Genomic DNA, 52,796 nt, shown 5'->3' on the forward strand with positions numbered 1-52,796 from the left:
GGTCGCCACAACGCCCGCAATCTGCTCCTGGCCCTCGCCGTGGCCGCTGAACTGGGCGTGCCCCTCGGCGAGCTCACGCGGATGGAGGTGGATGTGCCAGGGGGGCGAAATCGTCGGTTGCAGCTCGGTGGCTTGACCCTCCTGGATGAGACCTACAACGCCTCTCCAGAAGCGGTCTTGGCGGCCTTGGACCTTCTGGCGGCCCAGCCCGGCCGCCGTTTTGCGGTCCTTGGCACCATGCTGGAACTGGGAGATCAGAGTGTGGCCCTGCACCGCCAAGTGGCAGAGCGCGCAGCGGCCTTGGGCCTCGACGGTTTGGTGATCGTGGCGAGCGGTGAGGAAGCGGAGGCCATGGCCATGGCCGCCGCGCCCTTGCCTCGAGTGGAGGTTGTGGCTCAGCCCGAGCTCGCAGCGGCGCCGCTTGCGCAATGGCTCTCGAGCGGAGATGTGCTGCTCCTGAAGGCGAGCCGCGGTGTTGCATTGGAGCGCCTCATTCCCCACCTTCCTGAGCTGTGAGCGAGGCTGAGCTCAGCGCTGGGGCCAGCATGCAATTCAATCTGAAGAGCCGCCTTCAATCCCTGAAGCTGGTTTCAGGGCTCGCGAAGTTTCTGAAGAACCCCGAATCCCTCGAGGGGGTGTTTGCGGTCAGCCGCAGTCTCCAGAACAGCACCCTGTCGGCGCAGATGTTTCGCCATCTGCTGGCGAACCCCGAGTTGGCGGCCCTGGTGCAGGAGAACTGGCGTCCAGGAGCGAGTGATCTTGATGCCCTGCTGGCCCTTCCGGAGGGGAGCTTGGGGCACGTCTACGCCCACCAGCTTCGCTCCCCAAGGGCTGACGCCCGACAGCCTGATCGATCCCACACCGGTACATTCGCCCGAGGACTACATCACGCACCGGCTTCGGGAGACCCACGACATCGTCCATGTCCTGACGGGCTTTGGCACCGATGGTCCCGGAGGGTTGGGCCTTCAGGCCTTCAACCTTGCCCAGAACCGTTCGCCCCTGGCGGTGATGCTCATCCTTGGCGGGATGTTGAGCTGTCTGCAGAACGACGAACCCCTCGAGGACCTGCTGGAAGCCCTCTCCCGAGGTTTCGAGATGGGGCTCAAGGCCCGCTGTTTGATCGCTCAGAAACTCGAGGACGGATGGGACCGCCCCCTGGCGGAGTGGCGCCAGGCGTTGGATCTGCCCGCCTAGGACCAGTTCTCCTTCACGAGCTGTTTGGCGCGACCCAAGGCCAAGGCCCCTGCGGGCACGTCCTTGGTCAGGGTGGAGCCAGCCCCCACCGTCACGTTGGCCCCCAGGGTGATCGGCGCCACCAGCACGGAGTTCGCGCCGGTTTTGCTGCCGGCGCCAATGAAGGTCTTGTGCTTGTTGACCCCGTCGTAGTTCGCGGTGATGGTCCCTGCGCCGACGTTGACATGTTCACCGAGCTGGGCGTCGCCGATGTAGCTGAGGTGATTCACCTTGCTGCCTGCGGCGATCTGGCTCTTCTTGATCTCGACGAAGTTGCCGATCCGGCAGTCCTTGGCCAGTTCGCTGCCGGGCCGTAGCTGGGCATAGGGGCCAATGGAGCAGCGATCGGCGACGACGGCATCGCGCAGCACTGAATAGAGCACCTCCACCTCTTCGCCCAGGCTCGCGTTCTCCAGGAAGCTCCCGGGGCCAATCCGGCAGCCCCGGCCGACCGTGGTGCTGCCGCGGAAATGGCACTGGGGTTCGACGACGACATCGCGGCCAAAACGGGTGCCGTCACTGAGGGTGCAGCTGTCTGGGTCGACAAAGGTCACGCCTTCGGCCATCCAATAGCGGCGAAGCCGCTGCTGGATCACCGCTTCACATTGGGCCAGCTGGTAGCGGTCGTTGATGCCATTGATCTCATCGGCATCGGCGACCTCCAGGTGCATGGCCGGGTTGAGCATGGCCACGGTATCCGTGAGATACAGCTCCCCCTGGTCGTTATCGGTGCTGAGTTGGGGCAGAACCGCGGCCAGCTTTCTCCAGTTGAAGCAATAGATTCCGGCGTTGGTGAGGGTGTTGGCCCTCTGTTCCTCGCTGCAGTCGCGGTGCTCGACGATCGCGGAGACCTGGCCGCTGGCATCCGCGAAGACCCGGCCGTAGCCGGTTGGATCCGCAAGCCGTGCCGTCAGGAGGGTCACCGCCGCTTGGGAGCTGCGGTGTTGCTCGAGGAGTGCCGTGATCGTCTCCTGCCGCAGCAGGGGGACATCGCCATTGAGGACGAGCAGATCCCCCTCAAAGTCCGCCAGGGGAGCCAGCAGTTGCTGGACGGCATGGCCGGTGCCGTTCTGAGGTTGCTGCAGCACAAATTCCAGCCCGGCGTGCTGGCTTAGGGATTGCTCGACCCGCTCGGCTTGGTGCCCGACGATCAGGATTTGGCGCTGGGGCTCAAGGGCGCGGCAGCTGCCGAGCACACGCTCCACCAGGTTGGCTCCTGCCAGGGGTTGCAGCACCTTGGGCAGGTCGCTCTTCATCCGGGTGCCCTTCCCGGCGGCCAACACGGCAACGGCGAGCATCGGCAAGGGCGGGTAGCTGAGCGGGAATCTACTGGTGGTTGCCCGTAAGTCCCCAGCGCCGCCGCCAGGCGCTAGTGCCCTCGACGTTGCCCTCTTGCATCGCTTTGGCTTGGGCCTGTTGCCGCCGTTGCAGGATTGTTTTGCGGTCCAGGCTGAAGCCGGGGTCGCGGTAAGGCTCGGCCGCGTTCGTGAGGAGATGCTCCTCCTCCATCGGGGTGAGTGGACGCAGGCGAGGGCTAGGGGGCAAGGGGGATGGGCTTGCTGCCGTACCTCCACTCCAGTCCTGTTGGTGCTGTTGCAGTCCGCAGGGGGCTTCGATCGTGGCCAGCTCCAGGCCCGCAAGTCGCAAGGCTTGGCGCACGGCTGCGGCACTGCAGTAGGTCAGCAACAGCCCCTTGGGCTGCAGCAGGCTGCCCAGGGCCCCCAGAAATTCAACGCTCCACAATTGGGGACAGCGGCTGGGTGAGAAGGCATCCATCAGCAGCAGATCGAACTGCCCCTGCCGCTGCTCCACCAGCGGTTGGACCGTCTGCCGGGCATCTCCCCAGAGCATGCCTGGACTGCTGCAGAGCTCCTGCAGCCGCGCGAGCGTGCCCGGTTGCCACTGGCCGCAGAAGGCTGGGCTCGCCAGGGCCTGCGCGAACGGTTCCCGATCGAGTTCCAGTCCCCACCACTCCAGGGTCAGGTCATGGCTGCCGCAGCCCTCGATCAGGGCCGCAGTGTTGCAGCCGGTTCCCACACAGACATCAAGAACCCGCAGGCTGCTGCCCTTCGCAAAACGCTCGAGCCCGGCCGGCTCGACAAACTTTTCGCGCGCTTCCGTTAGGGCGCCGCGGCTGCTGTGGAAGGCTTCGCCGAACTCCGGGCTGAACAGGCTGAAGCTGCCGTCAGCGGTGCTGCGGGGCTCAAGCTTGAAGCCGTTCGAGGTCATCCCAGAAGCCGGGGTAAGAGACCGCTGCCGCCTCCGGACGGTGGATGGTGGTGGCACTGCTGGCGATCTGCGCCGCGACGGCCAGGCTCATGGCGACGCGGTGATCGGTTTCGCTGTCGACCTCCGCGCCGTGCAGCTGCACGCCACCTTGAATCGTCATCCCGTCTGGGAACTCGTCGATCAGGGCCCCCATGGCTCCCAGTTGACGGGCCATGACCGCCAGGCGATCGGTTTCTTTGACGCGGAGCTCCTCGGCTCCCGTCACCCGGCTGAGTCCCTCGGCGCAGCAGGCGGCGACCGCTAGCACGGGGATTTCATCCACCAGCCGCGGAATCAGGTCAGCGCCGATGGTGAAGGCCTTCAGCGGACCGTGCAGGACCCGTAGATCCCCAACGGGTTCGCCGGCCACATCCCGGGCGTTGAGCACCTCAATGCGGGCCCCCATCTGCTCGAGGACGTCCAGGATTCCCGTGCGGCTGGGGTTGAGACCGACGTTCTCGATCGTCAGATCAGCGCCTGGGGTGATCGCACCGGCCACCAACCAGAAGGCGGCCGAGCTGATGTCTCCGGGGACGACTACGTCCTGTCCTTTCAGGGTGGAGCCAGGCACGACGGTGACCTCGGTCTGTCCCGGGCCCCCCACTGTCAGCTCGGCACCGAAGGCGCGCAACATCCGCTCGCTGTGGTCCCGGCTCTGGACCGGCTCGATGACCGTCGTTGGACCATCGGCCGTCAGCGCCGCCAGAAGGATGGCGCTCTTGACCTGGGCGGAGGCGACCGGGGTGCGGATGGTGGTCCCCTTCAGTTGACGGCCCTCGATGGCCAGGGGAGCCAGGTTTCCGCCCGAGCGTCCGTGGATGGTGGCCCCCATTTCAGACAGGGGCCCACCCACCCGTCTCATCGGCCTGCGCCGCAGGGAGTCATCGCCAGTGACGACGAAATGCCGACCGCTGCGGCCCGCCAGCAGCCCCAGCATCAGGCGCATGGTGGTGCCGGAATTGCCGCAATCCAGCACGCTCTCCGGTTCCTGAAAACCATCGAGGCCCACGCCTTGAACAACGACGGTCTGACCGGCTTCGATCGCAGACACCTCGACCCCCATCGCCCGCAGGCAGGCGGCGGTGCTGAGGGGGTCCTCAGCGGGGAGCAGTCCTTCGATGCGGGTCGTTCCCTCCGCGATGGCCCCAAAAAGCAGGGCGCGGTGGGAGATCGACTTGTCCCCGGGGACCCGCACCTGTCCCTTGAGGCTGCGACCGGTGGTGGTGCCCAGGGCGAGGGACATGGAGAACGGTTTGGTTTCAGCGAGCGTAGGAACTGATCAAAACCGGACACCCTCGCCAGACTGGGGCCACCCCACAGAACGGGTCCATGGCTGAGCAACTCACCCCTCTCTTTGGCTTTCTCGCTCTGATCCAGGACAACCCAGAGCTTCGGGCCCGTCTCAATGAGGTCTGCACCGCGGATGAGGTGGCCGCGATTGCTGGGGAGCACGGTCACGCGTTTGAGGCATCCACCCTCGTGGGCCTCTTTGAGCGCTGCAATGAGGCCCCTGTGGCCCGTTCAGGTTTGATGGACGAAAAGCTGATCCGCGTCTATCTGCAACGGGACGCGCTGCGTTAACCCAGCATAAGGCCGCCTTCATTACTGAGGCACTCCTGCCAGCTCTGCAGGTCAAACAGCAGTTCCTGCAGTGTCAGTTGTTTGAGCTCGCGGTCGAGGGCGGTTTGCAGGCGTCGTCCCATGCTGCTGAGCACTTGCTGTTCTGCGCGGCTGCTCTCCCCCGGGCCGTTCAGCGTGAGGGGCGCTCCCACGGCGCTGAGCACCTCACCCACCGGAATTGATTCAACGGCTCGGCTCAGCCGGTACCCCCCCTGCCGGCCGCGTTTGGCCTCCACGAGCTCGGCGCGGCGTAATTGCAGGAGCAGTTGCTCGAGCATCGGAGCTGGAAGGCCCTGGGCTTCAGCGATGTCGCTGACCGAGCACCACTGGGGACTGGCCATGGCCAGGTGCAGCAACGCCTGCAGTGCTTGGAGGCCAGAGCGCCGCAACATGGCTTAGGCCGGCCGTTGCAGGCGTTCAAGAACCTGCTCGATCACGTAGCCAAACAGGGCCGGGTCGGGCTCCTGTTGACCGACATCGGCGAGCCCCAGTTCCTCCCAGCGCGCATCGAGGCGCGCCTCCAGCTCTGCGGGCCGCCGCAAGGGCTCTCCCCAGGGGTGGTTGCGCTCGGGCCCCACCTTGGTGGTGGCATCAATGGCGAGGCGCCCCCCCAGACCCAGCTGCTCGCTCGCGAAATCCAGGGTGTCGAAGGGGGTGTTCTCCAGGACAAAGAGATCCCGTTGGGGATCCACGAGGGAACTGATCGCCCAGATCACCTGCCTTGGATCGCGAATGTTGATCGACTTGTCGACGACAACGACGAACTTGGTGTAGGTGAATTGCGGCAGAGCACTCCAAAAGGCCATGGCCGCCCGCTTCGCCTGGCCTGGATAGGCCTTGTCGATCGCGATCACGGCGAGCTTGTAACTGAGCCCCTCCATCGGGAGGAAGAAATCAACGATTTCGGGAATTTGTTGACGCAGGATTGGCGTGTAGATCCGATTCAGGGCGATGGCGAGCATGGCGTCCTCCTTCGGGGGACGGCCGCTGAAGGTCGTGAAGTAGGTCGGATTCCGCCGCTGGGTGACGCACTGGATTCGCACCAAGGGTGAGGGTTCGACCCCTCCGTAGAAGCCCATGTGATCGCCAAAGGGGCCGTCGGCCAGCTCCTCGCCAGGGGTGATCGTTCCTTCGAGGACGATTTCGCTGTGGCTTGGCACCTCCAGGTCCAGGGTTTTGCACTTCGCCAGTCGCACCCCCTCTCCGGCGTAGAGACCAGCAAACAGCCACTCGCTCAGTTGTACGGGAATCGGCGTGGCAGCAGCCATCACCAAGAGGGGGTGAACCCCGATCGCGATGGCGATCTCCAGCGGTTTACCCAGGGCGGCGGCCTTACGCAGGTGGCGCGCGCCCCCGCGCACGCTCAACCAGTGCACCGTCATGGTGTTGATCGACTGCTGTTGCAGCCGGTAGACCCCGACGTTGGGGGTCCCGGTCTCGGGATCCTTCGTGATCACCAGGCCGAGGGTGATGATGCGGCCCGCATCACCGGGCCAGGGCCTTAGCAGCGGCAGGCGGTCCAGGTTGACGGCCTCGCCTTGGAAAACCTCCTGCCGGCAGGGCGGCAGCAGATCCAGGTCGGGCTTGGCCTTGAGCACATCCAGCAGGACTGAGCCAAAGCGGATGGCTTCCCGCGGTCCCTTTGGAGGCTTGGGCTGCTGCAGCAGCGCTAGGCGCTCCCCGAGGGCTTCGAGCTCCTCGGGCCGCTCCATGCCCATCGACCAGAGGACCCGCTCGAGGGTCCCCAGCAGATTGACGGCCACCGGAATGCTCGAGCCTTTGACGTTTTCAAAGAGCAGGGCCGGACCGCCACAGCCAAGAACCCGGTCGGCAATCGCCGCGAGTTCGAGATCGGGGTCCACCGGTGCGCTGATCCGGCGCAATTGCCCACGCGCTTCGAGCAGTTCAAGGAAGCCCCGGAGATCGCGTTGGGATCCAATCGCGTTGGCCGCAGATCCCATGGCGCTCTCAACTTTTCAGCAGGTTCTGCCTACTGTGGCGCACCCCCTTGTGCCACTGCGGTCGTGCAGATCTCCTATTTCCACACCTCGGAGAACGTTCCCAGCCTGCGCCCCGTGGCTGAGGGTGGACCGGATGCGGCCGTCGTCATCGACGTGCTGCGGGCCACCACCACCATTGCCTGCGCGCTGCAGAGTGGCGCTGAGGCCATCCAAGCGTTCGCCGACCTCGAGGCCCTCAATCAGGCCGCCAATGCCTGGGTGCCTGAGCGCTGCCTGCGGGCGGGTGAACGCGGCGGTCAGACGGTTGCTGGCTATGACCTCGGCAACTCCCCCCTGGCGGTGACCCCGGAGGTTGTGGGAGGCAAGCGCATCTTTATGAGCACCACCAACGGCACGCGCTCGCTGGAGGCGGTCAAGCCTGTCCCGCTTCTGGTGACCGCCTGCCTGCCGAACCGCAGCGCCGTTGCCAAGCGCTTGATTGACCACGGGGTTGAGCGGGTCTGGGTGGTCGGCAGTGGCTGGGAGGGGGACTATTCCCTCGAGGACAGCCTGGCGGCCGGTGCCGTCATCTCCGCTGCCATGGAGTTGGCCGTGTCGCCCCATGTGGGCGTTCGCTGTGCCAATGACGAAGCCCTGGCCGCCCTCGCCCTGTGGCAGCAATGGCGCCACGACACCGAGACCTGTCTGCGGGCCGCCAGCCATGGCCAGCGGTTGATGGGCCTCGGCAACCATGACGCCGACTTCGCCTGCTGCTCAGCCGTCGACACGATGACGATGGTCCCCACCCAAACCAGTCCCGGAGTGCTGCAGGCCGCTTGATCCCATTGCGGCCACCCTTACAGTGACCGCGGCGGCAAAACACCAGCGTTGACAAGCTTTCTGGCTTCGGCAATCCAGCTCAATAGCAGCGCTGATCTCTCCGCCAACTTCGCCGCTGCCGAAGAGCAGATCGAGTTGGCTGTTCGCCGCGGTGCCGAGCTGGTGGGCTTGCCCGAGAACTTTGCCTTCATGGGCGAAGACAGCCAACGGCTGGAGCAAGCCGCACAGATTGCGGAGCAGGCTCAGCGCTTCTTGATCACCATGGCCCGCCGCTATCAGGTGGCCCTGATGGGCGGTGGTTACCCCGTGCCCGCCGGTGCGGGACTGACCAGCAACCGTGCCGAGCTGGTGGGTAAAGACGGTCAAATCCTGGCGACCTACGACAAGATTCACCTCTTCGACGTCGATCTACCCGACGGCAACACCTACCAGGAGTCGGCAACCGTCCAGCCTGGCAACAGCCTCCCTCCAGTGGTGGATGTCCCAGGGCTCTGCCGCGTCGGCCTGTCCATTTGCTACGACGTCCGCTTCCCGGAGCTCTATCGGCATTTGGCCGCTGAGGGGGCGGATCTGCTCTTTATTCCCGCCGCCTTCACCGCGTTTACGGGCAAGGATCACTGGAACGTTCTGCTGCAGGCGCGGGCGATTGAGAACACGGCCTATGTGGTCGCCCCAGCCCAGACCGGTCAGCACGGCCCCCGCCGCCAGACCCACGGCCACGCCCTGGTGATTGATCCCTGGGGCACCGTCCTCTCCGACGCCGGCACGTCTGTCGGCCAAGCGGTCGCTCCGATCGATGTGGGGCACCGTCAGCGGATCCAGGCCCAGATGCCCAGCCTTCAACACCGCAAACCCGCCCTGTTCTAAGGCGAGATCTGTGTCGCCGCTGACGCTGCACCACCCCGTCAGACGCCTGTCGCGTCTGGGGCTTGCCCTGCTTCTTCCCTGTGTGACGCTCCTCTCGGCGCTGCCGGCGCGAGCGTGGAGTGCCCTCTCCGCTTGGGCCATCAGTCGCGATGGCGTCCTGGAATTACGGACGCCGCCGGCCACGCGGCTGCAGGCCTTTTTTGAGGAGGGCAGTGCCGGAATGGGGCCTCGCATCTGGGTGGATCTCCCCGGGGCACCCCAGCGCTCGAGAACCCTGGTCGGCAACGGTGCGATCCGTGAGGTCCGCATTGGTCGTCCCACCGACAACGCCACCCGCTTGGTGATCGAGTTTGAGCCCGGTACCCGGCTCGACCCGCGTCAGATCAAGTTGGTGGGCACCGACGTCGACCGCTGGTCCATGGACTTTGGGCCCAGTGTGCGCGATCTCCGTGCCATCGGTGAGGGCAGCCTTGAGCGGCCCCAAGGTCCCAGTTGGCGCGCCCTTCCGCCTCCGGCTCTCCAGCTGCCGCGCGGTCCCATTCCAAAACTGGGCGATCTTCCGTCGGTTCCCCAGGGGCGCTACACGGTGGTGCTTGATCCCGGACACGGTGGCCCGGATCCAGGGGCGATCGGCATCAACAACCTGCGCGAGACCGACGTGGTTCTTGACGTGAGCCTGCAGGTGGCTCAGATCCTTCAAGCGAAGGGGGTGCTGGTCCTGCTCACCCGCTCGTCCGAGGTCGATGTGGACTTGCCTCCTCGGGTGGCGTTGGCCAACAACAACCGTGCGGATCTGTTTGTGAGCATCCACGCCAATGCCCTGAGCATGAATCGCCCGGATGTGAACGGTGTGGAGACCTTCTATTTCCAGGGTGGCCGTTCCCTAAGCCTGGCTCAATCCCTCCAGAACCAGCTCTTGGCGGCGTCCCCTGGAACTCCGGACCGGGGTGCACGCTCCGGCCGCTTCTTTGTGATTCGCCGCACGGTGATGCCGGCCGCCCTGGTGGAGATGGGCTTTGTCACCGGGCAACTCGATGCCCCCCGCTTGGCCGATCCCGGTTTCCGCCGGCGGCTGGCCGTTGCTATCGCTATGGGCATCCTCAATTACCTGGTGGCTTACCCATGAGTGGGGCCCCCATCGGTCTCTTTGATTCCGGCGTTGGCGGTTTGAGCATCTGGCGCCAGGTGGTGCATGCCCTGTCGTCAGAGCAGCTGCTCTACGTGGCCGATCAAGCCCATGTGCCCTACGGCCATCGTTCGGCGGCCGAGATTCAGGCCCATAGCCAGGCGATTGCGGACTATCTGGTTGCCGAAGGCTGCAAGGCGATCGTGGTGGCTTGCAACACCGCATCCGCCGTCGCGCTGGAACCGCTCCGCCAGCGCTTCCCGCAGCTGCCCATTCTCGGTTTGGAGCCGGCGGTGAAGCCGGCGGTGCAGCTCACCCGCAGCGGGGTGGTGGGGGTGATGGCCACACCGGCCACCTTTCAAGGCCAGCTGTATCGAGCCACGGTCGGTCGCTACGCCACGGCTGTTCAGGTCGTGGAGCAGGTCTGTGTTGGCCTGGCGGAACTGGTGGAGCAGGGCGAGCTGGAGGGCCCGGACTGCGACGCCAGGTTGATGGGGTATCTGGAGCCCATGCTGGCGGCTGGAGCCGACACGATTGTCTTGGGCTGCACTCACTATCCCTTCGTGATCGAGTCCATTCGCCGCTTGGTGGGGCCGTCGATGGCTGTGGTGGATCCAGCGCCGGCTGTTGCCCGTCACCTTGCCGATGTCCTGGCCAGGGAGGGGCTGTTGGCCCCTGCCGAGAGGGGGCCGCTGGAGCCGGCCTCCCGCTACCGGTTTGCCACAACGTCCAGTCCTTCGGCTTTCAACCGTGCCCTCTCGCGGCTGGTGGGCGTGAGCAGCTCCAGTCAGGCCCTGATCTGGCAGCAACGTCCCGACCAATCCCCCGTTCTCCACCCCGCTTAGGCAGCGGTCGGAGGCTGGCGCCTTCTAGGATCAGCCCACCGCTGGGGGTCATGGCCACCGTTGCAGAGCTGCTACAGCCCGTCGAGTCCGATCTCGAGGCTCTGCTGAGTGATCTCCGCAGTCTGATTGGTGCTGGACACCCGATTCTTCAGGCCGCTGCAGAGCATCTCTTCAGCGCCGGTGGGAAGCGGCTGCGCCCCGGCATTGTTCTTTTGATTTCACGGGCCCTCGCGCCCGATGGTGAGCTCACCAGCCGCCACCGGCGCCTGGCTGAAATCACCGAGATGATTCATACCGCCTCGCTCGTCCACGACGACGTGGTGGATGAGGCCTCGACCCGCCGCGGCGTCGATACGGTCCACAGCCGCTTCAACCACCGCGTTGCGGTCTTGGCCGGTGATTTCTTGTTTGCCCAGGCCAGTTGGCACCTCGCCAACCTGGACAACCTCGAGGTGGTCAAACTGCTCTCCCGCGTGATCATGGATCTCGCCGATGGAGAGGTGAAGCAAGGCCTCTACCGCTACGACACAGGCCAGAGCTTCGAAACCTACCTCGAGAAGAGCTACTGCAAGACCGCCTCGCTGATTGCCAACAGTGCCCGTGCGGCTGGCGTCCTGAGTGGTCTGCCTGAATCACAGCTCGATGACCTCTACCGCTTTGGTCGTCAGTTGGGCTTGGCCTTCCAGGTGGTCGATGACATCCTCGATTTCACCGGCAGTGATCAACAGCTGGGCAAGCCCGCCGCCAGCGACCTGGCCAGCGGTTACCTCACGGCACCCGCGCTTTATGCCCTTGAGGAGCGTCCGGCTCTCGCTGGTCTGATCGAGCGTGAGTTCAACCAAGAGGGCGATCTGGAGCAAGCCCTGGAGTTGGTTCGCAGCAGCAATGCGATCCAGCGCTCCCGCACCCTGGCGGAGACCTTTGCCAATGAGGCCTACGAGGCCCTGAGCTTCCTGCCCCCATCGGATTGCCGGACGGCTCTGTTGGAGCTGCCCGAGTTTGTTCTGAGCCGCCTCTACTGAGGCGTGCCCTCGAGCAACGGCAACACGTCGACGAGGGATGTCAGCATCTCCGTGCCCTTTCCCGGGTAGAGCTTGCGATCGGCCCCAGGGGCCGGCACGACAAAGACACGGCAACCTGCAGCTAAGGCGGCCTCGGCTCCCGCGGGGGAGTCTTCAAAGGCCCAGCTGTCAGCACAGTTCACTCCCAAGCGCTGAGCGGCGAGCTGAAAGACATCCGGATGGGGCTTGCCGCGTTTGAGTTCGGGATCGTCGCCATGGACCCTCTCTTGAATGGCCTCCAGCCAGGGATGCGGTTGGGCTTTGAGCAGCACCGCCTCCCGGGAGCTGCTGGTGGCCAGAGCCATCGGTAGAGCCAAGTCGAGGCAGCGTTGAACGAGGGCTTGGGCTCCGGCCATGGGTTGGGCCTGGATCAGCAGTGCTTCGGCGATGGGTTGGCGGATCGCCAGCAAGTCCTCCGGGCTGGGGACCTCGAGGCCGCCTGCACCAATCCAGAGACGCACCTGATCGGCGCAGTCCAGCCGCCGGCGCCCTCGCAATTGCATGAGCTCGCCATCCGTCAGCTCTCGACCGAAGTGCTGGGCCGCCCGCTGCCAGGCCTCGGCATGCAGGGGTTCGGTGTCGAGCAGTAGCCCATCGAGGTCGAACAGGCAGGCGGCGGGATGAGCCATGTCCCCATCCTGAACCCTGCAACAGCGTTACAGCCCTTCAGCGCGGCGTTTTTCCTCGCTTGAATGGCTCCATTGCGTTGTCGCTGGCCCATGTCCGAGACCGGGATCGAATCGGTGCTGAATGAGGCGCGGGTGTTTGATCCACCGGCAGCGCTCTCCGCAGCGGCTCGGATCAGCTCCCTGCAGGCCTATCGCGATCTGGCGGCCCGTGCGGAGGCCGATCCCGATGCCTTCTGGGGTGAGGCGGCACGCCAGGAGCTGCATTGGTTCAAGCCGTTTGAGACGGTTCTCGATTGGAGCAATCCCCCCTTTGCTCGCTGGTTTGAGGGGGGACAAACCAACCTCTCGTACAACTGTTTGGACCGCCATCTGAGCGGCCCCCGGGCGGAGAAAACAGCCCTGATCTGGGAGGGCGAACCGGGCGATGTGCGCCGCTTCAGCTACCGCGAATTGCATGCGGAAGTCTGCAAAGCCGCCAATGCCCTCAAGGCCCTCGGCATCGGTAAGGGCGACCTCGTCGCGCTCTACATGCCGATGGTGCCCGAGGCCGCCATTGCGATGTTGGCCTGTGCCCGCATCGGCGCACCCCATTCCGTGGTCTTCGGTGGTTTCTCCGCTGATGCCCTGCGCGATCGGCTGATCGACGGCGAAGCCAAAGCGGTCATCACCGCAGATGGTGGTTTCCGCAAGGACAAACCCGTTCCCCTGAAGCCCGCCGTTGATGAGGCCCTAGCGGCCAAAGGCGGTGCCCCCAGCGTCGAGCATGTTCTGGTCGTCCAGCGCATCGACTCCGGTTGTGCGATGGAGTCCGGCCGTGACCACTGGTGGCATGAGCTCGTGGCTGGCCAGAGCAGCGACTGCGCGGCCGAGCCGATGGAGAGCGAGGACCGCCTCTTTGTCCTCTACACCTCTGGCTCCACGGGGAAACCGAAGGGTGTCGTGCACACCACCGCCGGTTACAACCTCTGGGCCCACCTGACCTTCCAGTGGATCTTCGACATCCGCGAAGACGACGTGCACTGGTGCACGGCGGACGTGGGCTGGATCACGGGACACAGCTACATCGTCTATGGCCCCCTCTCCAACGGGGCGACGACGGTGATGTACGAGGGCGCACCCCGCCCGAGCAACCCGGGTGCCTTCTGGGAACTGATCCAGAAACACCGCTGCACGATCTTCTACACCGCACCGACGGCGATTCGCGCCTTCATGAAGAGCGGCCGTGAGGTGCCCGATCAGTACGACATGAGTTCCCTGCGGATCCTGGGCACCGTGGGTGAGCCGATCAATCCGGAGGCCTGGATCTGGTATCGCGATGTCATCGGCGGCGGTCGTTGCCCGATCGTCGACACCTGGTGGCAGACAGAAACCGGTGGGGTGATGATCAGCCCACTTCCGGGAGCGACCCCGACGAAGCCGGGTTCCGCGACCCTGCCCCTTCCTGGGATTCAGGCAGACATCGTCGACCATGACGGCAACTCCCAAGGAGCCGATCAAGGGGGGTACCTCGCTGTCCGCCGTCCTTGGCCGGGAATGATGCGCACCGTCCACGGTGATCCCGACCGCTTCCGCAAGAGCTACTGGGAGGAGATTCGCCCGGCTGATGGCTCCCACATCTATTTCGCCGGGGACGGCGCCAGGCGCGATGCCGATGGCTACTTCTGGGTGATGGGCCGGGTCGACGACGTGATCAACGTCAGTGGCCACCGTCTCGGAACGATGGAAATTGAGAGCGCTCTGGTGAGCCACCCCGCCGTGGCGGAGTCCGCGGTGGTGGGTCGCCCGGACGATCTCAAGGGTGAGGGCATCGTCGCCTTCGTCACCCTTGAGGCCGGCCGCAGCGGTGACGACGCGTTGATCGCAGAGCTGCGCAGCCACGTGGGCAAGGAGATCGGTCCGATTGCCCGCCCGGATGTGATCAAGTTCAGCGACGCCCTTCCGAAGACCCGCAGCGGCAAGATCATGCGCCGAATCCTGCGTTCCCTGGCCGCCGGTCAGGAGGTCAGCGGCGATACCTCAACCCTCGAGGATCGCTCAGTCCTCGATCAGTTGCGGGTCTGAGTCAGGCCCTTCCACCACTGCAGCAGTTGCTCGGCCAATTGATCCAGTTCCCTCTGCCGGGCTGGATCATCGGCCCACCCACCCAGCAGGTTTTGGCGTAGTCCTGCGCTGGCCGGGGTGAGGTGATCGCCAGCTCGCTCGATCAACTGCGAGTGGTCTCGGCTGCGCTGTTGGAGCACCTGCAGAAGCCGCGGGCTCTGGTCCAGTTGGTCGCTCTTAAAGCGCACCAGCAGCGTGTTGGCCTGTTTGTAATTCCGCTCAATCAGCCGCAGGGTCTCCTCGGGGGATGGACTGAATTCACTGGTCACCCCGAGGGCCGGTCCGAGCTCGGCGAGGAGTGGAACGCTGCGTTCGGCCGAGAAGTTGTTGAAGCTCATGGCCGCCAGGGCGCTGCAGCCTCGTCCGTTGTCGGGTGCCAGCAGGTGCAGCTTGCAGCCCAGGCTGTGGCCGAGCCTCAACGGTGGGGGCTGATCAGGATCGCGCCGCTGGCGGAAGGTCCTCCAGGCTTCATTGGCCTGGGCCTGATGGTCAAAGCCGGGGACATAGCTCCAAGCGTGGATGGCCATGCCCCGGCGCGCCAAAGCCTCGAGTAGACGCCGGTAACTGATCTGCGGTGTCGCCGCGAGGTAGCTGCCGCCGATGAACTCGATCAGCCCCTGGGGGTAGGGAGGGCTCCAGCACCAGAGACTTCCCCGCTGACGCCAGTTCACGCGGCCTGCAGGCGCTTCAGGCACTCCAGGGCTTCGCGGCGATGGGCCGGCCCGTCCAGGAGGTTGTTGAAGACGTGGCGCACCACCCCCTCGCCGTCGATCACATAGGTGACCCGGCCGGGCAGCAGACCGAGAACGCCAGGGACGCCAAAGGCCTTGCGCAGCTGGTTGTTTTGGTCCACCAGCAAGGGGTAGGGGAGGTTGTGGCGGCTGGCGAAGCGTTGATGACTGCCGGCGTTGTCGCCGCTGACCCCCCAAACCTCGGCCCCCAAGGCCTGCAAATCGGCGTAGCTGTCGCGGAAGGCGCAGGCTTCCATCGTGCAGCCGGGGGTGTCGTCCTTGGGATAGAAGAAGAGCACCAGGGACTTGCCGGCCAACTGGTCGCTGCGGCGCTCAACCCCGTTCTGATCCTGCAGGGCGATCAGGGGAGCGCGATCTCCGCTTTGTAGGGCTTGAGCCAAGGCCAATCCAACATATGGGCAAACCCTAGGGAGGGGCTGGCCAGGGCTGGGATCATGGGGGCACTGCAGAGGTGGTGATGGCCAGGGGCGACGCCGAGATGGACGACCAACAGTCGTTCTCCGCCTGGGAGCAGGTCGACCTGCTCAGCCTGGTGGGTGGCCCTGCTCAGACCAAGCCAGAGCCTGCTGACGAACCGGTGTCGGCCATCGAGTCCGTTCCTGAGCCCCCTGCCCGGTCTGAGCAGGCTCCTGAACCGGCTCCCGAGCCTGTGGCAGCTGTAGGAGCACCGCAGCGTCTGCTGATCCTCGACACCGAGACCACGGGACTCTCCCCAGAGCAACACCAGTGCATCGAAGTTGGGGCCGTCCTGTTCTCGGTTCCGGACCGCTCCGTGCTGAGTCAGGTCTCCTTTCTGATGCCCTGCCAGAGCAACGCCGCTGAAGCGGTGAATGGGATCGCACCCGCCCTCACCCAGCGGACGCAACCCTGGCAGGCCGGTTTGGCCTGCTTTGAGGCCATGGTCGAAGCCGCTGATTTGCTCTTGGCCCACAACGCCGCCTTCGACAAGCAGTGGTTTGGCCTCGGTTCCCTGCCAGCCCTCAACAAGCCCTGGCTTTGTTCGATGGAGGACATCCGTTGGCCCCAGGACCGCCAGCTGCGATCAACCCCGTCGGTGCGTGATTTGGCCTTGGCCTACGGCGTCCCGGTGTGGGCGGCCCACCGGGCTTTGACGGACTGCATCTATCTGGCGCAGGTCTTTGAGCGCTGCGTGGACTTGGAGGATCTCCTGGTTCAGGCGATGGAGCCCCGTCGCCTCTACCGCGCTCGCCTGTCCTACGAGGAACGGCATAAGGCCCGGGAGGCTGGATTCCGTTGGAACCAGCCGGTGACTGGCGCCTGGAGTCGTCGTCTTTCGGAACGGGAGGTCGCATTGCTGCCGTTCCCGGTGGCACCGGTGGATGACCCAGGCGAGCGGCAGAGCGCCTGATTTGCTTCAGCAACAGGAAGCGGACCCGCTCATTTCGATGACTTGCCATGGGGGCTCCCCATCGTGGTGGGTGAGCTCTGGTCCTTTCCATGTCCGCTCACGCCCGTGGTCATCCCTCCAGGCCTTGCGCGCACAGCAAGGTCCAGCGCTGGCAGCGCAGCCGTACCTGGGCCCGCTTAATCCGGGAAGCCGAAGCGCTGTGGCATGTGGATGTGCGTGAGCTTCACCGCCTCGCAGCCCTGGAGTTGTCTCAATTGCTGGAAGAGGTCCCCCCGGGTTTGCGGCCCCGCGTCAACCGCTGGTTAGAGGGCTACCACGTCCATACGCGCCTCTAGTCCGACAGCACGGATTGGAGCCTTCCGTCCTTGGACTCGGCACAAAAAAACCACCTCTGGGGGAGGTGGTCGGTGTGGCATTGCCGGTGATCAAATCGGAGCGGCGGGATTTGAACCCACGACCCCCACTACCCCAAAGTGGTGCGCTACCAAGCTGCGCTACGCCCCGGCGAGAAAGAAGTTATCACAGCGCTTTCCCGCGTCTGGAGCGGATTTTGCGCAGCATCCGGCGGGTCAGTTGCTCGCGGTTTAACCCGGCATAACCCCAGAGGCGGAGGGCGCGGGCGAGCTCCCTCAACTCCCGCAGGTTCATCGAGGCCAGGCGCAGTTCAGGCACCTTCTGCCAAGCGGTAGCAGTGGGTGGCAAAGCACTGCCGACACGGCCTGGTTTCAGGCTGGAGAGGGCCCCATCCGCCATCCACTCCGGCACGAGCACAAACAGCACGGCCAACAGCCCGTAGAGCTCCACCAGGCCACGGGGCAAGGGGTGCAGTTGCCGAGGGGCGTTGGTGTCAGCCGATTCGGTGATGGGTCTTGGCTCCGCGTCAGCGCCGGCGCCATTGTTCCGCAACCCACGCTCTCCCCCAAGGGGGGCAGCGGCAGAGCTGTCCGCCTTAGATCAAGTCAGCTGGGCGACCTTGGAGCGGCTTGGGGCTCTCCAGAGCGGGTTGGTCTTTCCAGAGCATCGGCGCTTCGGTGCTTGGCGCTAAGCGGATGTACCAAAAGACCAGGGCGAAGACCAGCCCGAGGGTGGCCAGCATGCCGATGATCACGGTGCGGTCGGGCAACGGATTCATCAGACTTGATCCACCCGCAAACACTGGATGCGCATCGGCAGTTGCTCCAGGGTGAGTTCATCGCCGCGCAGGATCATTTCCATGCCATCGCTGCTGTAGCGGACCCCGGGTTCATTGCTCTGCAGGCGGAAGAAGGTTCTGCGGTAGCCGCCGCTGATCATGGAGGCCTGAGATTGGTTCCGCTCGATCACGAGCATGCCCTTGTCATGGCAGAGGTACCGATCTTTGATCCCGTAGTCCTCCCACCAAGGGGACTGCATGGCTTGGGCGATCATAAAGGCGAAACCAAGCATTAGAGGCGGATGGGGCTTATGTCTCCCCGCAGGACGCAGTGGCTGACGCTCCAGTCGTAGTGCTCCCAAACCCCAGCGGGGAGTTGGTAGTGACAGCCTTCCCACTGTTGATCGAGCAAGACGCCCTGGGGTTGAGCGGAGCAGTAGGGGCGGCTACCCGGGCGGGCCAAGTACTGCTGGTGGTAACCCTCCGCGAAGAAAAGGGGTTTACCCAGAGCGATCTCCGTGGTGATGGCTCCTTTGCCGGAGCTATTCAGCAGCTCTTGGTAGCGATCACGGGAGGCTTCAGCGACCTCGAGGAGCTTGGGTTCGTTGACGTAGATCGAGGAGCGGTACTGGGTCCCGGTGTCATTCCCTTGGGCCATGCCCTGGGTGGGGTTGTGGCATTCCCAGAACAGTTTCAGGAGATCGCTGAAATCAACGGCATTCACATCCCAGACCACCCGGACCACTTCGGTGTGGCCCGTGCGGCCCGAGCAGACCTCCTCGTAGCTGGGATTGGGGGTGAAGCCGCCGGCGTAACCGACGGCGGTGGTGATCACGCCCGGCAGTCGCCAGAAGCCCTTCTCGGCCCCCCAGAAGCAGCCGCAGCCAAACAGGGCTTCCTGTTGGCTGGTGCTCAATGGTGCTTTCAGTGCCGTACCGAGCACGACGTGGCGCTCGGAGGTTGCGATCGGATCCGGGCGCCCGGGCAGGGCCGCTTCGGGTGCGATCAGGTTTGCCTTTGATCCACCCATGCCCTGGAACAGTCCGAACACCATAGAAGCCTTTGCTGGCCCGAGCCTAGGAAGTTCAGCCCTCTGCCGAAGTGGGTTCCAGGGCGATGTGATTCAGCAGCGTCGTGGTGAACGCAAACAGCAGGAAGGGCAGCGACAACACGAGGATCAGCCCAACTCCAACCAGCGCCACCATCGGCTTGCTTGTGCCCATCAGGGCTAAGCCAGCCGCCAGGCTGACGAAGATCACCAACATCCAAATCAGGATCTGGCCGTAGATGTCGCCAAACGTCAGGGTGCAGCGCAGGCGGTAGGCAGTGCTGGTGAGCATTGGGCGCTCAGCGGGGCGGTACTCCCCAGCTAAGCGAGCGCTGCCTTGGTTGTCTGCTGTTGTTGCGAGAACGATGTTCTCCGTTAAGCCACCCGGCTGAGCTGCTCCTCGGCCTGTTCCCGTTCCCAAAGGCGCCTGTAGGTGCCCGGTTGCTCCAGCAGGGCGTTGTGGTGCCCCTCTTGAACGAGGCGTCCTTCATCCAGAACCAAAATCCGGTCGCAGGCTGCCGCCGCGGAGAGCTGGTGACTGATCATCAAGACCGTCCGATCCTGTTGGCCTCGAATCGAGCTCAGGATCTCGGCGGCGGTGTTGTTGTCGACGCTGGCCAACGCGTCATCCAGCACGAGCAGGGGCGCTTGAACGAGCAGGGCGCGGCCCAGGGCCGTGCGTTGGCGTTGGCCACCACTCAAGGTGATCCCGCGCTCCCCCACCAAGGTGTCGTAGCGATCGGGGAATCCGCGCACGTCGGCGGCAAGCCGGGCTTGCTCGGCGGCCTGCTCCACGCGGGACTGATCAGCGTCGGGGTCCCCGTAGCGCAGGTTGTCAGCGAGGGTCGCAGTAAAGAGGTAACCCTCCTGGGGTACCAAGGCGACCTGCTGGCGCAGCTGCTCAAGCTCGAGCGCCGTGATGTCGGTCCCATCGAGAAAGAGCTGCCCCTCGGGCACCTCCACCATGCGGCCGAGGGCCCTGGCCAAGGTGGTTTTGCCGCAGCCAACCGGTCCGACGACCGCCACGAGCTCGCCGGGGCTTAAACGGAAATTGACGTCCTTAAGGGTGTTTCGCTCCGCATCGGGATAACGCAGGGTCAAGCCGCGCGCTTCGATCCCAGCGGCCTGGCTTCCCGTGCGCTGCGGAACCGGCCGGGGCGTCGCCGGTGATTGGATGCGGGGTGTCCGGCGCAGCAGTTCTTCGACCCGCTCCAGAGAGACCTGACCCGTCTGGAAGGTGTTGAGGGTGAAGCCCAGCAGGGCCGTCGGGAAGACCAGGCGCTCCACATACAGGATCAAGGCGACGAGGTCACCGATCGAGAGCCGGCCGCTTTCCAGCTGTCCGCTCCCCAGGGCGAGTAAGAGCAGCAGGCTGATCGATGAAATCCCCTCCAGCAGCGGGAAGAGCGTGCTGCGCGTCCGGGCGAGTTGCAGCGCGTCATCCCGGTAGCGCTTGTTGCGCCGCTCGAATGCTTCGCGCTCCGTGCGCTCTTGGCCGTAGATCTTGATGGCGCTGATGCCCGAGAGGTCCTCTTGGATCAGATCGCTCAATTCCCCCAGGGCTTCCTGCTGCCGGCGCTGTTGGCGCATCATTCGGCCGCCGAAGAGGCGGACGGTGACCAGCATCAAGGGGTAAAGGCCAACCGCTGCGAGGCTGAGCAGAGGGTCGATCGCCAGCATTGCCGGCAGCGTCAGGGCATAGGCCAGGGCTGTGTTCGTCAGGCTCAGGACGGCGAAACCCAACAGACGCCGGACGTTCTCCACGTCGCTGGTGGCCCGGCTGATCACTTCACCGCTACCGGTGCTCTGAATCCACCCGGGCTCCTGGCGGAGCATGTGGTCAAAGATTTTTTGCTTCAGCTGGGCCTCGACCTGCCGGCCGACGCCAAAGACGAGCATCCGTGAGAGCAGCCGGACGCCGCCCATCACGGTCGCCAGTAGGACGATGATCCCGGCCTGGCGCAGGACGTCGCTGTATGTGAACCCGTCCTGGAGGTCATCGATCACCCCCCGGACCATCAGGGGGATGGTGACGCTCAGAAGGTTGACGACCACCAAGGCGGCGACGCCCAACAGCACCGTGCGGCGGTAGGGCCGCAGGTAGCGCTGGATCAGACCGAAGCGGATCGCCGCCATGGATCAAGGCAAGGTTTCGCCAACCTAGGCAGCGACCCCAGAACAGCGTTGTTGAGCGATGCTGTGCCGGCGCTTCCTCCTTCGGGTCGATGGACGAGAACCCACAGATTCATCCTTTGTATCCCACCGACCGTGATCTGGTGGACCGGTTACTGGCGACGAAGGCTCCCGCTGATGCCGATCTCGTTGAGCTCGGGCGCCTGCTCATGCGCTACGAGGGATTCCCCGGGGCCTTGGATCTTCAGGAGGATCTGCACAAGACCTTGCGGCTCTGGGGACTGAGCCTCGAACAGTTGCATCAGCGCACGCGAGCGATCTGGGCTGCCGGCTATCGCCCCGGGGCCGAGGCGGCGCCCCAGGCCGTGGGCTCTGGGTTCGATACGTCCGATCAGGACAGTCCTTAAATCACGGTCTTGCTAGACACCACCTCTGATTTCGCCTCTTGATGTCCGCCCCCCAGTCCTGGCCAGCCCTGCTCGATCAACTGCTGCGCGGTGAGTCCTTGGAGGCCGCCCAGGCCAAGGGCTTGATGGAGGCGTGGCTCTCTGAGGAACTGGAGCCCGTCCAGACCGGGGCCCTGCTGGCGGCCCTCAGGGCCAAGGGGGTCAACGGTGAAGAACTGGCCGCGATGGCGGAGGTGTTGCGGGCCGCCGCTCCGCTTCCCTGCGCACGCCCTGATTTGCCCTTGGTCGACACCTGCGGAACCGGTGGCGATGGGGCCAACACCTTCAATATCTCAACCGCTGTGGCCTTCGTCGCTGCCGCCTGTGGTGCTCAGGTGGCGAAGCATGGCAACCGCAGCGCCAGCGGCAAGGTGGGCTCCGCCGACGTGCTCGAAGCCGTCGGTTTGAACCTCAAAGCGCCAACCCATCAGGTGGTTCAGGCCTTGAACGCGGCTGGGGTGAGCTTTCTGTTTGCCCCGGGCTGGCATCCGGCGTTGGTGGGACTGGCCCCACTGCGCCGGGCCCTCGGGGTGCGGACGGTCTTCAACCTCTTGGGTCCCCTGGTGAATCCCCTTCGGCCTGACTTCCAGGTCCTCGGGGTCGGAGCGGCGGATCTGCTCGATCCCATGGCTGATGCACTGGCCCGCCTGGGCTGCAGCCGTGCGGTGGTGGTCTTTGGCCATGGCGGACTGGATGAAGCCTCTCTCTCTGGTCCCAGCGAGTTGCGCTTGATTCGAGGCGGCCAGGTGGAGCGGCAACGCCTGGATCCCCAGTCCTTGGGCCTCAGCCTTGCTCCAATGGAGGCCCTGCGCGGCGGCGAGCTCGAGGACAACGCCCGCATTCTCGAGGCGGTGCTCCAGGGACAGGGCACCCAGGCGCAGCAGGACGTCGTTGCGCTCAATGCGGCCCTGGTGATTTGGGCGGCCGGCCTCGCTGAGTCCGTGGAGGCGGCCTTGCCGAAGGCCCAAGCGGCCATGGAGAGCGGCAGCGCCCACACCAAGCTCCTCAGCCTCCGGCAGGCCCTGGCGTAGAAAACCCTTACGGGATGATGACGGCATGAGCAGCGCAGCGACCCCTCAACCGGCCCTCCTTGTGTTGGCGGATGGACTGGTGTTGCGTGGTGAGGCCTTCGGCGCCAAAGCAACGGCCCTGGGCGAAGTGGTGTTCAACACCGGCATGACCGGCTACCAGGAGGTCATGACTGACCCCAGCTATGCCGGGCAATTGGTCACCTTCACCTACCCCGAGCTGGGCAACACCGGGGTCAACAGCAGCGATCAGGAGGCGGATGCTCCCCATGTGCGCGGGGTGATTGCCCGTCAGCTGGCCCCCACCGAGAGCAACTGGCGCAGCGAGGGAAGCCTGGAGGCCTGGTTGCAGGAACACGGTGTGGTCGGCATTTCCGGCATCGACACCCGCTCCTTGGTTCGTCACCTCCGTGAAGGCGGAGCGATGAATGGCGCCATCAGCAGCGATGGCAGCACACCGCAACAACTGCTTGAGCGGGTGCGGGCTATGCCTTCGATGGCGGGCTTGAACCTGGCGAAGGACGTCTCAACCCGCGAGCCCTACAGCTGGTCCTCGCTCTGTCCGGCGAGCTTCGATCAACGCCTGCAGCAGAACCCCGCTACCCCGTACAAGGTGGTGGCCATTGACTTTGGGATCAAGCGGGCGATTCTCGAGCGGCTGGTCGCCCATGGCTGTGATGTCACGGTTCTCCCGGCTGACGCGACCGTGGAGCAAGTATTGGAGCGCCAGCCCGAGGGCGTCTTCCTCTCCAATGGTCCTGGTGATCCGTCGGCCGTGACCAGTGGGATTGCCCTGGCCAAGTCCCTGGTGGAGCACAACAACCTTCCTTTGTTCGGCATTTGCCTCGGACACCAGATCCTGGGCCTAGCCCTCGGCGGGACCACCTTCAAGCTGGGCTACGGCCACCGCGGCCTGAACCACCCCTGCGGCACCACCGGTGTTGTGGAGATCACCAGCCAAAACCACGGCTTTGCCCTGGATGCGGACTCCCTACCGGCCGATCAAATGGAGGTAACCCATTTGAATTTGAACGACCGGACCGTGGCGGCATTTGCCCACCGCCAGAAGCCGATCTTCGGCGTTCAGTACCACCCCGAGGCCAGTCCGGGGCCCCACGACGCGGACCATCATTTCGGTCGGTTTGCCACGTTGATGCGGGAGCGCCGGAACTGATCGATCGAACTTTGTTTCGGTCCTGCCCGTTTCGAAAACCCTCACTACACTGCGATCGCCAGTGACGTCAGAGGTCAGCAGCCATCACTGATCTGCAGCGATTGACCGTCTCTCTCCGCGGTGGTTTTGAACAGCAGGACGGATGTCTTCTGTTCAGTTTCACCGGGCAGTTGGATGCGTACTCCGAGAAGCAATTTCTCGCGTTCATCAACGACCACCTCACCAGCACTCCCCAGCCGCTGGTCCTGGACCTGAGCAAGATCGATTTCATCGATTCCTCCGGTCTTGGGGCTCTGGTGCAGTTCGCGAAGCACTGCAATGACCAGAAGATCCAGTTCTTGGTGGTTGGCAATGCCCGGGTCGTGCAGACGGTGAAACTGGTAAGGCTTGAGGAGTTCCTCCATCTCCAGCCCGACCTCAACACCGCCCTCGGATCCATCGCCGCCTGATTCGGCCGCCTGGTTGACCCAACTCCAAGCGCCGGGATGGCCCGGCGAGTTGGGTCCCCTGCAATTGGCCTGGCTCGGAGATGCCGTCTGGGAACTGCACCAGCGCATGCGCCGCTGCCGCCAACCCGGCCGGAGTGCTGATTTGCATCGGGCTGTCGTTGCGGACGTCCGTGCTGATGCCCAAGCCCATGCGCTCGATCGCCTGCAAGAAAAGGGCTTCCTTCGGGAGGAGGAACTCGAGTGGGTGCGCAAAGGCCGCAATAAAGCGGGCCGGGGGCCTCGCAAAGGGGGGGCGGGTGTCTATGGGAAGGCCACGGGATTTGAGACAATGGTGGGCTGGCTCTTTCTGCAGAACCCCAGCCGCCTTGCACAGCTGCTGGCAGAACTCGAGGACGCCGACTGATAACCCCTTTGCCTGACAACCATGAGCCCTCGTTTTGATCGTCGTAATGACCAGCGTTCGGGCTCTGGTGGAGGCAAACCACCCCGTTCCGGCGGGCGATTTAGTGGTGAACGTTCCGGTGGGAACCGCCGCGGCGACCGCTTCGGCTCTGATCGGGGCGGCGAGCGCTATGGCTCCGCGCGCGGTGGCGACCGCTTTGGTGGCGACCGCTTTGGTGGCGGTGAAGAGGGCGGCGGTGGCCGTCCTGGTTATCGCGCCGGTGGGCGTCCCGCAGGCCGTCCTGGCGGCAGGCCCGGTGGCCGTCCCGGTTTCCGCGGAGGTTCCTCCCGTCCCTTCTCACCCCGCGGTGAATGGCGCCCTGACGGGGAGGAGCGCGGAGGAGCCGGCCAGGGGCGTGAGCGCTTTTCTCGCTCTGAGGGCCGTCCGGAGGGCCGCGGTGATGCCTCGAGCCGACCCGAGCGTCGTGGTGCCCGCCCCCAGGGCCGCCCGTTCCTGAAGGGGCGCGGTGCAGATCGCTACCGCGATGGTGGTTCGGACGGTGGTCGGGATGGCGGTAAGGGCCGTTTTGGGGGAGGTCGTGAGGATCAGCGTGGTGGCCGCAAGCCCTTCAGCCGCGACCGCGATCAGGCCAAACCCATCGCCGTTGAGGTCCCGGTTGGTGAAGCCGAACGCTTCAACGCTTATCCCGCCGATGACCTGATCTGGGGGCGCCATGCCGCCTTAGCGGCCCTCGAAAGCGGCCGGCCTGTGCACCGCATCTGGTGCACCCCTGAGATGCGCTTCCAGCCCCGTTTCCTGCAGCTGCTGCGCGAAGCCAAGTCCGGCGGTGTCTTGGTGGAGGAGGTCACCTGGTCCCGCCTGGGTCAGCTGACCAACGGTGCGGTTCACCAGGGCATCGTCATGCAGGCCGCTGCGGCCGACACCTTGGATTTGGGCAGCTTGATTGATGGTTGCCGTGACCTGGGGGAGCCGCCCCTGTTGATGGCCCTCGACGGCATCACCGATCCCCACAACCTCGGGGCGATCGTCCGCAGCGCCGAGGCGCTCGGAGCCCATGGTTTGGTGCTGCCGCAGCGGCGCAGTGCTGGCCTGACGGGTTCGGTCGCCAAGGTCGCCGCCGGTGCCCTGGAGCACCTCCCGGTGGCCCGCGTGGTCAATCTGAACCGGGCCCTCGACAGCCTCAAGAACGAGGGCTATCGCGTGATCGGCCTGGCCGGTGAGGGCAGCGTTGCCCTGAGCGAGGCCGATCTAGATGGTCCCTTGGTGGTGGTGACGGGCTCGGAGGGTGATGGCCTCTCGATGCTGACCCGCAAGCACTGCGATCAGTTGGTGCGGATTCCGATCCGAGGTGCGACTCCCAGCCTCAACGCTTCGGTGGCCACCGCGATGGTGCTCTACGAAGTCGCCCGCCGCGGTTGGATGCAGAAAATCTCTGGCGCTGCTCCAGCACCACGGATCGTGCGCCCGCAAATGCCCACACCGCCCCCCCTGGAGCTCCCTGAAGAGGACAGCGTCAGTGAGGCCAGTGAGGTTGAGCTGACCCTCAGCCCCGCCGAAGAGGCCCGGGCTGAGCAGATCGTTGCTGATGTGATGGCTGATCTGCAGGCTGAGGCCCCGCCCAGCCCGGATCAGGCCGACGGCTCTGATCCCTCCGCGACGTTCTCCTCCGACATCAAGCTCTGATTGCTGCGCTGGGCCAATCCGGAGCCACAATGGCGTTGTCGCCTTCCGCCTGGATGACCCCGCTTTTTCGACCGCTGCGCAGCATTGCCAACGGGTTTGGGATGGCTTGGTGGGCCCGGGTTGAGACCCGGCAGCCCGACGTGACCTATTGGTTCGGCCCCTACATCCGGCGCACCAGCCTGGAGGCGGCGCTTCCTCCGTTCCTGGCGGATCTACGCAGTGAAGGGGCTGGAGAGATCAACCACACCCTCCTCAAGACCCGGCGGTTCGAGCCGCTGACCATCGCTGCAGAGGGCTGAGCCCCTGAGGCACCTCGGGTTGGCTGATAGCGTCAACCCTTGGTTTGGACCTGGGTTTGATGGGTATCGCCGAGTGGCGCGACCAGCTCAAGAGCGGCGATGTCTCCGCCCGGGAGCTCACCGACCATCACCTCAGCCGGATTGAGGCGGTCGAACCCAGCGTCAATGCCTACACGGAGGTCACCGCGGAGCGGGCCAGGACCGACGCGGATCGGATCGACGCCCTGAGGGCCTCTGGAGCCGAGCTTCCGCCGCTGGCCGGTGTCCCCTTGGCCATCAAGGACAACCTCTGCACCCGGGGCATCCGCACGACCTGCTCCAGCCGGATGCTGGAGAACTTTGTCCCCCCCTACGAATCCACCGTGACCGATCGCCTTTGGGGCGCTGGTGCGGTGTTGCTGGGCAAGACCAATCTCGATGAGTTCGCCATGGGCAGCTCCACCGAGACCTCAGTTTTTGGCCCCAGCCGCAACCCCTGGAACATCGAGAAGGTTCCTGGGGGCAGTTCCGGTGGCAGTGCCGCCGCCGTGGCGGCTGGCGAGTGCGTGGGATCCCTGGGATCGGACACCGGTGGCTCCATTCGCCAGCCCGCCTCCTTCTGCGGGGTCGTTGGCCTCAAGCCCACCTATGGACGGGTCAGCCGTTATGGCTTGGTCGCCTTCGCGAGCTCCCTGGATCAGGTGGGCCCGTTCGCGAACAGCGTCTCGGATGCGGCCGAATTGCTTCAGGTGATCGCTGGCGAGGATCACCGTGATTCCACCTGCCTGAAGGCCCCTGTTCCCGATTACCGCGCCGCATTGACCCAGCCCGTGGCGGGCCTCAGGGTTGGCATCGTTCGGGAATGTTTTGAGGCGGAGGGACTGCATCCGGAGGTCAAGGCCTCGGTGATGGCCGCCGCCGCCCAACTCGAGGCCCTGGGCTGTGACCTCGTCGACGTCAGCTGCCCACGCTTCAACGACGGGATCGCGACCTACTACGTCATTGCCCCATCGGAGGCGTCCGCCAACCTGGCTCGCTACGACGGTGTGAAGTACGGCTATCGCGCCGAGGACGCGGCGAGCCTGGCTGAAATGACCTCCCGCAGCCGGGCCGAAGGCTTCGGCGATGAGGTGAAGCGCCGCATTCTGATCGGTACCTACGCCCTGTCCGCCGGCTACGTCGACGCCTACTACAAAAAGGCCCAGCAGGTCCGGACCCTGATCCGCCGTGACTTTGATGCGGCCTTTGGCCAGGTCGATGTGCTGCTGACCCCCACCTCACCGACCACCGCGTTTGGCTTTGGCGCCCACGCGGACGACCCCCTGGCCATGTATCTGGCCGACCTGCTGACGATCCCCGCGAACATGGCGGGCTTGCCGGCCATCAGTCTTCCCTGCGGCTTCGATGGTGCGGGCCTACCAATCGGTGTTCAGCTGATCACGGGCGTGCTGCAAGAGGAGCGTCTGCTCCAGGTCGCGTACCACTACGAGCAGGCCGCTCGGGTGATGGAGAAGCGCCCCCAGGCTTCCCTGGTGCCCTGATCACTAGGGGTGGCGTGTCGGCCTGATGAACTGGCGAGCGGAGCCCTGAATCTGGTGTTGCCGGCTTAGCCTGGTGCCAGTCTTGGCTCCATCGCTCCCTTCGCGCTTGGTCTTCGTCCCCCTCCACAACCACAGCGACTACAGCCTTCTGGATGGGGCGAGTCAGCTGCCGGCCATGGTGAAGCGGGCGGAGGAGCTGGGCATGCCAGCGATCGCCCTCACCGACCACGGCGTCATGTACGGCGCCATTGAGCTCTTGAAGCTTTGCCGCGGCAGCTCGGTGAAGCCGATCATCGGCAATGAGATGTATGTCATCAATGGCTCCATTGATGACCCCAATCCCCCGAAGAAAGAGCGCCGCTACCACCTGGTTGTTCTCGCCAAGAACGCTGTCGGCTATCGCAATTTGGTGAAGCTGACGAGCATCAGCCACCTGCGTGGCATGCGTGGTCGGGGCATCTTTTCCAGGGCTTGCATCGATAAACCCACCCTCGAGCGCTATAGCGAGGGGTTGATCATTGCCACCGCCTGTCTCGGTGGTGAAATCCCCCAGGCGATCCTGCGGGATCGCCCCGATGTCGCCCGCGACGTGGCCCGCTGGTACCAGGGGGTCTTCGGCGACGACTTCTACCTGGAGATCCAAGACCACGGCTCACCGGAGGATCGGATCGTCAATGTGGAGATCGCGAAGATCTCGAAGGAATTGGGGATCCCGTTGGTGGCCACCAACGACGCCCACTACTTGACCAGCAATGACGCGGAGGCCCATGACGCCCTGCTCTGCGTCTTGACGGGCAAGTTGGTCACCGACGAAAAGCGTCTGCGCTACACGGGCACCGAATTCATCAAGAGCGAGCAGGAAATGCTCGGTCTCTTCGCTGACCACCTGGAGCCTGAGGTGGTCGCCGAGGCCGTGGCCAATACGGCGCGGGTGGCCGAGAAGGTCGAGGACTACGACATCCTGGGCCGCTATCAAATGCCCCGTTTCCCGATCCCCGAGGGACACACGCCGGTCAGCTACCTGCGGGAAGTCACCGAGCAGGGCCTGCGGGCGCGTCTGGGCCTGCCCGAAGCGAGTGGCTTTGACTCCACCTATGGCGAGCGGCTCGATTTCGAGCTGCAGGTCATGGAACAGATGGGGTTCCCCACCTACTTCCTGGTGGTCTGGGACTACATCCGTTTTGCCCGCGACAACGGCATTCCCGTGGGACCGGGCCGTGGTTCCGCCGCCGGCTCCCTGGTGGCCTACGCCCTGGGCATCACAAACATTGATCCGGTCACGAACGGGTTGCTGTTTGAGCGCTTCTTGAACCCCGAGCGCAAGTCGATGCCTGATATCGACACGGACTTCTGCATCGAACGCCGTGGCGAGGTGATCGACTACGTCACGGAGCGCTACGGCGAAGACAAGGTCGCTCAGATCATCACCTTCAACCGGATGACCTCGAAGGCGGTGCTCAAGGATGTGGCCCGGGTGCTCGACATTCCCTACGGCGATGCGGATCGTCTCGCCAAGTTGATCCCGGTGGTGCGTGGCAAACCCGCCAAGCTCAAAGAGATGATCGGTGAGGAATCACCGGCCCCTGAGTTCCGCGAGAAATATCTCGGCGATCCCGCGGTCAAGCGTTGGGTCGACATGGCGATGCGCATTGAGGGGACCAACAAGACCTTCGGCGTCCATGCCGCTGGTGTCGTCATTGCCGCGGATCCCCTCGATGAAGTGGTGCCGTTGCAGCGCAACAACGACGGGCAGGTGATCACCCAGTACTTCATGGAAGACGTGGAGTCCATGGGCCTGTTGAAGATGGACTTCCTGGGCCTCAAGAACCTCACGATGATCGACAAGACCGTCGATTTGGTTCAACAGAGTTCTGGCGTCAGCATTGATCCCGATGCGCTCCCACTCGATGATCCAGGCACCTTCGGCCTGCTGGCACGCGGCGATCTCGAAGGCATCTTCCAGTTGGAATCCAGTGGGATGCGCCAGATCGTGCGGGACCTCAAGCCGTCGTCCCTGGAAGACATCTCTTCGATCCTGGCCCTCTACCGACCCGGTCCCCTCGATGCGGGGTTGATCCCGAAATTCATCAACCGCAAGCACGGCCGCGAAGCGATCGATTTCGCCCACGCCAAGTTGGAGCCGATCCTGCAGGAGACCTACGGGATCATGGTCTACCAAGAGCAGATCATGAAGATCGCTCAGGATTTGGCGGGCTATTCCCTGGGCGAGGCGGACTTGTTGCGCCGGGCCATGGGTAAGAAAAAGGTCTCGGAGATGCAGAAGCACCGAGACATCTTTGTGAAGGGCGCGAGTGAGCGCGGCGTTGACGCCAAGATCGCCGACGAGCTCTTCGATCAGATGGTGCTCTTCGCCGAGTACTGCTTCAACAAGAGCCATTCCACCGCCTACGGCGCGGTGACCTATCAGACCGCATACCTCAAGGCGCACTACCCAGTGGCCTACATGGCGGCTTTGCTCACGGTGAATGCCGGCAGCACCGACAAAATTCAGCGCTACATCTCCAATTGCAATGCGATGGGGATTGAGGTGATGCCCCCTGATGTGAACGCCTCGGGCATTGACTTCACCCCTGTCGGTGATCGCATCCTCTTTGGCCTGTCGGCGGTTCGAAACCTTGGCGAGGGGGCGATTCGTGTCCTCCTCGAGACCCGCGCCAGCGATGGTCCCTTCAAGTCCCTCGCGGATCTCTGTGATCGGATCCCGGGCACCACCTTGAACCGTCGCTCCCTGGAAGCGCTGATCCACTGCGGAGCCATGGATGCCCTCGAACCCGAGGCCAACCGGGCTCAGCTGATGGCGGACTTGGATCTGATCATTGACTGGGCTTCCTCCAGGGCCCGTGACCGGGCCAGCGGGCAGGGCAACCTGTTCGATCTCTTCGCGGCGCCGGCGGACGATGCAAGCGATGCAACGCCAGCAGCTGGTGGCGATCTCAGTACGGCCCCGAAGGCGGCGCCGGTGAAGGATTACCCACCGACCGAGAAGCTGCGGCTTGAGAAGGAGTTGGTTGGCTTCTACCTCTCGGATCATCCCCTCAAGCAGCTCACCCGCCCGGTTCAACTGCTTTCACCCGTCGGCCTCGGTGGCCTCGAGGAGCAAGCCGATAAGGCGCGGGTCAGTGTGGTGGGTATGGTCTCCGGCCTACGACCGGTGACCACCCGCAAAGGGGATCGCATGGCGGTCCTGCAGCTGGAGGATCTCAGTGGCAGTTGTGAGGCCGTGGTCTTCCCGAAGACCTACGCCCGCCTCTCGGATCACCTGATGCTGGATGCCCGCCTCTTGATTTGGGCCTCAGTCGATCGGCGTGATGAGCAGGTGCAGCTGATCGTTGATGACTGCCGCGTCATCGATGAGCTGCAGTTCCTTGTGGTCGAACTCGATGGCCAACAGGCCAGTGACATTGCCATCCAGCACAAGCTGCGGGAATGCCTCAACCAGCACCGCACTGAAAAAGACGAGGGCGGTATTCGCGTCCCCGTGGTGGCCATGGTCAAGGACCAAAGCCAAGTTCGTTATGTGCGCCTGGGCCACCAGTTCTGCGTCCGCGACAGCCGTGCCGCATTGACCAGCCTGGAGGCTCAGGCCTTCCGGGCCCGCCTCAGCTCGAAGCTGGTGGCCGCTTAACCGAGCTGCGCAGGCGGCTGATGTTCACGCCCAGTTGCTCGAACCCCAGCAGGCTGCCGGCTGTGGGTTCCCAACTGGCTGACAAGACCCCGTAGCTCAATCCAACCAGGCCCAACAGGAAAAACCCCCCTGACGTCACCAGCGTGGCGGCGGGGGGGATGTCCATCAATCCACGGCTGACCACCACGTAGCTCACGATGAAGGTGGCCATGCCCATCACCGTGGGTAGGCCGGTCGCGATGGCCACACGTCGCGCCATGCGATTGGCGACGGCAGGTGGAATGGCTTGCGGGTTGGTCGGCTTGGAACGGCCTGTGGCCGTTTGGGATTGGCTCGAGGGGACGCTTGGAGCAAGTCCGCCGCCGCCCTTCAGAGGACGGGAGCGGTTTTTCCCCTCGTTTGCCATCTCAGCCGCGGATGCCCAGCTTTTGGATCAGGTCGGTATAGCGCTTCTCGCTGTTGCTGCGCAGGTAGCTGAGCAGGCGCTTGCGGCGGCCGATCATCTTCAGCAGACCCTGGCGGGACGAGAAGTCATGGATGTTGCCTTGCAGGTGACCACTCAGCTTGCTGATGCGCTCGCTCAGCATCGCCACCTGAACTTCCACGGAACCGGTGTCGGTGCCATGGGTCTGGTGAGCGTTGATTAGTTCCTGTTTCTTGGTGGTGTCGAGCGACATGCGTGGCGTCTGGCCCTGACGGTGCAAACAACCAACCTACTTCCCCGAGGGGACCGCCTCCCCTCAGGCCGCATCGCGGGAGAGGTAACGCAGGCTTTCCCGCAGCCAGGCGTCGCCGTCCTCGCCCAAGTCTTGGCTCTGCAGGCTGAGGGCCCGCAGAGCTCGGTTGATCTCCAGTGCCTCGTAGCCCAGGGCCGCCAGGGTCAGCTGCACCTCCTCCCGGACCCCCTCCGCCGGACCTTCTCCGGCCTCCCCGGTCTGCAGGTCATCGGCTGCGCTCAATTGCAGGCTCTCGCCGTAGCGGGCCTGCAGCCGGGTTCGTAATTCCACCGAGAGGCGCTCGGCGGTGCGTTTGCCCACCCCGGGTGCTTGGCAGAGCTGACGCAGATCGGCCTGCACGATCGCGCGCACCAGTTCTTCGCAACTCAGCTGGCCCAAGAGGCCGAGGGCCATCTGTGGGCCGATGCCGCTGACGGCCACCAGTTCGCGGAAGAGATCGCGCTCATGGCGGGCACAGAACCCGTAGAGCGTCCAGCTGTCCTCGCGGATGACCTGGTGCACATGCAGGGAGGTCTCGGTGCCATTCCCGCCGAGCTGATCCCAGTGCCGACGGGGCATCTGCACCTCGTAGCCCACCCCTGAACAGACCAGCAGAACGCCGAATCGGTTGTTCAGATGCCAGCGATCGGCGAGTTGCCCTTGCAGCCAGCCGATCATGGGGAGACGCTTACTGCTCTCCATGCTGCCCGGTCTGACCACCCAGGCTGATCGCCTTGCTCCACTTTCCCGCCTGTTGAGTTGGGGGTTCGCCCTGCTCATGGCTGCGGTCTTGGCCCTGGGGCTGGGCGGGTGTGTGGGCTCCGGTCAACCGCCCCAGAAGGTCCTTCTTTCGGCTTTGGCGCTGCAGATCGACCTCACCCAGCGCTCCATTGCCGATGCCCTGACCCTGGACGCCGCGGGTCCGCCGCAGGTCAGCCGCGTTCGCGTGGAATCCCAAGAGAGCCTCCCCATTGGCGGGGGCAAAGGCATTCATCTGAGCGGCCGCTTTGATTGGCGTCTGGCCGGTGATCCCATCCGTGTCGACAGCGCCTTCGACCTCTATCTCCAGCGGGGTGAGCGCGGTCAGAGTTGGCGCTTGGCGCGTCCCAGCGGCAGTGAAGACGGCGCCACTCAGGACTGGCTCACCTATCCCCTTCCCCTGAAGGGCGAGCAGAGCTAGGTGGTTTTGCTGCGTTCGGGCTTCAGGCTCAGGAGCGTCGCGGCCAGCACCAGCAGAGCGGCCGTGGTGGTGTCGGGATCCAGGGGTTCCTGAAACAGCAGCCACCCCCAGAGCGCCGCCAGGGGAACCTGGCCGTAGCTCATCGCCGTGGCCCGTGCCGCCGGCATCCCCAATAGCCCTTTGGTGATACCGATCTGTCCGAGCTGGGTGAACAGACCCACCCCCACCAGGGCGAATAGTTCCCAGGCGTTGGGCCACACCGGCTCCAGCAGGACCAAGGGGGCGGTCAGCAGCAACCCCACCAGGGGGAAGTAGAAGACGATGACCAGGGGGTGTTCTGTGCGCCCGAGGGCGCGGACACTGACATAGGCACAGGCCGAGAGAATCGCTCCGGCCAGGGCCAGGAGTACACCCGGCCAGGGCAAGGGGTTGGCCTGGACCCCGAGCCAGCCCCCGCCGAGGGGACCGAGCAGGCTCGCGAGCTCCATTGGGTTGCTGAGGATCACGACCGCGATCCAGCCCAACAGCGCCGCGATCCAGACCTTGGCCCCGAGTCGCTCCTTCAGCAGCAACCAAGCCAGCAGTGCCGTGAAGGTCGGCTGCAGGTACTGGAGGACCGTGGCCGGAGCCAGGGGCAGTTGGGCGAGGGCCGCAAAGACACAAAACAGCGCACCCGTGCCAATGGCTCCGCGCAGGACCAGAAGTCCTTTGCGCTGACCCCAGGGATCCAGTCCCGCCTGCCGCAGCATCACCACGCTGAGCACGAGGCTGATGGCTGAGCGTGCCATGACGACTTCGGCCACCGGGATGCGCCCGCCCAGCGCTTTCACGCAGACGCCCATCAGGCTGAAGCTCAGCGTGCTGGACAGCATCCACAGGCCGGCCCTGCCATCCTGGAGCGTCACTTGCGCCCGGAGCGTGTCAGTCCCTCGCCTCCATCCCCGCACGATCGAGGCCGTTAAAGAGCGCGCTGACATCGTCGATGTGGTGGGTGAGCACGTTGTGCTCAAAAAGAAGGGCAGGGAATTCGTCGGGATTTGCCCCTTCCACGACGACAAATCACCGTCGATGACGGTCTCACCGGCGAAGCAGTTCTACTACTGCTTCTCCTGCGGAGCCGGCGGCAACTCGATCAAATTTTTGATGGAGTTGCAGCGCCAGAGCTTCTCTGACGTGGTCCTGGAGCTGGCGCGTAAGTACCAGCTGCCGGTCGAGACCCTCGAGGGCCCGCAGCAGGAGCGTCTGCGCCAGCAGCTCTCCCGTCGCGATCAGCTCCACAAGGCCCTCTCCTTGGCGGCCGGTTGGTTTCGCGCGCAACTCCGAGCTCCCGAGGGCGCTGCGGCCCTCGACTATCTCAAGCGCAGCCGCGGTCTCGATGAGGCCACCCTGGAGGGGTTCGGCCTGGGGTATGCCCCAGAGCGTTGGGATGGTCTGTTGAGCCATCTCCAGCAGGTGGAGGGGTTGAGCCCGGAGCTGCTGGAGGCGGCAGGCCTGGTGGTGCCCCGCCGGGGAGGGGATGGCTTCTATGACCGTTTTCGCCACCGGGTGATGGTGCCGATTGCGGATCGCCAAGGTCGGATCATTGGCTTTGGCGGCCGCAGCCTGGATGGCGGAGAGCCCAAGTACCTGAACTCTCCGGAGACGGAGGTCTTTGAGAAGGGCAAACACCTCTTTGGCCTCGACAAGGCGGTCAATGCGATTCGCAAGGCCGATCGCGCTGTCGTGGTCGAGGGCTACTTCGACGTCATCGCGCTCCACGCGGCTGGCATCACCAATGCGGTGGCGGCGCTTGGCACGGCGCTGAGCAATCAGCAGATCACCCAGCTCTGCCGTTGCTGCGACGGCAAGCGCTTGATCCTGAACTTCGACGCCGATGGCGCCGGGGTTCGGGCCGCCCAACGGGCCATTGGCGAGGTGGAGCAGTTGGCCCTCCAGGGCCAGCTGGAACTGCGGGTGCTGCACCTACCCAGCGGCAAGGATCCCGACGAATTTCTGAAGGACCACGGAGCAGCGGATTACCGCTCCCTGCTCGATCAATCTCCCCTTTGGCTCGATTGGCAGATCGACCAGGTGCTGCACGGCTGCGACCTCAGCAAGGCCGATCAGTTCCAAAAGGCGGTGACCGAGCTGGTGGCCCTCTTGGGCAAGCTGCCCGCAAGTGCCGTTCGCTCCCGTTACCTCCAGCAGGTGGCCGAACGGCTCAGCGGCGGCCAGGCCCGGCTCGCTCTGCAGTTGGAAGACGACCTGCGCCAGCAGGTCAAAGGGCAGCGCTGGCATGGGCGCTCTCGCCGTTGGGAGCAGCCCGGTGAGGCCGGACTGCGGGAGCGGGCTGAAGCCGAGGTCCTGCGCCTCTATCTCCATTGCCCGACCTATCGCGGTCCGATTCGCGCCGAGTTGCGGCGCCGCGAACTCGACGACTTCGCCATTGCCCACCACCGCCAGCTTTGGGCGGTGATCAGTTCGCTGGAGGAGGACAACCTGGGGGTTGGACGCCTGGAGGCGATCAACCGCGGCAGCGAGTCCGGTGCGGAGCTCGCCGACCTGGATCTACCGCGGCTGCTCAGTGATCAGTTGCTGCTGGCTGACGATCCTGACTCCGGCCTGCCCAGCGAACTGCTGGGGCGTTTAACTCCACTGCTGGAACCCAGTGACGTTCAACGCCTCTCCTTGAGCAATCCCCCCCTGCAGCTGCGGGGGGCCACCGCGGCACTGGAGCGCCAGCGCAGCATGAAGCGTGCCCGTCACCTCCTGGATGCCTGGAGCAGCCAGCGGTTGGAGACCCTTGAGCGCTGCATTGCCCGGCTGCTGGATGACTCCCAGGCCCCTCCCGCTGAGGCGGCGGCCGAGAGCCTCGACATGGAAACCCGCATCGAGGCGATGTTTGCCGAGCTCAACAGCGATGCCCTGCGCTTTCAGGACCTTTATTACAACGAGCGCAAACACATCGAACACCTCGATTCCCAACGGCGCGCCAGCTTTGAAGACGTCGTTGCTGAGTCCCAGGACGCTCAGCCCGCCTAGGGCGGAATGTCCTTTCCCTACAGCTCTGTTCTTTCCGGCTCAGCGTCGCTATCACAAGGTTGAAGCTGCCCGGTCCCTCCCCTGACTGACGTCCGTTCACTCGCGACTCGCGCCGCCGGGGTGGTGGTTCTCGGCGGCAGCGCCCTGTTTGTTCCTGCGTCTGTCTCGGCGCAGAACATGGTCGTTCAGATCATTCAGAACCAGTGCTCCAGGGCGATGAATGCGGACTTCAAGGCCGCGGGTAAAACGCCGCCCCCCGGCATGGTGCAAGACACCTGCAACTGCGTTGCCGAGCGCATTGAGAAGCTCGACTCCATTGAGGCAGCCAAAACCTTCTGCGTCAAACAGAGCACCGCGAAATACGGCGCTGTTTGAGTCCCCTTAGCGCGCCCAGACGGTGGGGAGGTCGTTGAGTCGGGTGGTGGCGGCCCGGGAGAGTTGCTCCCGCCGCATCAACCACGCCGGCTGGAGCCCGCAGGCGCCCCACTGCACCGTCCCGCTGCCGTAGCGACGGTTCAGTTGATCGATGCTGGCCATGAGGGCCTCCCGGCGCTGCTGCTCGACCTGGCTGAGGGGTTGCAGGAGGTGGTGTTGCAGCTGACTCTCCGGTTGAAGGTCCTGCAGCAGGATTCCGGCCTTGGCAAAGCGTTTGTAGGGCCGATAGAGGCTGGGAACCATCCGGCAGGCGGCCCGCAGCAGGACGCCGGTGTCGTTGCTGGCCAGGGGCAGGCTGATGCTGGCGGCCTGGCTGTAGAAGCCGGGGGCGAAGGGACTCGTGCGGGCAAACACCGTGAGCCGGCCAGCCCGTTGCCGTTGCCGCCGTAACTTCTCCGCGCCGCGGCTGATGTAGCTGGCGATGGCCTGGCGCAGTTCCTCTTCGGTGGTGACGGGGCGGCTGAAGCTGCGGCTCACACAGGTCTCCTGCTTGTCTCTGGCTTGCTGCTCCAGGGGCAGGCAGCTGATGCCCTGCAGTTCCAGTTGCAGGCGCAGGCCCACCACCCCGGCTTTGGCCCGCAGTTCTCCGCTGGGCATGTCCCGCAGTTGCTGCGCCGTACTGATGCCCCGCAGCCGGCACCAACGGCTCAGGCGCCGGCCGACACCCCAGAGGTCCTCCACGGGGGTCTGCTTGAGCCAGCTGGTGGTCTCCCCGGGGAGGCTGAGGTCAAAGACCCCGGCGTGTTGCCGATCCCCCTTGGCGATGTGGTTCGCCACTTTGGCCAGCACCTTGCTGGTGGAGAGACCGATGGCAATGGGCAGGCCCAGGTTGTGGCGGATCCGGCTGCGCAGGGCCGTGGCCCAGGGGATGAGGTCACCGTTATGCGGCCTGGGCAGGCGAATGAAGGCTTCATCGATCGAATAGACCTCCAGCTCGGCGACGAAGGGCTCCAGGCTGCTCATCAGCCGATGGCTCATGTCGCCATAGAGGGCGTAGTTGGAGCTGCGCACGACGACACCGTGCCGTTGCAGCTCGTCGGCGATTTGGAAGTAGGGCTTGCCCATGCCAATGCCGAGTTGCCGGGCCTCACTGCTGCGGGAGACCACGCAGCCGTCGTTGTTGGAGAGCACCACGACGGGGCGGCCGAGCAGTGCTGGATCGAAGGCCTGCTCACAGCTGGCATAGAAGTTGTTGGCATCGATCAGCCCGAGGGCATCAGCCATGGGCGGAGAGGCTGTGAATGGCGTGGATCGCCACACCCCAGATCTGGACGTCGCCGCAGTGGTGCAGTTCGAGCGGGGGATAGGCGCTGTTGGCAGCCTCGAGCCGCAACCGGCCTTGGTGGCGGGCGAGGCGCTTCAAGGTGAAGGCCCCATCGAGCACGGCCACGACGATCTGGCCCGGCCTGGCTTCGAGGCTGCGGTCCACCACCAGCAGATCACCGTGCTGGATTCCGGCATCCACCATTGAATCGCCGCTCACCCGCAGGAAGAAGGTGCTGCTGGGGTGGCGGATCAGGGTTTCGTTGAGGTCGATGCCTACATCGATGTAGTCATCGGCCGGGCTGGGGAAACCCGCCGCCACGGTGCTGGCGGCGAGGGGCAGCCTCAGCTCCTGGGGCTCCTCCCGCGGTGGGCCCAAGAGTTGCAGCGGGCCGTCGGAGGACAGGGGGGCAGGCAAGGCCACGGGTGCCGCAGGAACCCCTTCAGGATAGTTCGCGTGTACTACTTGCGGACGCTTAGTCCTCCTCGTCCCCCTCTAGGAGCAGTTGCTGGAAGGCCACGTAGAGGTCCTGTTCTTCGCTGTTGGCGGGGCGGCGGCGCTGTTGATTGGGCCGCAGTTCCTGGGGTTTGCCTTGGGCTTTCAGGCCATCGGTCGGGCGGTTGGTTTGGCTTTGGAGGGCCTGCAGTTGCTCCCGCTGGGCTGCTTGGCGCTTGCGTTCTTGGTCGCTTTCGGCCTGGCGCAGGCGATCCATGAGATGGGGCGGCACCGTGCCGTCCTCACTGGCCTTCATCAGCTCGCCAAAGAGGGCCTGGGGGTCCGTTTCGGTCTCAACGCGATGGCGTTTGCCGGGCGTCCCCTTGGTCTCCTTGTGGCGCTCTGGCTTAGGCAGGGGTTTGGGCAGAGAGCGGCCGAGTTCTTGGAGCCGCTCCAGGCTGCGGGCATCGAAGCTCATGGTGGGCTGGCCTCAGCTGCACTCAAGGGTGTCTTTGGTGGCGCGACCGGTGACGGGGTTCGTGCCGCTGGCGCTGGCGCAGAGGGTTTTCAGGACGTCGCCGCGGAACGGCACGTTGGTGAAGTCCGCGCCTTCGATCAGAACATCCTTAAAGCGCGTGTTGAAGGCGAAGGCGTTCTCCAGCACCGCATTGCGCAGGTCCGTTCCATCGAGGACGGCGGAATCGAGGGTGGCGTCACTCAGGTCGGCGCCCGAGAGGTTGGCGTCCTGGAGCTTGGCCCCGTAGAGGCTGGCGCCACGCAGGTCGGCCCCTTGGAAATCGGCTTCCCGCAGGTTTGTCAGGTTGAAGGTGGCGCCGTGCAGGTCCACGCCTGCAAAGTCATGGCCGATCAGCACCTGCTTGGCGTAGTCCATGGCCGCCTGCGCGGGTTGGGCCGGTAGGAGCGCCGCACTGACCAGCAGCAGGGCCAGCAGCGCGGAGCGCAGCAGTGCTCGGAAGAAGCGACGCATGGTGGAGAGCCGGTGTCGAGCAACCCTAGGCAGGGCGCCTTGGGAATTCTGAGCAGGGGTCAGGGCTATGGCCGATGGGGCGAACCGTGTCGCAACGGCGAGGAAATTGGGCGGAACAGCGGGCCCTGCGCTTGCTGCGGGCTGCGGGTTGGACTCTGCTGGCCCAGCGCTGGCGCAGCCGCTGGGGGGAATTGGATTTGCTGCTGCATAAACCGCAACGGCTGCTGCTGGTGGAGGTCAAAGGCCGGACCCGGTGCGGGCCGGACGGTTGGGGGGTGGGGGCCCTCCATGCCGGCAAGCGGCGGCGGCTTGAGAGCAGCCTGCAGCTGTGGTTGCAGCAGCACCCCGAGTACCAGGACTGCCGCTGGGAGTGGGTCTGTGCCTTGGTGCCCCTGCCCCCCAGTCGCCGGCCCGTGCGTTGGCTGCCTTGGGTCTGAGCGGACTGGGCTTGAAGCAATGTGGAGACAGGCCTGCTCCGCTCACTGATGTCCTTCGCGGCCCACCGCGCCCGCAAACGCTTTGGTCAGCACTGGCTGAAGGACCAGTCCGTGCTCGATGAGATCCTGCGGGCTGCTGAGCTGACCGCTGCGGACACCGTGCTGGAGGTGGGACCCGGCCGCGGAGCCCTGACGGAGCGGCTGCTGGAGTCCGCTGCCAGCGGGGTTCATGCGGTGGAGCTGGATCGTGATTTGGTGGCGGGGCTCCAGGAGCGCTTTGGCGCCAATCCCCGCTTCGCGCTCACCGAAGGGGATGTCCTGGCAGTGGATCTGCCGGCGGCCACCGCCGTGGTCGCCAACATCCCTTACAACATCACAGGCCCTCTGCTGGAGCGCCTGGTGGGTCGCCTGGATCGCCCGGTGGCCGAGCCCTATCGCCGTCTGGTCCTCTTGGTGCAGCAGGAGGTGGGCGAGCGGATTCGGGCCCGTCCTGGCAGCAGTGCCTTCTCGGCCCTGAGTGTGCGCATGCAGTTGTTGGCGCGCTGCAGCACGGTCTGCCCGGTCCCGCCCCGCTGCTTTCAACCGCCTCCGAAGGTGATGAGTGAAGTGGTGGCCCTCGATCCGCTGCCGGTGGAGCAACGGCTGGATCCCGCCCTGGCCAAAACGGTGGAGATGCTGCTCAGGCGCTGCTTTGCGGCCCGCCGCAAGATGTTGCGCAACACCCTCTCCGGTTTGGTGGATGCCGAGCAGCTGCTGGCCCTGACCGAGGAGGCGGAGATCGGCCTGCAGCAGCGTCCCCAGGAGGTGGCCCCGGAGCATTGGGTGCGACTCGCGGCGGGCTTGAATCGGCTCACCTCCTAAGCAAGGCACCCTCGCCATGGCAGAGCTGCAGGTCAGCGCCCCCGCCAAGATCAACCTGCATCTCGAGGTGCTCGGCCTGCGCCCCGACGGCTTTCACGAGCTAGCGATGGTGATGCAGACCTTGGATTTGGCCGACAGCCTCAGCCTGCGGCCCACGGCGGATGGGGCGGTGACCCTCCACTGCGACCGCGCGGACCTCCCGACCGATGGCAACAATCTGATCGTCAAGGCGGCCGAGTTGATCAAGCAACGGGTTGGTTTGCCGGAGCTGGGCGTGGCCATGGTCTTGACCAAGCGCATCCCGATTGGCGCGGGTCTAGCGGGGGGCTCCAGCAACGGTGCGGCGGCCCTGGTGGGTCTGAACACCCTCTGGGGCTGTGGTTTTAGCAGCGCCCAGCTGGCGGCCATGGCCGCTGAGCTCGGCTCGGACATGCCCTTTTGCATCGATGGCGGGACCCAGCTCTGCTTTGGCCGAGGTGAGGTCCTCGAATCTGCCGCTTTGGCCCAGCCGCCCACCTTGGGGGTGCTGCTGATCAAGCACCCCGACTCCAGCGTCTCGACCCCGTGGGCCTACAAACAGTGCCGTGACCAGTTCGGGGCGGATTACCTCTCGGGTGAGGAGGCCTTTGAGCAGCGCCGTCAGGCCCTGCGTCAGGCCACCTTGCTCCAGGCCTTGAGCGGCAATGGTCCGCTTCCCGCCATTCGCAACGACCTGCAGAAGGTGGTGGAGCCTGAGGTGACCAGCGTTCGCGGGGGCCTCTCGATCCTGCGGCGGGCCAACGGGGCGTTGGCGGTGGCCATGAGCGGTTCGGGGCCAAGCCTGTTCGCGGTGTTCCCCGATCGAGGGGGGGCGGAAGCGGCCCAGAACCAGCTGGCTGACGATCTGGCGGCCGGGGGGTTCGAGTCCTGGGTCTGCTGCTGCACGGGCTCTGGTGCCACGCTGGTCTGAACGCATCCTGTGCAATCCCGCGTGAGTGAGACCCAGAGCGACAGCCAAGACCTCGCTAAGGCGGAGAAGGCCGGCGACGCGGCGGTCTCCCCGAAGCCGCGCAAGGGGCCGATCAGCTTCCTCACCGGTTCATTAACCAGCTTTGGCCTGGGCTGGTTGGCGCTGCAGTTGTCGGCCAAGGTGGTGGGTTACTACGCCGAACATCCGCCCCACTACGAGGCGCGCTTTGCCCAGAGCATTGCCGTGTTCATGAAGACCCTGATGGTCGGCATGAGCTTCTTGGCGACGTTCACCTTTGCCTTCGTCGGCCTGGGGCTGTTTTTGACATTTATCCGGAGCCTCTTACCGGGTTGGAAACAGGCCGAAGAAACCCCCTAGCCTTCGGCGATGGGCTGCCCTCCCTTGTCATGACTGGCCACGACCTGCAGCTGCTGGTGTTGCTCCTTTCACCAGGAATGCTGTTGTCGGTGTTGTTGTTGCTGACCTTTGCCGCGGGCGGTTGAGATAGGTTGGCCCCACCCCGGTCCAGTGCCGGACCCGCTTTTCAACCGTGGCAGAGACCCTTCTCTTCAACGCCCTGCGTGAGGCCATCGACGAAGAGATGGCCAGTGATCCCCATGTCTGCGTGATGGGGGAAGACGTCGGTCAATACGGCGGTTCCTACAAGGTCACGAAGGATCTCTACGAGAAGTACGGCGAACTGCGGGTTCTGGATACCCCGATTGCAGAGAATGCCTTCACCGGCATGGCCGTCGGTGCCGCGATGACGGGCCTTCGGCCCATCGTCGAAGGCATGAACATGGGCTTCCTGCTGCTCGCGTTCAACCAGATCTCCAACAACATGGGGATGCTCCGCTACACGAGTGGCGGCAACTTCACGATTCCCGCCGTGGTTCGCGGTCCCGGCGGCGTGGGCCGTCAGCTCGGGGCTGAGCACAGCCAGCGCCTCGAGGCCTACTTCCATGCGGTGCCCGGCATCAAGATCGTGGCGGTCAGCACCCCAACGAACGCCAAGGGCCTGATGAAGGCGGCGATTCGCGACAACAACCCCGTGCTGTTCTTCGAGCACGTGCTGCTTTACAACCTCTCGGAAGACATTCCTGAAGGGGACTACACCTGTGCCTTGGACCAGGCCGATCTGGTCAAGGAAGGCAGCGACGTCACGATCCTGACCTACTCCCGCATGCGCCACCACTGTCTGAAGGCCGTGGAGCAGCTGGAGAAGGAGGGCGTCAGCGTTGAGTTGATCGACCTGATCAGCCTGAAGCCCTTCGACATGGAGACCATCTCCCGTTCGATCCGAAAGACCCACAAGGTTCTGGTCGTCGAGGAGTGCATGAAGACCGGGGGTATCGGCGCTGAGTTGATCGCTCTGATCACCGAGCAGTGCTTCGACGATCTCGATGCCCGCCCGATCCGCCTGTCCTCCCAGGACATCCCGACCCCCTACAACGGCACCCTCGAAAACCTGACGATCATTCAGCCGCATCAGATCGTGGAAGCGGCCAAGGCGCTCAAGGCTGGCCAGGTCTGAGATGGCACGTCAACAGGGGTGGTTTGCCCTGATCTTGGCCCTGGCATTTGCCGCCGGAGCCGTCCTTGCCTCATTCCCACTGCAACTGGGTTTGGATCTGCGCGGGGGTAGCCAACTGACCCTGCAGGTGATGCCGGCGGGCGCGATTAAGCGCGTGCAAAGCGAGCAGTTGGAGGCGGTCAAGGATGTGTTGGATCGCCGCATCAATGGTCTCGGGGTGAGTGAGTCGACCCTCCAGACCATTGGCGACGATCAACTGCTGCTGCAGCTGCCTGGTGAGCAGGACCCCAGCCGTGCGGCCAAGGTGCTTGGCACGACGGCTCTGCTGGAGTTTCGGGCCCAGAAACCCGGCACTGAGCTGGAGATGAGCGGCTTGCTCAAGCTCAAGCGGCAGGCCCAAGCTGTCTTGAATTTGCGTCGCTCCAAGGATCAAGCGCAGGCCAAAACGGCTGATCTGGATGCCGACGGTCTGGCCCAGCTCCTGAACGATGCCGGAGTCCGCGCTCCGGCCGGCAGCAGCGAGACCGATCAGTTGGAGCTGCTTCTCGCTGCGGTCAACACCAAGATCGTTGAGCTCTATGAGCCCGCCGCCCTGACCGGTAAGGACCTCACCGGTGCGGGTCGGCAACAGAACCAGGCCGGCAGCGCCTGGGACGTCACCTTGAGCTTCAACACCGAGGGTGGACGGAAGTTCGCCTCACTCACCCAGAGCATTGCCGGCACTGGCCGCCTGCTGGGGATCGTGTTGGACGGCCGCTCCATCAGTGAAGCCAGCGTGGGTCCTGAGTTCAAGCCCGCTGGCATCAGCGGCGGCGCCGCGAGTATCACGGGCAACTTCAGCGCTGAAGAGGCGCGTGATCTGGAGGTTCAGCTCCGAGGTGGTTCCTTGCCACTTCCCGTTGAAGTGATCGAGCAGCGCACCATTGGCGCCACGCTCGGCAGCGAGAACGTCCAACGCAGCCTGCAGGCGGCCCTGCTGGGACTGGCCCTGGTTGCCGTCTTCATGGTCGTCGTCTACCGCTTGCCTGGCGCTGTTGCGGTGGTGGCCCTGGCCCTCTACGCGCTGTTCAACCTGGCGATGTATGCGCTGATCCCGGTCACGCTGACCCTGCCTGGGATTGCGGGTTTCATCCTCTCGATCGGCATCGCCGTCGATGCCAACGTCCTGATCTTTGAGCGGATCAAAGAGGAATTGCGGCGCGGCAACACCTTGATTCGCTCGATCGATGCGGGCTTCTCCTTGGCCTTCTCTTCGATCCTCGATGGCCACATCACCGGTTTGATCACCTGCGTGGCCCTCTTCGCCCTCGGCACCGGTCTGGTCAAAGGCTTTGCCGTCACCTTGGGCATTGGTTTGGTGCTGAGCCTGTTCACGGCCCTGACCTGCACGCGCACCCTGTTGCGCCTGTTGATGGGCTATCCCTCGCTGCGCCGCTCCAGCTACTTCCTGCCCCAATCCCAGCTGCCCGCCCAGGCCTCCTGATGTCCGACCCTTCGACCGCCGTGGCCGCCCCCGCTCCTCGCTTTCGGATCAGCCGCATCCGCCGTCAGGGCTGGCTGGCCTCCGGCCTCGCTGTCCTGCTCAGCGTCGTGGGCATGGCGCTCTGTTGGAGCAACCCCCGCATTGCCGCACCCCTGAAGCCCGGTTTGGACTTCACCGGCGGTACCCAGGTGGAGATCCAACGCAGCTGCACGGGCGCGGACTGCTCAGGCCTCAATGCTGCCGAGGTCCGTCAGCAACTGCGTGCCCTGACCCTGCCCGAGGTGGGCGGCCAAGCGGCTCCCCAGCTGGTCAATGCCGGCGTTCAGGTCCTGGATCGTGGTCGTTCCGTTGACCTGCGGCTTCCTGACCTTGAGCCCGAACAAACCCGCGCCCTGATCGAGGGCCTGGCCCCTGTGATTGGCCCGGTGGATCCCAAACAGGTCTCGATCAACACGATTGGCCCCACCCTGGGCGACCAACTGCTCAAGGGGAGCCTGATTTCGCTGTTGGTGAGCTTTGCGGCGATCGCGGCCTACATCAGCTTCCGCTACGACGGAGTCTTCGCCGGCTTGGCCCTGCTTTGCCTGGCCCACGACATCGTCATCACCTGCGGCGTTTTCGCCTGGTTGGGTCTGATCAGCGGCATTGAAGTCAACTCCCTCTTTGCCGTGGCCCTGATCACCGTTGCCGGTTACTCCGTGAACGACACCGTGGTGGTCTTTGACCGCATCCGTGAGCAGAAGCGCGCCTTGCAGGGGCTGAGCCTCCAGGACCAGGTCGACGTGGCGGTGGATGCCACCTTGACTCGCTCGCTGTACACCTCCTTCACGACTCTTTTGCCGCTGGTGTCCCTGTTGCTCTTTGGTGGGAGCAGCCTCTTCTGGTTTGCTGTGGCCCTGACGATCGGCATCGGGGTCGGTAGTTGGTCGAGCATTGGCATTGCCCCGACCTTGCTTCCGGTGCTCTCGCGTCGATGACGCGCCGCATCCCTTTGGTGCCGCTGCTGCTCGCAGCGATGGCCCTTTGGGATCTGCGCTCGGAGCTTCAGCTCCTGGCTGAGCATTTCACCTGGATCAGCCTGCTCACGATTCCCCGCTATCACCTTCTTGCGGTGACGGTCTTGGTCTTCACCCCGACCCTGATGCGTCAATCTCGCTCGAAACGGCCGTGACGGATTAGGTCCACCGATCCATCACCTGCTCCACCAACACCCGTTGGGAGAACACCTGGAGCACCACGACCAGGGGCAGGGCGAGCAGCACGCCAGGAAGGCCCAGCAGGGCCCCGAGGCTCAGCTGAGCCATCAAGGCCACGGTGGGCAGGAGGTTGACCGTTCTGCTCAGCAAGAGGGGGGTGAGCAGAAAGGCTTCGCCGTTCTGCAGCACCAAACGCAGCACGATCACCTGAACCGCCAGGGTTGGTGAGATCAGCAGCGAGACCCCCACGGGCAAGAGGCTGGCCAGGGTGGGGCCGATGGTGGGGACAAAGGTGAGCAGGCCGCAGATCAGGCCGCTCAACAGTGCCAAGGGCACTTTGAGGGCCGCCAGCCCCGCCCAGGTCAGTAGGAAGACCACGGAGGCGGAGAGGGTCATCCCCGCCAGCCAGCCGCCCAGGGCCTGGCGGCTTTCCGTGAGCAGGTTCTGCACCAAGGTTCGGCTGTGGGCCGGGGTCAGCGCCAAGGCCAAGCGCTGGTGACTGCGGGGATCGAGCACCAAGAGGATCGCGAGCAATCCCATCAGCAGCAGCAGCACGGTGCCACTGGCGGCGCCGCCGGCAAACCCCAGCAGTTGGGCGCCAATGGGCTGCAGCTTGTCGATGGTGATGAGCTCGGAGAGTTGACTGCCGAGCCCCTCCAGCACGCTGACTCCGCCGAGCAGTTCGGCGAGCCGCGCGATCAAGGCCGGCACCAACTGGGTCAGCTGGTTGAGCTGCGCCAGCAGGTCCGGCAGCAGCAGTTCGGCGAGCTGCCAGCTCAGCAGGCCGAGGACCACCAGCACCGCCAGCAGGGCCTGCGGACGGCTCAGTCGAACCACGCGGCGCAGCCAGCTCACCGGCACATCAAGGGCGACGGCGAGCACCACCGCGCCAAAGAGCACCATCAGCACCCAACGCAGTTCCCAGGCCAGGAGACCCAGGACCACCAGGGACAGCAGCAGCAGCAAACTCCTTGGTGTCATGGCCGCTCACCCTTCGCCAACTCCCAGCCATTCAGGACGTCCTGGATCAGCACCTCCCGAACGATGACCTGGAGGCAGACCGCGAGCGGCAGGGCTAAGAGCAGGCCCAGCGGTCCAAAGATGACCGTGAACAGGAACTGGGCAATTAAGGTCAGCCCCGGCAATAATTTCACCTGGTGGTGCATCACCGATGGGGTGATCAGGTAGCTCTCAATGTGTTGGATGACCACATAGAGCAGTAAGACAAACAGCGCCTTCAGCGGCGAATCCAGCAACGCCACCGACATCGGAAAGACCGTGCTCAGGGTCGGGCCGACGTTGGGGATGACGTTCAACAGGCCGGCCAAGAGGGCATTGGCAGCCACCAACTTCACCCCGAGCAGCGACAGGCCGATCGCGGCCAACACACCGACGCAGAGCGAACTGATCAGCACCCCAGCCATCCAGCTGCTCAAGGCCTCCCCGCAGAGAGTGAGCACGTCGCGGAAGCGACGCCGGTAAAACGAGGGAACCAGAAGGATCGCGATCTCCCGGTAGGCCTTGGGTTGGATCGCCACCATCAAGCTGACGGCGATCACAAACAGCAACTCCAACAAGCCACTGCCGAGGTTTCCGGCCACGCCGAGCAGTTTGAGCAGGCCGTCTGTGGGATCCAGGCTGGCGCTGCCTTGGTTTTGCCAGCTCTGCTGCAACCACTGCAGCGCCTCACGGCCATAGAGCATCTGGCTGCTCTGATCAAGGCTGCTGCGCAGCAGTTGCATGGCCACCTGCAGGGCGGCGGGGAGTTGCCTGAGCAGCTCCTGGAATTCGGCGATGAAGGGTGGAATGACCACCGCCGTGGTCAGCACCGCGAGCAGGAGTAGACCCCCCAAGCTGAGGGACAGCGCAGCGGCGCGGTTACAGCGCAGTCGCTCTTGGGTGACACCCACCAGGGTGCAAATCGCCATGGCGAGCACCACGGCGGCAAAGACCAGGACGAGGACCTCGCGCAAGGACCACAGCAGCAGCGCTGCCGCTGCTGTGGCGATCAATCCGAGCCACTGGCCGAATCTCAAAGGGGAAGGCCGACTCGTGTTGTTTTAGCGCCGATTGCGGCGCTTGAATTCAGTTGGCGTCCCCTTCGCCGGCGTCCTCGTTCTTCTTCTGGGCAAAGCCCAGGTCATTGGCCTGGGCGTAGCGCTCCGCAAAACGCATGAAGCGCTCGAAGTCGTCGGTGGTTTTCCAGGTGTAAGTGGCCTCTAGGCCGGCCGGCTTGCCATTGACGAACTTCGCATTGACATCGCGGGTCACCATTTGGCCCTCTTCATCGACCATGTACATGCCGCCGATGTCGGCCATGCTCTCGGGGGAGAGGGCCTGGGGCTGGTCAAAGATGAAGATCGCCTGGCCGGTGCGGCCATCGCGCGAACGGGTCATCCGGATGTCGGGCACGACCGGCTCATCCACACCGGGGAAAAACTGGATCGCGGCCATTGCCCGTCGTCGTAAAGGCTGATCCTAGTGATGCTGCTTGGCCGATCTGGTGGCAAGACCGCTCGCGATCAGCTGGTCTGCGGCCGCCGTCGCCGAGAGCCCCGCTAAATCACGCCGTTCCGGTGGCGTCAGGGACTCCTCTTGGCCATGGCGCTCCAGCTCATGGTCGTAGCAGCGGTCGTAGTAATCGAGCATTTGGGCGCAGGCCCCATGCCAGTCCCGCACGGCGATCGCCTCCAGGGCCGTCGTGGTGCGTTGCGGGCCCAGGCGCCGGGCGATGCGTTGGGTGGCTTCAGCCAGGGCGTCCGGGTCCTGGACGCCGTAGACCTCCACCAGCTGATCGAGACGCTCCGCCACGGGGCGTGTGATTTCCAGCAGTGGTGCTGCTTGCATCTGCCGCCAGAGTCCGGCTGGGATCCGGCAGCGGCCCACTTGAACACTTTCCGCTTCAAGCCAGATCTGGGGTGCCGCGCGCTGCTCGTTCAGCACCGCCGCGATCCGATTCTCAAAGGCCTCCGTGCTCGGTTGGGCGGGTAGGCCCAGGCCGCCAAAGCTGCTGCCGCGGTGATGGGCGAGTCCCTCCAGGTCCACGATGGCCACCCCCCGTTCTGCGAGTGCCAGCAGAAGGTCTGTTTTGCCGGTTCCCGTGCGTCCCCCCAGCAGATGGATCGGCCAGGGCTGCTCCATCAGCTCCAGAACCCAGCGGCGGTAGCTCTTGTAGCCGCCCTCCAGGACCATGGCCTGGAGATTGAGGGTCTCGGCGAGCCAGGCCATGCTCCCTGAACGCATGCCCCCCCGCCAGCAGTGGATCCTCAAGGGTTGGCCTGGGCTCTGGCTGCTCCACTCCTGAAGGGTCTCGCCAAGGAGGGCCAATTTCGGCCCCACCAGGGAGAGCCCCAGCTGCACCGCTGCGGTCCGCCCGACCTGCTTGTAGGTCGTTCCGACTTCGGCGCGCTCGAGGTCGCTGAACAGTGGCAGGTTCTTGGCGCCCGGGATGTGTCCCTTTTCGAATTCCGCGGGAGCACGGACATCCACGACGGGACCTTGGCTTTGCAGGAAGGCCTCGATGGATTGCCGGTCAGCCATGACGTTGATCCTGTTGGGGCCTCCAGCCGCTAGTCGACTGCAATGCCTGACATAGTGGGCCAGCGCTGTCAGGCCAGCGTCAGGTCAGCCCTTTTCCATGCTTTCTGGTCCACCCGTCACCACCACGCTCAGCGCTGACCAGTTGATTGAGCGCTTCGTCAGCAGCGCTCCGCGTCAGCGTCGCTCGCTGCTGCCGCAAGTTCTGAAGCGCAGCAGTGAATGCCGCCCCTTGATCGCCGACCAGATCGACCGCTGGGATGCCACGGGAGACGACTGGGCCTGCGGCACCTTGATCCAGCTCCTGGTCTCTGAAGAGGACGCCCTCTCCCAATCTTTCTGGTCCCGCTACTCCGAAGGTTGGCTAGCCGTCACCAGCGGCCAAGGGCTGAACTACACCCCTCTGCAGCTGGCGCTGATCCGCCAGGACTTTGAGGAAGCGGACCGTCTAACTAGCGAGCACCTCCGCCAGCTGGCCGGGCCTGCCGCCGAGAAGCGCGGCTACGTCTACTACTCCGAGGTCCCGCCCATGGCCTCCGTTGACCTCGAATCCCTCGATCGCCTCTGGGTGACCTTCTCCCAGGCCCGCTTTGGCTTCTCCGTTCAATTGCGTCTGCTGCGCAGTTTGGGCAATCGCTGGGAGCAGCTTTGGCCGCGGATTGGCTGGAAGCAGGCGGGACTCTGGACCCGCTACCCCAAAGCCTTCACCTGGTCGTTGGAGGCCCCGGAGGGTCATATGCCCCTGGTCAATCAGTTGCGCGGCGTGCGCCTGATGGATGCCTTGCTCTCCCATCCCGGGGTGCAACAACGCGTTCCGTCCTGAAGCGCAGCCCTGCACTCAGGGGTAGGGTCGATTGAACCGCTGTTTCCCCTCTTTGGGGCTCCATGGCGCTGCGTTGGGCTGACTTCATCACCCCATCAACCCTGCAACTGGCTCCGCTGCTGGAGCTGTTGCTGGAGCCGATTCAAACGGCCGAGCAGTTGGCCACGCTCCAGCTCGGGCTCCAAGAGGTCTTGGTGAATGCCGTCCGGCACGGCAACGGCAATGACCCGCTGAAGTGTGTGCGCGTTCGCCGGATCCTGACCCCCCGCTGGTGCGTCTTTCAGGTGCAGGACGAGGGACCAGGGGTTCCGCCTCAAGCACGCTTAGCGGCCCTTCCCGAACGCCTCGATGCCCTGAGCGGTCGCGGTTTCTTTCTGATCCACCAGTGCTTTGACGATGTGCGCTGGAGCCGCCGCGGCAACCGGGTTCAGGTGGCGCTGCGCCGGGCCTAGTGGCCGTGGCTCGGGCAGCCCGGGTCTTTGCGCTCTCCGGTCAGCCAACCCAGGGCATGTTCCACCAGTGCGGTCGCTTCCAGTCGCTGTGGGCTAACGGTGGCCGCCGCGGGACTGTTCTCCGCGTCGAGGAGCAACACGAGTGCTGCCACCAGTTGCTCGGCCGCCCGTCGTTGGGGCTGTCCTTTCAGGGCATGCCAGTCCTGGTTGCCGATCGCGAGCTTCTGGTGCAGCGCTTGCGCCAGCTGCTGACTCTCCAGGGGCCATTCCTTTGGATTTTGCTTTGCCTGATGAGCCTGCACTGGACGGATCCGTTCGGATCGGGTCATCCTGACGCCATGCAACAGCGACCGCGTTCCCCTTATCAGCCGATCCGCTGGCTGCATCAGCTCGCCAACCTCCTGGCCACGGTCTCTGCAGCTGAACGCCTCGACCCGGCCGACGACAGTCTTCAGGCCCGTCGCCTGCGCCAGCGCCTGGCGGCGGCCCAGCGTTTGCTCGATCCTCTGCCGGCTCCGCTCCAAGCGAGCGTCTGGAGTGAGCGGGCGGTCTGGCAGTTTCTGCGTTGGGGTGGCCTTGGGGCGCTGCTGGCTGTGCTCCTGAAGCGCTAACGCGGGCCGACTACGCCGCGACCTGGATCAAGGACTGCTCGGCGGGTGCTGCGTTTGGATCCAGCTCCAACCCTTCAACGCCCTGATCGGCGCTGGCCGGGGCCAGCCGCTCTCCACGAAGCCATGCGGCATGAAGAGCGCGGCGGCGGCGATCCTCGGCAAGGACCAACCGGTCCGCGGCTGCGATCGGGCTTTCACCGTGGCGTAGAGGGGTGCGTAGGCAGATCCCAAAGCCGCGGGCTTCCACTTGAACGCCCCCTTCCATCAGCACGGTCTGGAAGGTCCAGCCCATCAGCCATCGCACCTTGAAGGGATTGCTCATCCGCCGTTTCGGTTTCGAAGACCCTATGGACTTTTCCGGCGGTAGCCCGCCTGTGTCAGGGCTTGGTGGCAGTCCAGACGCGTGTCATCAGATGGGATTGAGCCCGAATCCCGCTAAAGCCCGCAGCGCTGAGGCGCGCATCGATGTCATCGGCGATGTAATCCCGGTAGTAGGGCTCATGGAAGACGCGGCGGAAGTTGTCCATCGCCACTTCAAATTGCGGTGAGTCGGCCAGTTGGACGGAATCGGCCAGCACCAGGACACCACCCGGTTCGAGCACGCGGAAGCAGTCGTTGATCACGGCTTGACGCGCCTCCGCGGGCAGCTCGTGCATCAAGAAGACACAGGTCACCCCCTGCATGCTTCCTTCGGCGAAGGGCATCGCTTCGGCATTGCCCTGCACCAGCTGGGGCAGTTCCGTAGGGCGTTGGGAGAGCCAACGGTTGGCTTGGCGCAGATAGGAAGAGGACAAGTCCAGGCCGCACAGTTGGGCCTTGGGCAGGGCCGCTCGCAGTTGGTGCAAGGTGCGTCCAGTGCCTGTGGCAACGTCCAAGACCCGCAGCGCACTGGCTGGACGTCCTTCAAACGCGCGCAGCCCCTGCAGCAGAGGCTTGATCACGCGACGGCGCATCGGGTCTGCGGTGCCATTGAAGAGGATTTCCACCTGCAGGTCGTAGAGCGATGCCGAGTGGTCGCTCAGATAGCCATCGGTTTGGTGGTGGAAGTTCTGCAGGTAGTAATCGGGATAGTTCTCCTGCTCGACGTTGGTGGGCAGATCACGCACATTCCGCTCCGAGCGCCTGGCCCAGGTGCTCGGCATATCCAGCCAGACCAGGGGATAGCGGGCGGCCCAATCGCCCCAAGGGGCGTCAAAGAGCAGGGAGGTTGGATAAAGGCCGGCTTCAGCCTCCTGCCAATCCACGTCTAACAACGCTTTA

At 64.7% G+C, this 52,796-nt stretch carries 63 protein-coding genes and 1 tRNA gene (2 of these 64 running past the window's edge); 34 read left to right on the top strand and 30 right to left on the bottom strand.

Annotated features, from left to right (window positions below):
* Positions 1 to 516, top strand: partial view of a UDP-N-acetylmuramoyl-tripeptide--D-alanyl-D-alanine ligase gene (gene murF / locus H0O22_RS02790; protein ID WP_185187520.1) — the 3' portion only. The gene continues 843 nt to the left of window position 1, outside the view; 516 of the gene's 1,359 nt are visible here — the last part of the coding sequence; its start codon lies off the left edge, out of view; the stop codon is at positions 514 to 516.
* Positions 517 to 762: 246 nt separating this feature from the next.
* Entirely contained in the window at positions 763 to 1,197 is a 435-nt protein-coding gene (locus H0O22_RS02795) for a Coq4 family protein (protein WP_370521465.1), read from the top strand.
* Here H0O22_RS02795 and glmU read toward each other — a convergent pair.
* The 3 genes from glmU to aroA are packed head-to-tail and all read right to left on the bottom strand — an operon-like array spanning position 1,194 to position 4,747.
* On the bottom strand, positions 1,194 to 2,534 hold the full coding sequence (glmU, locus tag H0O22_RS02800) for a bifunctional UDP-N-acetylglucosamine diphosphorylase/glucosamine-1-phosphate N-acetyltransferase GlmU (RefSeq protein ID WP_185187521.1): 1,341 nt from the start codon (positions 2,532 to 2,534) through the stop codon (positions 1,194 to 1,196). The two genes, H0O22_RS02795 and glmU, sit on opposite strands and share 4 nt — an antisense overlap.
* Before the next feature lie 28 nt (positions 2,535 to 2,562).
* Positions 2,563 to 3,465: a tRNA (5-methylaminomethyl-2-thiouridine)(34)-methyltransferase MnmD gene (locus tag H0O22_RS02805; RefSeq protein ID WP_185187522.1), complete on the bottom strand. Its 903-nt coding sequence runs from the start codon at positions 3,463 to 3,465 to the stop codon at positions 2,563 to 2,565.
* Entirely contained in the window at positions 3,440 to 4,747 is a 1,308-nt protein-coding gene (gene aroA / locus H0O22_RS02810; protein ID WP_185187523.1) for a 3-phosphoshikimate 1-carboxyvinyltransferase, read from the bottom strand. The genes H0O22_RS02805 and aroA overlap by 26 nt, the downstream gene beginning before the upstream one ends.
* Positions 4,748 to 4,833: 86 nt before the next feature.
* Between aroA and H0O22_RS02815 the strand changes: the two genes are divergently transcribed.
* Positions 4,834 to 5,085: a Nif11-like leader peptide family natural product precursor gene (locus H0O22_RS02815; protein WP_185187524.1), complete on the top strand. Its 252-nt coding sequence runs from the start codon at positions 4,834 to 4,836 to the stop codon at positions 5,083 to 5,085.
* Here the strand turns inward: H0O22_RS02815 and H0O22_RS02820 are convergent.
* Both H0O22_RS02820 and H0O22_RS02825 read right to left on the bottom strand, forming a co-directional pair.
* On the bottom strand, positions 5,082 to 5,516 hold the full coding sequence (locus H0O22_RS02820) for an Rrf2 family transcriptional regulator (protein ID WP_185187525.1): 435 nt from the start codon (positions 5,514 to 5,516) through the stop codon (positions 5,082 to 5,084). The genes H0O22_RS02815 and H0O22_RS02820 overlap by 4 nt on opposite strands.
* 3 nt (positions 5,517 to 5,519) lie before the next feature.
* A complete protein-coding gene (locus H0O22_RS02825) occupies positions 5,520 to 7,085 on the bottom strand; it encodes a UbiD family decarboxylase (protein WP_185187526.1) in 1,566 nt (521 codons plus the stop codon).
* Positions 7,086 to 7,148: 63 nt separating this feature from the next.
* On the opposite strand from H0O22_RS02825, the gene H0O22_RS02830 reads away from it, so the two are divergent.
* The 5 genes from H0O22_RS02830 to sds are packed head-to-tail and all read left to right on the top strand — an operon-like array spanning position 7,149 to position 11,764.
* A complete protein-coding gene (locus H0O22_RS02830; RefSeq protein ID WP_185187527.1) occupies positions 7,149 to 7,904 on the top strand; it encodes a 2-phosphosulfolactate phosphatase family protein in 756 nt (251 codons plus the stop codon).
* 48 nt (positions 7,905 to 7,952) lie between these two features.
* Entirely contained in the window at positions 7,953 to 8,771 is an 819-nt protein-coding gene (locus H0O22_RS02835; RefSeq protein WP_185187528.1) for a carbon-nitrogen hydrolase family protein, read from the top strand.
* A 46-nt stretch (positions 8,772 to 8,817) separates the two neighbouring features.
* The gene (locus H0O22_RS02840) at positions 8,818 to 9,897 is read left to right on the top strand and encodes an N-acetylmuramoyl-L-alanine amidase (RefSeq protein WP_185188256.1); all 1,080 of its coding nucleotides are present in this window, start codon (positions 8,818 to 8,820) and stop codon (positions 9,895 to 9,897) included.
* Positions 9,894 to 10,742, top strand: coding sequence for a glutamate racemase (gene murI / locus H0O22_RS02845; RefSeq protein ID WP_185187529.1), 849 nt, complete (start codon positions 9,894 to 9,896; stop codon positions 10,740 to 10,742). The genes H0O22_RS02840 and murI overlap by 4 nt, the downstream gene beginning before the upstream one ends.
* A 50-nt stretch (positions 10,743 to 10,792) precedes the next feature.
* Positions 10,793 to 11,764, top strand: coding sequence for a solanesyl diphosphate synthase (gene sds / locus H0O22_RS02850; protein WP_185187530.1), 972 nt, complete (start codon positions 10,793 to 10,795; stop codon positions 11,762 to 11,764).
* Here the strand turns inward: sds and H0O22_RS02855 are convergent.
* Positions 11,758 to 12,432 carry an HAD family phosphatase gene (locus H0O22_RS02855; protein WP_185187531.1) on the bottom strand — a complete coding sequence of 225 codons (675 nt, stop codon included), beginning with the start codon at positions 12,430 to 12,432 and terminating at the stop codon, positions 11,758 to 11,760. The two genes, sds and H0O22_RS02855, sit on opposite strands and share 7 nt — an antisense overlap.
* 90 nt (positions 12,433 to 12,522) lie before the next feature.
* Here H0O22_RS02855 and acs point away from each other — a divergent pair, with 90 nt between their 5' ends.
* Positions 12,523 to 14,493, top strand: a complete 1,971-nt coding sequence (acs, locus tag H0O22_RS02860) for an acetate--CoA ligase (RefSeq protein WP_185187532.1) — start codon at positions 12,523 to 12,525, stop codon at positions 14,491 to 14,493.
* On the opposite strand, the gene H0O22_RS02865 is transcribed toward acs, so the two are convergent.
* Together H0O22_RS02865 and H0O22_RS02870 are read right to left on the bottom strand one after the other, a co-directional pair.
* The gene (locus H0O22_RS02865) at positions 14,478 to 15,203 is read right to left on the bottom strand and encodes a DUF1350 family protein (RefSeq protein WP_185188257.1); all 726 of its coding nucleotides are present in this window, start codon (positions 15,201 to 15,203) and stop codon (positions 14,478 to 14,480) included. The two genes, acs and H0O22_RS02865, sit on opposite strands and share 16 nt — an antisense overlap.
* On the bottom strand, positions 15,200 to 15,664 hold the full coding sequence (locus tag H0O22_RS02870) for a peroxiredoxin (protein WP_185187533.1): 465 nt from the start codon (positions 15,662 to 15,664) through the stop codon (positions 15,200 to 15,202). The genes H0O22_RS02865 and H0O22_RS02870 overlap by 4 nt, the downstream gene beginning before the upstream one ends.
* Positions 15,665 to 15,741: 77 nt before the next feature.
* On the opposite strand from H0O22_RS02870, the gene H0O22_RS02875 reads away from it, so the two are divergent.
* Both H0O22_RS02875 and H0O22_RS02880 read left to right on the top strand, forming a co-directional pair.
* A complete protein-coding gene (locus tag H0O22_RS02875; protein WP_185187534.1) occupies positions 15,742 to 16,653 on the top strand; it encodes a 3'-5' exonuclease in 912 nt (303 codons plus the stop codon).
* Positions 16,654 to 16,742: 89 nt separating this feature from the next.
* The gene (locus H0O22_RS02880; protein ID WP_185187535.1) at positions 16,743 to 16,988 is read left to right on the top strand and encodes a hypothetical protein; all 246 of its coding nucleotides are present in this window, start codon (positions 16,743 to 16,745) and stop codon (positions 16,986 to 16,988) included.
* A gap of 95 nt (positions 16,989 to 17,083) precedes the next feature.
* Here H0O22_RS02880 and H0O22_RS02885 read toward each other — a convergent pair.
* The 7 genes from H0O22_RS02885 to H0O22_RS02915 all read right to left on the bottom strand — a co-directional run bounded on the left by H0O22_RS02885 (position 17,084) and on the right by H0O22_RS02915 (position 20,969).
* Positions 17,084 to 17,157 (bottom strand) — tRNA-Pro (locus H0O22_RS02885).
* Between the two features lie 15 nt (positions 17,158 to 17,172).
* A complete protein-coding gene (locus H0O22_RS02890) occupies positions 17,173 to 17,517 on the bottom strand; it encodes a Rho termination factor N-terminal domain-containing protein (RefSeq protein ID WP_255439541.1) in 345 nt (114 codons plus the stop codon).
* 85 nt (positions 17,518 to 17,602) lie between these two features.
* Positions 17,603 to 17,785, bottom strand: a complete 183-nt coding sequence (locus tag H0O22_RS02895) for a hypothetical protein (RefSeq protein WP_185187536.1) — start codon at positions 17,783 to 17,785, stop codon at positions 17,603 to 17,605.
* The gene (locus H0O22_RS02900) at positions 17,785 to 18,045 is read right to left on the bottom strand and encodes a hypothetical protein (RefSeq protein ID WP_255439434.1); all 261 of its coding nucleotides are present in this window, start codon (positions 18,043 to 18,045) and stop codon (positions 17,785 to 17,787) included. The genes H0O22_RS02895 and H0O22_RS02900 overlap by 1 nt, the downstream gene beginning before the upstream one ends.
* A gap of 32 nt (positions 18,046 to 18,077) precedes the next feature.
* Positions 18,078 to 18,839 (bottom strand): peptide-methionine (S)-S-oxide reductase MsrA, encoded by a 762-nt coding sequence (gene msrA / locus H0O22_RS02905; RefSeq protein WP_370521466.1) that lies wholly within the window; start codon positions 18,837 to 18,839, stop codon positions 18,078 to 18,080.
* 31 nt (positions 18,840 to 18,870) lie between these two features.
* Positions 18,871 to 19,125 carry a hypothetical protein gene (locus tag H0O22_RS02910; protein ID WP_185187538.1) on the bottom strand — a complete coding sequence of 85 codons (255 nt, stop codon included), beginning with the start codon at positions 19,123 to 19,125 and terminating at the stop codon, positions 18,871 to 18,873.
* Between the two features lie 83 nt (positions 19,126 to 19,208).
* A complete protein-coding gene (locus tag H0O22_RS02915) occupies positions 19,209 to 20,969 on the bottom strand; it encodes an ABC transporter ATP-binding protein (protein WP_185187539.1) in 1,761 nt (586 codons plus the stop codon).
* Between the two features lie 89 nt (positions 20,970 to 21,058).
* Between H0O22_RS02915 and H0O22_RS02920 the strand changes: the two genes are divergently transcribed.
* From H0O22_RS02920 to H0O22_RS02960, 9 genes are all read left to right on the top strand, one after another.
* Positions 21,059 to 21,373: a DUF3288 family protein gene (locus H0O22_RS02920; RefSeq protein WP_185187540.1), complete on the top strand. Its 315-nt coding sequence runs from the start codon at positions 21,059 to 21,061 to the stop codon at positions 21,371 to 21,373.
* A 41-nt stretch (positions 21,374 to 21,414) separates the two neighbouring features.
* The gene (trpD, locus tag H0O22_RS02925; RefSeq protein ID WP_185187541.1) at positions 21,415 to 22,443 is read left to right on the top strand and encodes an anthranilate phosphoribosyltransferase; all 1,029 of its coding nucleotides are present in this window, start codon (positions 21,415 to 21,417) and stop codon (positions 22,441 to 22,443) included.
* A 25-nt stretch (positions 22,444 to 22,468) separates the two neighbouring features.
* A complete protein-coding gene (carA, locus tag H0O22_RS02930; protein WP_185187542.1) occupies positions 22,469 to 23,614 on the top strand; it encodes a glutamine-hydrolyzing carbamoyl-phosphate synthase small subunit in 1,146 nt (381 codons plus the stop codon).
* Between the two features lie 101 nt (positions 23,615 to 23,715).
* The gene (locus H0O22_RS02935; protein ID WP_185187543.1) at positions 23,716 to 24,063 is read left to right on the top strand and encodes an STAS domain-containing protein; all 348 of its coding nucleotides are present in this window, start codon (positions 23,716 to 23,718) and stop codon (positions 24,061 to 24,063) included.
* A gap of 106 nt (positions 24,064 to 24,169) precedes the next feature.
* A complete protein-coding gene (locus H0O22_RS02940; protein WP_255439543.1) occupies positions 24,170 to 24,466 on the top strand; it encodes a ribonuclease III domain-containing protein in 297 nt (98 codons plus the stop codon).
* A gap of 21 nt (positions 24,467 to 24,487) precedes the next feature.
* On the top strand, positions 24,488 to 26,149 hold the full coding sequence (rlmB, locus tag H0O22_RS02945; RefSeq protein WP_185187544.1) for a 23S rRNA (guanosine(2251)-2'-O)-methyltransferase RlmB: 1,662 nt from the start codon (positions 24,488 to 24,490) through the stop codon (positions 26,147 to 26,149).
* Between the two features lie 53 nt (positions 26,150 to 26,202).
* On the top strand, positions 26,203 to 26,448 hold the full coding sequence (locus H0O22_RS02950; RefSeq protein WP_185187545.1) for a DUF1816 domain-containing protein: 246 nt from the start codon (positions 26,203 to 26,205) through the stop codon (positions 26,446 to 26,448).
* Between the two features lie 59 nt (positions 26,449 to 26,507).
* Complete coding sequence (gene gatA / locus H0O22_RS02955; RefSeq protein WP_185187546.1) at positions 26,508 to 27,968, top strand: Asp-tRNA(Asn)/Glu-tRNA(Gln) amidotransferase subunit GatA; 1,461 nt, start codon at positions 26,508 to 26,510, stop codon at positions 27,966 to 27,968.
* A 106-nt stretch (positions 27,969 to 28,074) separates the two neighbouring features.
* A complete protein-coding gene (locus tag H0O22_RS02960; RefSeq protein WP_185188261.1) occupies positions 28,075 to 31,614 on the top strand; it encodes a DNA polymerase III subunit alpha in 3,540 nt (1,179 codons plus the stop codon).
* Here the strand turns inward: H0O22_RS02960 and H0O22_RS02965 are convergent.
* From H0O22_RS02965 to ruvA, 3 genes are all read right to left on the bottom strand, one after another.
* Positions 31,589 to 32,020 carry a PAM68 family protein gene (locus tag H0O22_RS02965; protein ID WP_185187547.1) on the bottom strand — a complete coding sequence of 144 codons (432 nt, stop codon included), beginning with the start codon at positions 32,018 to 32,020 and terminating at the stop codon, positions 31,589 to 31,591. The genes H0O22_RS02960 and H0O22_RS02965 overlap by 26 nt on opposite strands.
* Before the next feature lies 1 nt (position 32,021).
* Positions 32,022 to 32,291, bottom strand: coding sequence for a 30S ribosomal protein S15 (gene rpsO, locus H0O22_RS02970; RefSeq protein WP_185187548.1), 270 nt, complete (start codon positions 32,289 to 32,291; stop codon positions 32,022 to 32,024).
* A 63-nt stretch (positions 32,292 to 32,354) separates the two neighbouring features.
* Positions 32,355 to 33,008, bottom strand: coding sequence for a Holliday junction branch migration protein RuvA (gene ruvA, locus H0O22_RS02975; RefSeq protein ID WP_185187549.1), 654 nt, complete (start codon positions 33,006 to 33,008; stop codon positions 32,355 to 32,357).
* Positions 33,009 to 33,030: 22 nt separating this feature from the next.
* Between ruvA and H0O22_RS02980 the strand changes: the two genes are divergently transcribed.
* On the top strand, positions 33,031 to 33,510 hold the full coding sequence (locus H0O22_RS02980) for a hypothetical protein (protein WP_185187550.1): 480 nt from the start codon (positions 33,031 to 33,033) through the stop codon (positions 33,508 to 33,510).
* On the opposite strand, the gene H0O22_RS02985 is transcribed toward H0O22_RS02980, so the two are convergent.
* Positions 33,507 to 34,382: a DMT family transporter gene (locus H0O22_RS02985; RefSeq protein ID WP_185187551.1), complete on the bottom strand. Its 876-nt coding sequence runs from the start codon at positions 34,380 to 34,382 to the stop codon at positions 33,507 to 33,509. The two genes, H0O22_RS02980 and H0O22_RS02985, sit on opposite strands and share 4 nt — an antisense overlap.
* 46 nt (positions 34,383 to 34,428) lie before the next feature.
* Here H0O22_RS02985 and dnaG point away from each other — a divergent pair, with 46 nt between their 5' ends.
* Both dnaG and H0O22_RS02995 read left to right on the top strand, forming a co-directional pair.
* Positions 34,429 to 36,531 (top strand): DNA primase, encoded by a 2,103-nt coding sequence (dnaG, locus tag H0O22_RS02990; protein ID WP_185187552.1) that lies wholly within the window; start codon positions 34,429 to 34,431, stop codon positions 36,529 to 36,531.
* A 120-nt stretch (positions 36,532 to 36,651) separates the two neighbouring features.
* Positions 36,652 to 36,906: a hypothetical protein gene (locus H0O22_RS02995; protein WP_255439436.1), complete on the top strand. Its 255-nt coding sequence runs from the start codon at positions 36,652 to 36,654 to the stop codon at positions 36,904 to 36,906.
* Between the two features lie 6 nt (positions 36,907 to 36,912).
* On the opposite strand, the gene H0O22_RS03000 is transcribed toward H0O22_RS02995, so the two are convergent.
* The 4 genes from H0O22_RS03000 to H0O22_RS03015 all read right to left on the bottom strand — a co-directional run bounded on the left by H0O22_RS03000 (position 36,913) and on the right by H0O22_RS03015 (position 39,653).
* Complete coding sequence (locus H0O22_RS03000; protein WP_185187553.1) at positions 36,913 to 38,190, bottom strand: Y-family DNA polymerase; 1,278 nt, start codon at positions 38,188 to 38,190, stop codon at positions 36,913 to 36,915.
* On the bottom strand, positions 38,183 to 38,617 hold the full coding sequence (locus H0O22_RS03005; RefSeq protein ID WP_185188263.1) for a LexA family transcriptional regulator: 435 nt from the start codon (positions 38,615 to 38,617) through the stop codon (positions 38,183 to 38,185). The genes H0O22_RS03000 and H0O22_RS03005 overlap by 8 nt, the downstream gene beginning before the upstream one ends.
* Before the next feature lie 88 nt (positions 38,618 to 38,705).
* Positions 38,706 to 39,143 (bottom strand): hypothetical protein, encoded by a 438-nt coding sequence (locus H0O22_RS03010; protein ID WP_185187554.1) that lies wholly within the window; start codon positions 39,141 to 39,143, stop codon positions 38,706 to 38,708.
* Positions 39,144 to 39,155: 12 nt separating this feature from the next.
* The gene (locus H0O22_RS03015; protein ID WP_185187555.1) at positions 39,156 to 39,653 is read right to left on the bottom strand and encodes a pentapeptide repeat-containing protein; all 498 of its coding nucleotides are present in this window, start codon (positions 39,651 to 39,653) and stop codon (positions 39,156 to 39,158) included.
* A gap of 86 nt (positions 39,654 to 39,739) precedes the next feature.
* Between H0O22_RS03015 and H0O22_RS03020 the strand changes: the two genes are divergently transcribed.
* From H0O22_RS03020 to H0O22_RS03055, 8 genes are all read left to right on the top strand, one after another.
* On the top strand, positions 39,740 to 40,090 hold the full coding sequence (locus H0O22_RS03020) for a YraN family protein (protein ID WP_370521467.1): 351 nt from the start codon (positions 39,740 to 39,742) through the stop codon (positions 40,088 to 40,090).
* Positions 40,091 to 40,138: 48 nt separating this feature from the next.
* On the top strand, positions 40,139 to 40,951 hold the full coding sequence (gene rsmA, locus H0O22_RS03025) for a 16S rRNA (adenine(1518)-N(6)/adenine(1519)-N(6))-dimethyltransferase RsmA (RefSeq protein ID WP_185187557.1): 813 nt from the start codon (positions 40,139 to 40,141) through the stop codon (positions 40,949 to 40,951).
* A gap of 16 nt (positions 40,952 to 40,967) precedes the next feature.
* Positions 40,968 to 41,900 carry a 4-(cytidine 5'-diphospho)-2-C-methyl-D-erythritol kinase gene (ispE, locus tag H0O22_RS03030; protein ID WP_185187558.1) on the top strand — a complete coding sequence of 311 codons (933 nt, stop codon included), beginning with the start codon at positions 40,968 to 40,970 and terminating at the stop codon, positions 41,898 to 41,900.
* Positions 41,901 to 41,921: 21 nt separating this feature from the next.
* On the top strand, positions 41,922 to 42,278 hold the full coding sequence (locus H0O22_RS03035; protein ID WP_185187559.1) for a DUF3082 domain-containing protein: 357 nt from the start codon (positions 41,922 to 41,924) through the stop codon (positions 42,276 to 42,278).
* A 172-nt stretch (positions 42,279 to 42,450) separates the two neighbouring features.
* Positions 42,451 to 43,434, top strand: a complete 984-nt coding sequence (locus H0O22_RS03040; protein WP_185187560.1) for a pyruvate dehydrogenase complex E1 component subunit beta — start codon at positions 42,451 to 42,453, stop codon at positions 43,432 to 43,434.
* Between the two features lies 1 nt (position 43,435).
* A complete protein-coding gene (secD, locus tag H0O22_RS03045; RefSeq protein WP_185187561.1) occupies positions 43,436 to 44,917 on the top strand; it encodes a protein translocase subunit SecD in 1,482 nt (493 codons plus the stop codon).
* Complete coding sequence (secF, locus tag H0O22_RS03050; protein WP_185187562.1) at positions 44,917 to 45,894, top strand: protein translocase subunit SecF; 978 nt, start codon at positions 44,917 to 44,919, stop codon at positions 45,892 to 45,894. Before secD ends, secF begins: the two co-directional genes overlap by 1 nt.
* A complete protein-coding gene (locus H0O22_RS03055) occupies positions 45,891 to 46,088 on the top strand; it encodes a hypothetical protein (protein ID WP_185187563.1) in 198 nt (65 codons plus the stop codon). Before secF ends, H0O22_RS03055 begins: the two co-directional genes overlap by 4 nt.
* Positions 46,089 to 46,092: 4 nt before the next feature.
* On the opposite strand, the gene H0O22_RS03060 is transcribed toward H0O22_RS03055, so the two are convergent.
* Genes H0O22_RS03060 through mnmH form a run of 4 tightly spaced genes read right to left on the bottom strand, consistent with a single transcriptional unit; the run spans position 46,093 to position 49,653 of the window.
* A complete protein-coding gene (locus H0O22_RS03060) occupies positions 46,093 to 47,094 on the bottom strand; it encodes an AI-2E family transporter (protein WP_185187564.1) in 1,002 nt (333 codons plus the stop codon).
* A complete protein-coding gene (locus H0O22_RS03065; RefSeq protein ID WP_185187565.1) occupies positions 47,091 to 48,149 on the bottom strand; it encodes an AI-2E family transporter in 1,059 nt (352 codons plus the stop codon). Before H0O22_RS03065 ends, H0O22_RS03060 begins: the two co-directional genes overlap by 4 nt.
* A gap of 49 nt (positions 48,150 to 48,198) precedes the next feature.
* Positions 48,199 to 48,567 carry a photosystem II reaction center protein Psb28 gene (gene psb28 / locus H0O22_RS03070; RefSeq protein ID WP_185187566.1) on the bottom strand — a complete coding sequence of 123 codons (369 nt, stop codon included), beginning with the start codon at positions 48,565 to 48,567 and terminating at the stop codon, positions 48,199 to 48,201.
* Between the two features lie 24 nt (positions 48,568 to 48,591).
* Positions 48,592 to 49,653 carry a tRNA 2-selenouridine(34) synthase MnmH gene (gene mnmH / locus H0O22_RS03075; RefSeq protein WP_185187567.1) on the bottom strand — a complete coding sequence of 354 codons (1,062 nt, stop codon included), beginning with the start codon at positions 49,651 to 49,653 and terminating at the stop codon, positions 48,592 to 48,594.
* A 97-nt stretch (positions 49,654 to 49,750) separates the two neighbouring features.
* On the opposite strand from mnmH, the gene H0O22_RS03080 reads away from it, so the two are divergent.
* Together H0O22_RS03080 and H0O22_RS03085 are read left to right on the top strand one after the other, a co-directional pair.
* Entirely contained in the window at positions 49,751 to 50,473 is a 723-nt protein-coding gene (locus H0O22_RS03080) for a GUN4 domain-containing protein (protein WP_185187568.1), read from the top strand.
* 62 nt (positions 50,474 to 50,535) lie between these two features.
* Entirely contained in the window at positions 50,536 to 50,925 is a 390-nt protein-coding gene (locus H0O22_RS03085; RefSeq protein WP_185187569.1) for an ATP-binding protein, read from the top strand.
* Here the strand turns inward: H0O22_RS03085 and H0O22_RS03090 are convergent.
* The gene (locus tag H0O22_RS03090; RefSeq protein ID WP_370521468.1) at positions 50,922 to 51,227 is read right to left on the bottom strand and encodes a DUF6439 family protein; all 306 of its coding nucleotides are present in this window, start codon (positions 51,225 to 51,227) and stop codon (positions 50,922 to 50,924) included. The two genes, H0O22_RS03085 and H0O22_RS03090, sit on opposite strands and share 4 nt — an antisense overlap.
* A 36-nt stretch (positions 51,228 to 51,263) precedes the next feature.
* Here H0O22_RS03090 and H0O22_RS03095 point away from each other — a divergent pair, with 36 nt between their 5' ends.
* Entirely contained in the window at positions 51,264 to 51,536 is a 273-nt protein-coding gene (locus H0O22_RS03095; protein WP_185187571.1) for a hypothetical protein, read from the top strand.
* A 10-nt stretch (positions 51,537 to 51,546) separates the two neighbouring features.
* Here H0O22_RS03095 and H0O22_RS03100 read toward each other — a convergent pair whose 3' ends face one another.
* Entirely contained in the window at positions 51,547 to 51,858 is a 312-nt protein-coding gene (locus H0O22_RS03100; protein ID WP_185187572.1) for a copper-binding protein, read from the bottom strand.
* A gap of 55 nt (positions 51,859 to 51,913) precedes the next feature.
* Positions 51,914 to 52,796, bottom strand: the 3' portion of a protein-coding gene (locus H0O22_RS03105) for a class I SAM-dependent methyltransferase (RefSeq protein ID WP_185187573.1). 173 nt of this gene lie beyond the right edge of the window; 883 of the gene's 1,056 nt are visible here — the last part of the coding sequence; its start codon lies beyond the right edge, outside the window; its stop codon occupies positions 51,914 to 51,916.

The organism is Synechococcus sp. LTW-R (assembly GCF_014217875.1).
Lineage (GTDB): Bacteria > Cyanobacteriota > Cyanobacteriia > PCC-6307 > Cyanobiaceae > Vulcanococcus.

Excerpts from the sequence above, each read along its gene's own strand:
- H0O22_RS02820 (WP_185187525.1), bottom strand. The coding sequence starts at position 5,516 with ATGTTGCGGCGCTCTGGCCTCCAAGCACTGCAGGCGTTGCTGCACCTG.
- H0O22_RS02795 (WP_370521465.1), top strand. The coding sequence starts at position 763 with ATGCCCTGCTGGCCCTTCCGGAGGGGAGCTTGGGGCACGTCTACGCCC.
- psb28 (WP_185187566.1), bottom strand. The coding sequence starts at position 48,567 with ATGGCCGCGATCCAGTTTTTCCCCGGTGTGGATGAGCCGGTCGTGCCC.
- ispE (WP_185187558.1), top strand. The coding sequence starts at position 40,968 with ATGGCAGAGCTGCAGGTCAGCGCCCCCGCCAAGATCAACCTGCATCTC.
- rpsO (WP_185187548.1), bottom strand. The coding sequence starts at position 32,291 with ATGTCGCTCGACACCACCAAGAAACAGGAACTAATCAACGCTCACCAG.
- H0O22_RS03100 (WP_185187572.1), bottom strand. The coding sequence starts at position 51,858 with ATGAGCAATCCCTTCAAGGTGCGATGGCTGATGGGCTGGACCTTCCAG.
- ruvA (WP_185187549.1), bottom strand. The coding sequence starts at position 33,008 with ATGATCGGCTGGCTGCAAGGGCAACTCGCCGATCGCTGGCATCTGAAC.
- H0O22_RS03000 (WP_185187553.1), bottom strand. The coding sequence starts at position 38,190 with ATGGCTGATGCCCTCGGGCTGATCGATGCCAACAACTTCTATGCCAGC.
- rsmA (WP_185187557.1), top strand. The coding sequence starts at position 40,139 with ATGTCCTTCGCGGCCCACCGCGCCCGCAAACGCTTTGGTCAGCACTGG.
- carA (WP_185187542.1), top strand. The coding sequence starts at position 22,469 with ATGAGCAGCGCAGCGACCCCTCAACCGGCCCTCCTTGTGTTGGCGGAT.
- H0O22_RS02910 (WP_185187538.1), bottom strand. The coding sequence starts at position 19,125 with ATGCTCACCAGCACTGCCTACCGCCTGCGCTGCACCCTGACGTTTGGC.
- murI (WP_185187529.1), top strand. The coding sequence starts at position 9,894 with ATGAGTGGGGCCCCCATCGGTCTCTTTGATTCCGGCGTTGGCGGTTTG.
- H0O22_RS03060 (WP_185187564.1), bottom strand. The coding sequence starts at position 47,094 with ATGACACCAAGGAGTTTGCTGCTGCTGCTGTCCCTGGTGGTCCTGGGT.
- H0O22_RS02880 (WP_185187535.1), top strand. The coding sequence starts at position 16,743 with ATGTCCGCTCACGCCCGTGGTCATCCCTCCAGGCCTTGCGCGCACAGC.
- H0O22_RS02950 (WP_185187545.1), top strand. The coding sequence starts at position 26,203 with ATGACCCCGCTTTTTCGACCGCTGCGCAGCATTGCCAACGGGTTTGGG.
- secF (WP_185187562.1), top strand. The coding sequence starts at position 44,917 with ATGTCCGACCCTTCGACCGCCGTGGCCGCCCCCGCTCCTCGCTTTCGG.
- H0O22_RS02965 (WP_185187547.1), bottom strand. The coding sequence starts at position 32,020 with ATGGCAAACGAGGGGAAAAACCGCTCCCGTCCTCTGAAGGGCGGCGGC.
- H0O22_RS03095 (WP_185187571.1), top strand. The coding sequence starts at position 51,264 with ATGCAACAGCGACCGCGTTCCCCTTATCAGCCGATCCGCTGGCTGCAT.
- H0O22_RS02875 (WP_185187534.1), top strand. The coding sequence starts at position 15,742 with ATGGCCAGGGGCGACGCCGAGATGGACGACCAACAGTCGTTCTCCGCC.
- aroA (WP_185187523.1), bottom strand. The coding sequence starts at position 4,747 with ATGTCCCTCGCCCTGGGCACCACCACCGGTCGCAGCCTCAAGGGACAG.
- H0O22_RS02915 (WP_185187539.1), bottom strand. The coding sequence starts at position 20,969 with ATGGCGGCGATCCGCTTCGGTCTGATCCAGCGCTACCTGCGGCCCTAC.
- mnmH (WP_185187567.1), bottom strand. The coding sequence starts at position 49,653 with ATGGCTGACCGGCAATCCATCGAGGCCTTCCTGCAAAGCCAAGGTCCC.
- glmU (WP_185187521.1), bottom strand. The coding sequence starts at position 2,534 with ATGCTCGCCGTTGCCGTGTTGGCCGCCGGGAAGGGCACCCGGATGAAG.
- H0O22_RS02980 (WP_185187550.1), top strand. The coding sequence starts at position 33,031 with ATGCTGCCCGGTCTGACCACCCAGGCTGATCGCCTTGCTCCACTTTCC.
- H0O22_RS02940 (WP_255439543.1), top strand. The coding sequence starts at position 24,170 with ATGCGCCGCTGCCGCCAACCCGGCCGGAGTGCTGATTTGCATCGGGCT.
- H0O22_RS02895 (WP_185187536.1), bottom strand. The coding sequence starts at position 17,785 with ATGAATCCGTTGCCCGACCGCACCGTGATCATCGGCATGCTGGCCACC.
- gatA (WP_185187546.1), top strand. The coding sequence starts at position 26,508 with ATGGGTATCGCCGAGTGGCGCGACCAGCTCAAGAGCGGCGATGTCTCC.
- H0O22_RS02855 (WP_185187531.1), bottom strand. The coding sequence starts at position 12,432 with ATGGCTCATCCCGCCGCCTGCCTGTTCGACCTCGATGGGCTACTGCTC.
- msrA (WP_370521466.1), bottom strand. The coding sequence starts at position 18,839 with ATGGTGTTCGGACTGTTCCAGGGCATGGGTGGATCAAAGGCAAACCTG.
- H0O22_RS02920 (WP_185187540.1), top strand. The coding sequence starts at position 21,059 with ATGGACGAGAACCCACAGATTCATCCTTTGTATCCCACCGACCGTGAT.
- H0O22_RS03010 (WP_185187554.1), bottom strand. The coding sequence starts at position 39,143 with ATGAGCTTCGATGCCCGCAGCCTGGAGCGGCTCCAAGAACTCGGCCGC.
- sds (WP_185187530.1), top strand. The coding sequence starts at position 10,793 with ATGGCCACCGTTGCAGAGCTGCTACAGCCCGTCGAGTCCGATCTCGAG.
- rlmB (WP_185187544.1), top strand. The coding sequence starts at position 24,488 with ATGAGCCCTCGTTTTGATCGTCGTAATGACCAGCGTTCGGGCTCTGGT.
- H0O22_RS03085 (WP_185187569.1), top strand. The coding sequence starts at position 50,536 with ATGGCGCTGCGTTGGGCTGACTTCATCACCCCATCAACCCTGCAACTG.
- H0O22_RS02825 (WP_185187526.1), bottom strand. The coding sequence starts at position 7,085 with ATGGGATCTGCGGCCAACGCGATTGGATCCCAACGCGATCTCCGGGGC.
- H0O22_RS03055 (WP_185187563.1), top strand. The coding sequence starts at position 45,891 with ATGACGCGCCGCATCCCTTTGGTGCCGCTGCTGCTCGCAGCGATGGCC.
- trpD (WP_185187541.1), top strand. The coding sequence starts at position 21,415 with ATGTCCGCCCCCCAGTCCTGGCCAGCCCTGCTCGATCAACTGCTGCGC.
- H0O22_RS02985 (WP_185187551.1), bottom strand. The coding sequence starts at position 34,382 with ATGCTGTCCAGCACGCTGAGCTTCAGCCTGATGGGCGTCTGCGTGAAA.
- H0O22_RS03080 (WP_185187568.1), top strand. The coding sequence starts at position 49,751 with ATGCTTTCTGGTCCACCCGTCACCACCACGCTCAGCGCTGACCAGTTG.
- acs (WP_185187532.1), top strand. The coding sequence starts at position 12,523 with ATGTCCGAGACCGGGATCGAATCGGTGCTGAATGAGGCGCGGGTGTTT.
- H0O22_RS02805 (WP_185187522.1), bottom strand. The coding sequence starts at position 3,465 with ATGACCTCGAACGGCTTCAAGCTTGAGCCCCGCAGCACCGCTGACGGC.
- secD (WP_185187561.1), top strand. The coding sequence starts at position 43,436 with ATGGCACGTCAACAGGGGTGGTTTGCCCTGATCTTGGCCCTGGCATTT.
- H0O22_RS03015 (WP_185187555.1), bottom strand. The coding sequence starts at position 39,653 with ATGCGTCGCTTCTTCCGAGCACTGCTGCGCTCCGCGCTGCTGGCCCTG.
- H0O22_RS02900 (WP_255439434.1), bottom strand. The coding sequence starts at position 18,045 with ATGCAGTCCCCTTGGTGGGAGGACTACGGGATCAAAGATCGGTACCTC.
- H0O22_RS02815 (WP_185187524.1), top strand. The coding sequence starts at position 4,834 with ATGGCTGAGCAACTCACCCCTCTCTTTGGCTTTCTCGCTCTGATCCAG.